Source organism: Amycolatopsis albidoflavus, from assembly GCF_039525725.1.
Taxonomy (GTDB): domain Bacteria; phylum Actinomycetota; class Actinomycetes; order Mycobacteriales; family Pseudonocardiaceae; genus Amycolatopsis; species Amycolatopsis albidoflava.
Genome location: NZ_BAAAHV010000015.1, coordinates 348,698 through 406,368 on the forward strand (window position 1 = coordinate 348,698; position 57,671 = coordinate 406,368).

The following is a 57,671-nucleotide window of genomic DNA, read 5'->3' on the forward strand; positions in this document are numbered from 1 at the left end:
TTGCCTTCGCGAGTACCGAGGCGACCTGCTCGCATTCATTACCCGCTGCGCCCGGGAGCACGGCGACTTCGTGCCCGTCCGGGTTGTCTTCCACCGCGGCTTCCTGATAAGCGATCCTGCGCTGATCGGCGAGGTGCTCACGAGCAGGCACGAGGATTTCCGCAAAGTGTTCATGCTGCGCAACAACAAGCTGTTCCTCGGTGACGGACTGCTGACAAGCGAGCGCGAGTCGTGGCGGGAAAAGCGCCGCCTCGCCCAGCCCGCCTTCCACTCTGACCGGATGCCCGCTTACGCGACGGTCATGGTCGACGAGGCCCAGCGGATCGCGGACAACTGGCGGAGCGGCGGGGTCCGGGACGTCCAGCAGGAGATGATGAAGTTGACGCTGCGCGCCGTCGTGCGGTGTCTCTTCGACGACGAGGCGGAAGTCGACGTCGCCGCAATCGCTCGGCACATCGAGGTCGTCCAGCGCCGGATGCACGAACGCACCCGCGCCATCATCCCCCTGCCGGACTCCGTCCTGACCCCGCGCAACATGGCGTTGCGGCGCGCCATCAGCGAACTCGACAGGATCGTGAACGGTTTCATCCTGGCCAGCCGTGCCGCCAGCGGGCACCGCCGCGGGCTCTTGCCGCAGCTGATGAACGCTACCGAAGACGGCCGCAGGCTGTCGGATGCCGAGCTTCGCGACGAAGCCATGACCATGTTCTTCGCCGGCCACGAAACCACCGCTCTGGCATTGTCGTGGAGCTGGTACCTGCTCGCCCAGCACCCTGCCGAGGCAGAGATCGTCCATCGTGAACTCGACGACGTGCTGGGCGGCCGTCCGCCGACCCTCGACGACCTCGCTCGGCTCCCCGCCACCGAGAGGGCGGTCAAGGAGGCGATGCGCCTCTATCCGCCGATCTTCGCATTCGGCCGGGATGCCGTGCGCGACACCAACGTCGGAGGGCACCCAGTTCCAGCGGGCTCCAGCGCGATGATCGCGCCGTGGGTCATCCACCGCGACCCACGTCTCTACCCGGACCCGGCCTCTTTCCGGCCGGCGCGGTGGACCCATGAGTTCGAGCGCCAGCTGCCCCGGTTCGCGTACATCCCGTTCGGCGCGGGCTCCCGAATGTGCATCGGCAAGGTTTTCGCGATGACCGAAGCGGTCCTCGTCCTCGCGACCCTCGCGCAGCAGTACCAGCCGAGTCTCGTCCCCGGCCACCCCGTAGAGCTCTGGCCGACGTTCTCACTCCGGTCGAAACACGGGATCGCGATGACGATCGACCGCAGGACAGCCGCCGTCGCACGACCGGTCGCGAGAGGCGGCACGCCATGACCGCGATTCCCCTCGGAATGCCCGCCCAGCCACCGGCGATGCTCGCGGAACGCCGAAGCAGCAGGGAAATCAAGGTTGGAAACGTCGCAGTCGGCGGAGACGCCGCCATTTCCGTTCAGTCGATGACCACGACGCTCACCGCGAACGTGGACGCGACCCTGCAGCAGATCGCTCAGCTGACCGCAGCAGGCTGCCAGATCGTGCGCGTCGCCGTACCGAGCCAAGACGACGCCGACGCGCTGCCGCTGATCGCCAGCAAATCGGCGATACCGGTGGTAGCGGACATCCATTTTCAGCCGAAGTACGTGTTCGCCGCCATCGACGCCGGATGCGCTGGAGTCCGGGTGAACCCCGGCAACATCAAGAAGTTCGACGACAAGATCGGCGCGATCGCGCGCGCGGCCGCCGCGGCCGGCGTACCCGTCAGAATCGGCGTCAACGCCGGCTCGCTTGATGCTCGGCTGCTGGCCAAACACGGCAGAGCGACCCCCGAAGCGCTCGTCGAATCGGCCCTCTGGGAATGCTCGCTCTTCGAAGAGCACGGCTTCTCCGACCTCAAAATCTCGGTGAAGCACCATGATCCGGTCGTAATGATCACCGCTTACCGGTTGCTCGCCGAGGCGTGCGACTACCCGCTGCACCTAGGCGTCACGGAAGCCGGCCCGGCCTTCCAAGGCACGATCAAGTCCGCGGCAGCCTTCGGAGCGCTGCTGTCACAGGGGATCGGCGACACGCTGCGGGTCTCTCTCTCGGCTCCGCCGGTCGAAGAGGTGAAGGTCGGCATCCAGATCCTGGAGTCCCTCGGTCTCCGCCAGCGCGGTCTGGAGATCGTGTCGTGCCCGTCCTGCGGCCGGGCACAGGTCGACGTGTACACCCTTGCCGAGCAGGTAACGGCTGGCTTGGAGGGGCTGTCGGTCCCGCTCCGCGTCGCCGTCATGGGCTGTGTGGTGAACGGACCGGGAGAAGCGCGGGAGGCCGACCTCGGCGTCGCGAGCGGGAACGGCAAAGGACAGATCTTCGTCCGCGGCGAAGTCGTCCGGACGGTGCCAGAGACGCAGATCGTCGAGACGCTCATCGATGAAGCGATGCGACTCGCTCATGAGATGGGTTCGGAACAGCCCGGTGCCTGCGGAGCACCAGTGGTCGAGGTGCGATGACGGCACGCCTGATCCGCGTCCGCCAGAGTCAGCTAGGCCCCCAGGCCCTGTCGGGAGCCGCGCCTGGTCGCTTTGCTCTCTCCAGCCGGCAAACGCGGAGGTCGTGATGCGCACGAAACTCGACGGAATCGACCTGTGGAACCCGGACAACTACGTCAGTGGCGTGCCGTACGAAATGTTCGCCCGGCTGCGCGCCGAGGCACCGGTCTATTGGCACGAAGAGCCTGGCGGCCCCGGATTCTGGGTCATCACGAAACACGCCGATGTCCGAGCGATCAGCCGCGACTGGGCGACATTCTCCTCAGAACTGGGCGGCACCGAGATCGCCGACTACCCGGAAGCCGAACTGGCGGGGCTGCGCCTGCTTCTGCTCTACATGGATCCGGACCGGCACACCCGTTACCGGCTGCTGGTGAACAAGGCATTCACACCGCGCCGGGTACAGGCGCTCGCGCAGCGCATCGAACAACTCTCCGCGCGGATCGTGGACGAGGTAGCCGAGCTGGGCGGATGCGACTTCGTCGCCGATCTCGCGGCTCAGCTGCCGTTGCGGGTGATCGCGGAGTTGATCGGCATTCCCGAGCCAGACCGGCCGTTCGTCTTCGACCTCGCGAACCGGATCATAGGATGGATGGATCCCGAGCTCAGCTCTCAACGGTCCGACGCGACGGCGGCGAGCGTCGAGATGCTCCAGTACGCGGCGAAGCTCGCCGAGGTCAAACGCAGCGATCCCGGCGACGACATCACCAGCGCACTCGTGCACATCTCGCTCGAAGACGAGAGCGGGGTGCACCGGCTCTCCGAACTCGAGATCGGTCTTTTCTTCCTGCTGCTGGCGATCGCGGGCAACGAAACCACGCGGAACCTGCTCTCGCAGGGGATGCTGGCGTTCTTCGAGCATCCCGGGGAGTGGGCCAGGCTGCGGGCGAACCCCACGCTCATGGACGGCGCGATCGAGGAGATGCTGCGCTGGGGCACCCCGACCATGCACTTCCGTCGTACGGCGACTCGGGACACCGTCGTCCGCGATGTGCTGATCCGCGAAGGCGAGAAGGTCTCCGTCTGGTACATCTCGGCGAACCGCGACGAAGAGGTCTTCGCCGATCCTTGCCGCTTCGATATCACCCGCTCCCCCAACGATCACCTCGCATTCGGCGGCGGCGGACCGCATTTCTGCTTCGGGTCGCATCTCGCCAAAATCGAGATCTCCGCGTTCTTCGGCCAGCTGCTGCGGCGGTTGCCCGACATCCGCCTCGACGGCGAGGTGGACCGACTCCGTTCGAACTTCGCCAACGCTGTCAAGCGAATGCCGGTCGCGTTCGCACCCACGAGAGTTGCTGCCCGCATCGGCCCTGGGAGCACCCGATGAACCTGGACCCCGAAGGATTCTGGCGGCTCGCCGCCGCGCAACCGGACCGCGTCGCCCTGATCGAGCCGGACGGAACGGCGGTCACCCGAGGCGAACTGCTCATCCGCACCAACCGCCTCTCCCACGGACTTCGCGCAGCCGGGCTTCAACCAGGCAGCACAGTCACCGCGATGCTTCCCAACAGCAGCGACTACCTCGCGCTGGTCTTCGCCACTGGTCAGATCGGCCTTCGGCTGGTCCCGCTCGACTCCCAGCTGACAGCTTCCGAGCTCACCTATCTGATCTCGGATTCCGGGGCCTCGATATTCGTTGCCAGCAAACGGTTCGCCCAGTCCGCCAGCGAAGCGGCCGACGCCGCAGGACTCACCGACCGACAGCGATTCGCGCCTGCACCATTCGGCGGCTTCGCCGGTCTCGACCAGCTGACCGCCGAGATGCCCGACACCGCACCGGAGAACCGGCTCACTGGCCAGATCATGCATTACACCTCAGGCACCACCGGCGTCCCCAAGGGCGTGCGCCGTCCGATGCGCATCGGACGGCCCGACCCGATAGCCGGCTATCTGAGCTGGGCACTGCGCAAGAGGTTCGGGCTCCCGATCGGGACCGGCGTCCACCTGGTCACCGCACCGATGCACCACGCGGCCGCAGGCGGCTTCGCCGCCCAGTCCCTCCACATGGGACAGCAACTAGTCCTGATGGACCGGTTCGACGCCGCGGAGTCGTTGCGACTCATCGACCGGCATCGAGTCACCAACACCAGCGTGACGCCGATCATGATGCATCGATGGCTCAAGTTGCCCAGTGAGATCCGGGACTCCGTCCAAGTCTCGTCGCTGCAGCACGTGTTGCACGGCGGAGCGCCCTGCCCGATCGACACCAAGCGGCGGATGCTCGACTGGCTTGGACCGATCCTGCACGAGTACTACAGCTTCTCCGAAGGCGGTATGGTGAGCGTCGGGTCGCTGGACTGGTTGAAACATCCAGGCACCGTCGGCCGTCCGGAACCGGGCTCCGTCCGAGTTCTCGGGAAGGACGGCACTGCCCGAATGCCCGGAGAGACCGGCCTCGTGTACCTCAAGCTTCCCGACCTCTTGCGGTTCGAGTATCTCGGCGATCCGGAGAAGACCGCAGCTGCGATCCGCGACGGCTACTGCACGGCCGGAGACCTGGGGCATGTCGACAACGAGGGCTGGCTCTACATCGACGACCGCCGAGCCGACCTCATCATTTCCGGTGGCGTGAACATCTATCCGGCCGAGATCGAAGCCGTCCTCGTACAGCATCCAGCGGTTTCCGATGCCGCCGTCGTCGGCGTTCCCGACGACGAATGGGGAACCAGCGCCGTCGCCCTCGTCGAGCTCGCGCCCGACGCCATGGCGGGTGAGGGCACCGCGGCCGACATCTTGGCGGCGGCCGGCCTCCGGCTGGCCCGGCACAAGCTCCCGAAGAGCATCGAGTTCGTCCCGACGGTCGGGCGTCGGCCCGACGGCAAGCTCCGCAGGCACTTCCTGCGCTCCGCCTACCTGGCAGCGAAAGAGATACCGTCATGAGCGGAACGGTCAAGAAGCCGACGAGCCTCCAGCAGCCGCTGGTCCTTCCGCTGAGCCGCGACGACGTGCTCGCCATGCCCGCCGCCTACCACGACATTCTTTCGACAGGCGAGATCGTCCAGGTTGTTACCCCCAGTGGCGACAACGGGTGGCTGGTGAGCAGGTTTGAGCACATCCGGCACCTGTTGGCGGGAGACAGCCTGAGCCGATCGCACCCAGACCCGCAGAATGCGCCCCGGTACTCTGGCGACGTATTCGCCGCACCGGTTGGGAAGCACGAGACCTACCACGAAGACCACGCACGCATCCGGCGAGTGCTCACGAGGGCGTTCACCGCGAAACGGATGCGGGCGCTCACGCCGAAGATCCAGGGTATTGCCGATGAGCTGATCGACCGCTTCTCCGAACACGAGCGGCCGGCTGACTTCCGGCAGCACTTCGCCTTGCCGATGCCAGCCGAGGTCATCAGCGAACTGCTCGGCGTGCCCGAGGACGCTCGGCCCGACCTGATGCGTTGGTCGGACGCGGCCCAGGCTACCGACGACTTCGACGGTGCGATCGCCGCGCTGGTCAAGATCAATTCGGTCTTCGTGGAGATGGTCAAGCAGAAACGGCGCCGACCGGCTGACGACATCCTCTCGGAGCTCGTCCAGGCCCATGACGAAGGCGGCAGGCTCACCGACGAAGAGCTCATCCGTATCGCGCACACTCTGCTTTTCTCCGGCTTCACATCGTCGGTGGCACGCATCGAATTCGGCACCGTCCTGCTGCTGGCGAACCCAGAGACCCGCGACGCGTTCATCGCCGATCCCGGCCTTGCTCCTCAAATCACGGAAGAAGTCCTGCGGATCGCGATGCCCAGCATGGGCGCCGTCCCCCGCTGGGCCGTGCACGACTTCGGCTTGGCAGGCAAGCACATCAAGGCGGGCGACCTCGTTCTCCTCGGGCACGAAATCGCCAACCACGACCCCGCGGCGTTTCCCGATCCCGAGCGATTCGACATCCGCCGTACCGGAAATACGCACCTCGCCTTCGGCTACGGCAACTACTTCTGCGTCGGCGCGGTGCTGTCCCGGCTCGAACTTCACATCGCCCTCCGCTCCGCGTTCAGCCGGCTGCCCGCACTCCGGCTCGCCGTCGACCGGACCGAACTCAGACTCCGCGAGAGGTCTCTCATCGGCGGGTTCGAAACGCTGCCCGTCGCGTGGTGACGCCCTGCGGCAGAGCCGCGCTACCTGACTCACATCAGAGCAGCCGATAGGCCCGCAGGCCCTGTCTATAGCCGCCCGCAACCGCTTTGCTCGAGTTCTCGGGCCTGCCGCAGAGATCACGCGCCGATCTATCCCACCACGCGGCAGGCCCGAGCCCACCCTTCCAGGCCCGGGAGAACCATGACGCGACACGCAGTAGTGACCGGAGGCGGCAGCGGCATCGGCCGGGCGATCGCAGTGGAATTAGCCGACGCGGGGTTCGACGTCGTGGTCGCGGGCCGACGTCCAGGCCCGCTCAAAGAGACCTGTGCCGTCATCGGCCCGGCGGCGAAGGAAGTCCTCATCGACATCACCCAGCCGGACTCCGTCGCCGACGCCCTTCCGGAACTGCCCGGGCAAATCGACGTCCTCGTCAACAACGCCGGCGCTCCCCCCGCGGGCACTGCCGCCGACCTCGCCGGGGTCAAGGCTGAGTGGCTGGCCTCTCTCGAATCCAACCTGCTCGGCGCGGTCCTCATGACCGAGGCTCTCCGACCGCGCTTCACCGCCGATGCACGGATCGTCAACATCGGCTCTATCGCCGCTAAGAGCGCTCCGTTCGGATTCGGTCCCTACGGACCGGCCAAGGCCGCGCTGGAGACGTGGACCGGCAACCTCGCCTTCCAGATCGGCAGGCAGGGTGTCACGGTCAACACAGTCGCGCCGAACGCCGTCGAGCGGACCGCGACTGTCGAGTGCTTTCTAACCGCTGAGCAGCTGGCGTCGATCGAACGACAGACCGCCACCCGTCGTCTGTGCACGCCCGAGGACGTCGCAGCCGCAGTCGCTTTCCTCGCGTCCCCCGCCGCCCGGCAGATCACCGGCCAGGTCTTATACCTCGGCGCGGGCGTGGTCATGGCCCGATGAGCAACGAACCCAGGGGTGCCCCGATGAACAAACGCGCCATCACCGCCGGTGTGGAGCCGGTGCCGGACTTCGGCTCGGCCCGGACCAGACACCAGCGTGCCAGGGCCGCCGGTCTGGACCCGGACTACTGGTACCCGGTCGAGTTCGTCGCGAAGGTGAAGCCCGGACAAGTTGTCGAGGTGGTGTTCTGGAACAAACCGATCGCGGTCTTCCGCGGCGAGGACGGTGTCCTGCGCGCCATCGACAACAGGTGCGCCCACCGGCAGCTCAAGCTTTCCGAGGGCAAAGTCGTGGGCTGCGAACTCGCCTGTCTCTACCACGGCTGGCGGCACGACGGACAGGGCAACGTCAGCGCGGTCCCGCACGACCTCTTCGGGCACCGCGTACCCAAGACCAAGCTCGATCACTACCCGGTCCGCGAAGAATACGGGCTCATCTGGCTCTTCCCGGGCGATCCAGCCCGGTCAGAATCGCAATCGATTCCGGTCATCCCGGAGCTGGCCGACTCGGCTGCCTGGCATTGCGTGCCCGTCGACGTCACCTGGCGGGGACATCATTCGATGATCATCGACAACGTCAGCGACTTCACGCACGCCTACCTCCACCGGAAGTACCGGCCTTTCACCCAGGCCCGAATGACATCGCTGTCGGTCGACGACCAACAGGTTGCCGTCAGTTACCGCACCCAGGTGGGCGGGAACCGATTCACCGAGGCGTTCCTCGATCCCCACGTCGACCGGGGAAGCATCCGGCTGTGCTACCAGTACCCGTACCAGTGGTCTGACACCGGCGGGAAGATCAAACACTGGTGCTTCGTCCTGCCCGTCGACGAGCGGACGACCCGGTGCTTCTTCGTCTTCCTGTTCGCTCCCGATCTCTACCGGATCCCCTTGCTGCCGGTAAAACTGCCGCGGCCGCTCGTCACCGCTTTGCTGAAGGTCGCCCGCCGGGTTTACCTCCTGCCCTTGCTGGACCAAGACCGAGTGGCGATCGAGGCAGAGCAGCGGGCGCACGAGCGGCACCACCAGGCACCCATCCCGGAAGTCAACCCGGCGGTGACGGAATTCCAGCGACTCACGATCAACAAGTGGGCCCAGTACGTCGGCAACGCTGACCGGCCGCCGGCACGCCGAAGCAGGCAGGCCGCCACCGAGGACTCGAGCGGCGACGACCTCTAACGCCAGCCTTGCACTGCACTACCACCTCACCGGTCCGCGGCATCAGACGGCCACTCGACTGGCAACGCCAGCGGCGACCGAGCTTGGGCGCCGCGCTTCCAGACGACCTCCCCCGCGAGCCTCATCGCGGGGGCCCGGACCGTCAAAACACGGAGCACCTCCTGGAGTTCAAGGCGCGCAAGCGCCGCACCGGGGCAGAAATGCGGACCGTGGCCGAACGTCAGGTGCGGATTGTCCGTGCGGTCGAGACAAAGCGCGTCCGCGTCCGCAAACCTTCGCGGGTCGTGGTTGGGCGCGCTGATGCAGGGCAACACCGCTTCTCCTTTTCGGACGAGAAACCCGCCGACCTCGACGTCCTCTGTGGCATAGCGAGGGAACCGAGCGAGCGTGCCCAGCGGAACAAACCGGGCGAGTTCCTCGACCGCTGCCGGGATCAAACCCGGTTCGTCGACGAGCCGCCGCCACTCGTTCGAGCGATCCAGCAAGACGTACGCGAAGTTGCCGATCTCGCTCACCGTCGTCTCGTGGCCGGCCACGAGCAGGCCGACAGCCAGCAGCATGACTTCGCTCTCGGTCAGTGCCTGCCCTAGGTCGCTCGCCTGGATCAAAGCCGAGATCAGGTCGTCCTGGGGCGTCTCCCGGCGTTCGGCCACCAGTTCAGACATGTAGCTGATCAAGTCCCCGAGAGCCTCGCCCATCGTGGCCGACTGGCCGAGCCCCGTCGAGATGACGGCGTCGCTCCAAACACGGAACTGTGCACGGTCCGCTTCGGGCACGCCCAGCAACTGGCAGATGACGGCTATCGGCAGCGGAAACGCCAGCGCCTCCATGAGGTCAACCGGCGGCCGTTGTACCAGCATCTTCTCCACAAGTTGTTCCGCGAGCTGCCTTACCCACGGACGCAATGTTTCGACACGTTTGACCGAGAACGCCTTCGAGATCGCAGTCCGCAGCCGGCTGTGTTCAGGCGGGTCCATCCCCATCAGCCCGAGATCTCCCAGCCGGTACTCGTTCGGGCGCGGGTAGTCCCGATCGACGGACATAGCACGAGAGAATCGCCGATCACCAAAGACGAAGCGCGCGTCCGCGTAGCGGGTGGCGAGCCAGGCCGGTTCCCCGAACGGCATCTGGACCAATGTCATTCCTTCTGAATCTCGCGCCTTGGCATAAGCTTCATTGATCGCGAGCGCTGAGTACTCGAAGGGATACGCGACGGGTTCTTCGGGCCTGCGGGTCACGAGAGCACCTCATTTCGCCGATATTGCGGAAGCGGCCCGCCATGAAGTACCACAGTTTCCGGCCTGCACACCCGGGCCCTACGGCCCAAACTGGGACGCTTGGCCTGCGGATCGCGAACACCCCAGCACGATCGAACCCTCACTGGCGGATCGCGACACCGAACAAATAGTCCCCACCGACCAAGGTGCGCCATCGCTCGCCGACTTCCAGGCCGTGCCGGGGCAATTCGGCAAGAAACTCTCCGGCGGTGAACCGATCCTCGGTCGGATGGTCGAACAGCAACTGGAACGACGGTCGGGCGAGGGCGGTCGCTGTCACCTCGTCGAAGAAGAACTTCCCGCCCTGCTTCAGTACCCGGGCGATCTCGGCAACGGCGTCGCGCCAGTTCGGGATGTGGTGGATGATCGCGAAGTCGAATGCCGCCTCGTAGCTCGCATCCTTGCCTCCGCCGAACTGTTCTAACGTCACTCGCAGGTCAGTGGCACTGCCCTGCGACAAGAACGCCCGGCCCGCGTAACGACGCAATCGCCGCTCCGCGCGAGCTATCATCTTCGGGTCGAGGTCGACCGCGTGCACAGTCGCTGCCCCAAACTGGTCGAGGATCAGTTTGGTCCCGTAGCCCGTGCCGCAACCGATCTCCACGGCGCGAGCGCCCGGCGAACGGCCCTCCCACGTGGACAGCAGATGTGCTTCGAAGTGCTGGAACCACCGACGGGGCGGAGAGTTGATCACGGCTGTCTCCACACGGTTCAACAACATCGCGCACCGCTTTCCAGGTACCAAGTCATGGTTCTCGCTGCCACTGACGCCGACCACCCCGCCCGCTTCATCCGATGACCGATCGTCGCGGCAGCCGCGGGACGATTCTCACCGGCATCGTGGCTATGCCGTGCAGAAAGTTCGATCTCAGCCGCCGGACCGGCCCCTCAATCTCCAGGCGGTCGACTTTTTCGGAAAGCACCCTGAGCATCGTTTTGATCTCGAGCAGTGCCAGGTAACGGCCGAGACAGTAGTGCGGGCCCCCGCCGCCGAAGCCGAGATGAGGGTTCGGGTTCCGGCACACGTCGAACTCCATGGGAGCAGCGAAGACAACTTCATCGTAGTTCGCAGCTGCGTAATACACGATGACCTTGTCACCCGCCCGGATCGTTTCCCCCAACAACTCGACGTCAGTCATCGCGGTACGCCGAAATGCCATCGTCGGACTCACCCACCGAATGATCTCGTCCGGTGCCGTATCGAGGGCTGACGGCCTAGCGCAAAGTTGTTCCCACTGTCCGCGATGGTGCATCAGCGCCAGCATGCCGTTCGAAATCGAGCTCCGCACCGTCTCATTTCCGGCCGTCGTCAACATGATGAAGAATAGTCCAAGCTCAAGCTCCGACAGTTCACCCGCGCCACTGCCGACGGAGACGAGATCGGTGAACAAGTCGTCGCCCGGCTCACGCCGCTTCAGATCCGCCAGATATTTGGCGTATTCGAGCATTTCCAAGGCCGCTTTTTGGTCACCGCCGTCCGCGTCGAACTCCGGATCCGCCCTGAACGACAACCGATTAGACCACCGGTACAGCTGGTCGCGATCCCTCTTCGGCGCACCGAGAAGGTCGGCGATCACGATCATCGGCAGCCTTGCCGCGCACATCTCGACAAAGTCGCCGGTCCGCATCTCGAGTGCGTCGTCGACCAACTTCTCGCAGATTTTCTCGACCTTGCTGGCGAGCCGCGCCGCAGCGGTGTTGCTGAAGCTGGCGGACACCGCTCCACGCAGCCTTGAGTGTTCCGGTGGATCAGTGTTCAACAGCATCATCTGCAGCATCTGAATCAGATCTTCGGGCAACTCCTCCAACACGGTAGTACGCTTCCAGGAAGAGAACGTTTTCGGGTTCCGGGAAACAGTTTTGACGCCCAAGTGCGAAGTTATCGCCCAGAATCCGTTGGCGCTCTGCGGATCCGCATGCCGAAAGATCGGCCGATGACTTCGCAAGTAGGCGAAGGCGTCGTGCGGAATTCCGTCGCGATAGGTGTCCGGGTCAAGAAGGTTGATGTCGGCGGTGTTCATCAGGCACCGTCAGGATCATGGGGGACCACGAGAGCCGAGTCCGTTGAAGGCCGCATCGCGTGCGCTCCCTCCGCCAGTACCAGTGCGCGGGAACGTATGTCTTCAGTTCGCGTCGCGAACAGGGTCCAGGGACCCAATCCTGCACCTCCGGTGCTACCCACTCAGTCGCTGCAGGATGGCCCGCCCGAGAACGACACGCTCTCCGACACGTGCCCACACCACTCCCGCCACCCGGCGGCGACGGAGCCCGGGATCAGCGAGGTACGGCCGGACAACGCGGCCGAACGGCGACGGCGACGGCGACGGCGACGCCGCGCGGGGTCGACCAGTGAACCCAGGCGAACTGCCCGCTCGATCGACGCCCAACAGCCGCCTGCGCGCTGACCCGATGCGCTGGACGAACAACAGGTACAAGACGGAGCCGACGAGCAGGCCCGCGACGAACGAGGAGGTGCGTGCGGCAAAGCCCAGCACCGTCTCACTGAATCCGAGCGCGAACAGCACCCCAACGATCGCGATGACGCCGAGCATTGCCGCGAAATTCTGCCGGAACACCTCGTGCACGATCAGTCCCGATGGCGCGCCGCGACCCCGTTGTCCGCAACATGCCGGGATTCTGCGGCGCTGGGCGGAGCGGCCCAGAGCGCGGCGGTGGGGCTCCAGGTCCTGAACGGCAGCCCACCTAGGTACGCCGCGACGAATTCGCGCGGGGTCATCCGCCGCTGTTGTGCCGCTCGCCCCCGAACAGAGCTGCCGTCGGCGGCGATCGAATCCGTGTTCTCGCCGGCGGGATCGCGCATCAGTCCCTTTCCGATCTTCGGCACCGTCCACTCTGGTTCGGATATGCCACGCCCGGCGTTACATTCCCGCCCCCGGGCATGGCCGCCGCCATGTGCCGCAACGGAAGCGCATCACGGCTCAGCGCGGTCTTTGCCGGCGTTGCGAAGGAGTGCTTCGCCGCGGCTCGCCAGACCGGAACTATCGTGGCCTCGCATGCAGCGCTGACAAGCTACGGAAGCTCCGCGGTCCCCGAGGCGACGGGGCGGCCGGCTCGGCGGGAGCGCTTGGCCGCCCGCAAGCCCAGATCGCAGCGTCGCGATTGGCCGGAACGCTGCGATCTGCAGGGCGTGCGGGCAAGGGTCCGGAACAGCGCTGGTGTTTCTCCCGACTGCGAGCGACCGAAGTCCCGGTGGGCATGACCTGCCTAGGCTTCGGGACGTGCTGTGCGCCACCCGTCGAGTTGTCCGGCCTTGCGACTCGCTGTCCGGAACGATCATGCCTCCGAGGCGGCGGACCCCCTCCTGCGTTCGGACATCGCGGCCCACATCTGCTCGAGGGCGAGCTTGGCGCCGATCGGCTGGTACGGGCGGAACCGGACCCGCAAGTCGTTGAGCCACACGGCGTTCAGTTCTCCAAGCAAGTTGATCCCAGGCAAGAGCTGGCCCGGGTCGACGGTGCCGGAATGCGGATCCTCGGCGTAGGCGACGAGTTCTCCCACCACCTCGTGCGCGAACGGGCCGCCGCGCCAGTCGAGGTCGATGTGGCCGTCGATGGTACGCCACCGGTCGCGGTCCTGCGCGCTGTCGAGCGCGCCGCTCTCCCGGATAGCCAGTTCGACGGTGCCCAGCGCTTGCTGGTGCTGGTCGCGGGACGGACGGGTGAGAGGACGCCGGCGGCGATAGGCGCACTCCCAGACCACCGGGAGGTAGCCGAATTCCGCGACGGCGGCGAGCTGGCTGAGGATGTCGCGCCGTGCTGCGGTGCAGGTGCCGCCGAGGTGGTCCCGGCGGCTGCGGATCGTGGTTTGAAGTCCTGGTCCGTGGTCATGTTCGGTTGCCCAATCCGCGAGGAACCACGTTTCCCCGCTGATCGCTCGAACATTGGATCGCCAGGTCCCAGCGCCCCGATCGCTGGTCCGTGCAGTTCAAGACAAGGGCGGAAAGTCCGTCATGCACAGCACGTCGCGGGGCAGACCGAAGTCTTCTCCAGTCGATAAAGCAGGGTTCCGGGTTGCCATCGGGCGCCTTCGCCGACCTGTCGCGGCCCCGCCCGTTCAGCGGCTTCCAGCCCCACGACAGGCACTGTCCTCAGCCAACCGCTGTCCGGGACAGCCGGACGCGCCTGGACTGTGCCGCTTCGGGCCGTTATTCACCCAGACGCGCGAACCTCGCATGCACTTGCCTCGGACGAGCCCACGACTAGCTTGACCGTTGCTCGACGGCCCCACGGTGCCGTCCTTCCGCACGGCTGAGAGACCGCATGAACTCTTCTGTTCCCGTCTGGATCCTTCGCGCCCTCGCGACCCGCGCATTGAGCCCGCAAGAGGTACGAGCGCTCGCCGCGCGGATACGCGAGGAAAGCCTGCAGGGGAAGGATCTCTACCTCCTGCTGTTCGAAAACCACGGCGGCGCGAACGAACCGGACGTGCGAGCAGCGATCGTCCATCGCATCGGACGACAGCTGAATCTCGCACCCACGATCCTGGCCTCGTACTGCCTGAAGCACGGGCTGCGCCAACCCGTTCCGGAGGTCGGCTACGGCAGCCCCGGCCCGTTGCCCTTCCGGTACCGATGCGTCATCGACCTGCACGGCACGACAGTGACCGGCGACTGGGCGGACGGCTGGAGCAAAAAGGAAGCAATGCAACGCTCGCAGCTGCGGTTGCTGGAGCAGCTTGCCGACGCGGTCCGCCCCGTCGCGCGCCAGCATTCGCCTGCTGGTCCGCCGGTCCCGACTGCCGATCTGGTCTCGCTGGACGAAAAGCAGTTCCTGGAGCGGCTCAAGCGCGAGCCGCTCGATTCCCGTCCGCCGCAAGACCTCCTCGAACATGCCGCGCTCCGCGCGCGGTCCGGGCTCCTGCGACTCGAAGACGCTGAGTACCTGCTCTTCACGTTGGGAACGGATAACTGGGCGGCCGCCAAGCGAGAGGCGCTGGCCGCTGCGGTGCGGGTCACCGGGCGTCTTCCGGACCTGCTCCATCTGTACCAAGCACGGACCGGAATACCGCAGCCGCGCTGGGAGGTCGGCGAGACCCGGGATGCGGAAGGGTATTTCACTGCCGAGGCCGAGACGCGGGCCGGCCGGAAGGCCGTGAGTTCCGGTCCGCAGCGGGCACGGAACAAACAGGACGCGCGCAACTACGCGCGGGCAGCGCTGCTCGCGAAACTCCTCGGTGTCCCCGAACCCTTCCTGGACAGGGGAAGCCAGCTGCTGTTCGTTGTCGCCTCGGCGTCCAGCGCGTTGAACGCCGCGGAGATGCAGCGCCGGATCAACGGGTTAGACGGTGCCCCCGACGATCCGGGCCGTCCTCCGTATTCGTGCCGGGTCTCCTGCGAGGTCGGTGGACAGAAGCTGACCGCCGCCGCTCAGGGACCGAGCAAGAAGGCTGCCAAGGAGACCGCGTGCCGGCAACTGCTGCTGCGAGTGAACATCCACCTCGACCGGCAGCCGATGCCCGAAACGGCGGAGCCCCCGCGCCAGCGTCGGCCGACGCGTCCCGCCCCCGAAGCGGTACCTGTACCCGAACCCGCTGCACTCCCCTCCCCCGCACCGCTACGTCCGCGGGACGACTTCCGTCTCCGCGCCGCGGAGCCTGCAATGCCGATCGACGTCGTGCTGACAGCCCTGGAACGCGGTGCCGAACTCACCTTCGACGTCGATAACCCGCCGCTGACCGCGGAACTGCTCTGCTTCGGCCCGGCGCTCGGCGACGCGCTCCGCCCGCACGGCAAAGCCGTGGTCAACCGGTGGATCGTCCAGGCCGGGGGCGAAGCCGAATACGTCCAGTGCGGCCGGGCGCGGATCGCCGACCTGCTCGCCGTGCTCGTCTCAGCAGACCACTCGAACTGGAGCGCGTCCGCCCGGTTGTGCGCCGCGATCGCCCGGCTTGCACTCGAGATCATCCAGAACGGATTCGTCCTGCCCGGCTACGCCGAAGGCACGCGCAGCCGCGACCGGCAACCGGCCTGGGTGCTCGGCCCGATCGTCCCGATGCGCATGACGCAGATCGCGAGCCTGGCCGAGCGGCTCGACGGCGTCGCCCGCTGCCTCCGCGAGTTGGACGGTCCGGCTGGCGGCTTGGAAGTGCTGCCCGGCTACGAGGTCGTCCGGACATTCCTCGACACGGCCGCGGACCGGTTCGTCCGGCAGGAAGCCGCATACCTGGCCTTCGGGGCCGTCCCGTTCGCCGCTCCGGTCACTCTCACGACAGAAAACCCGCCGCTGCAGCGGTGGGCCGAAGAGCAACGACCCGACGACGACACCGTCGCGCTCCCGTCCATCGTCCTCAAGATCGAAGAGCCCGACCCCTCGAACGGCCACCTGCACGCGGTCCTTCAGTTCCGCGCCATCCCCGGCAGTTCTGACAGCGCGGTCGACGCGATCTCGGTATGGCGCGGCGAAGCACGCCCGCCGATCGACGACGCGGACCTCCGCCGCCAGGTCTGCACCCGGCTGCGGCGCGCGGCCCTCGACGCTCCGGCACTCCAGCCGCTCGCCGACCAGCCGTGGCCGGACGGCCTCTTGCTCTCGCTGAGCACGGCCGCCGCGCTGCGCGGGCAGGCAGGAATCGCCTTGCAGAAACTGGGAATCGAGGTCGACTGGCACAAGAACTGGCTGACCGAGGCCGTTGCGGAGGTCCTGGTCTCCGACAGCAAAGTGGACGGCCGGCTGGGACTCGGCGAGACCCTGGACCGGCGCTGGCGAGTCACGATCGACGGAATCCCGATCAGCGCGCAGGAGCTGAGCGAGCTCACCGCCGAAGCGATGCCGATCGTGCACAAGCACAACCGGTGGATCCTTTTCGACGAGCCGACCCGCAACGCCGTCCGCAAGCCGTTGCCCGCGATCCCTGCGGCACAAGCATTTCTCGACGTGATGGAGGAGTCCGTCACGACCGAAGACGGCCGCACCTTCGCGTGCACCGCGGAAGACGGCTTCGCCCGGACGGTTGCAACGCTGTGCCGACAACCCGAAGCCCGCGACCTCGACCGGATCTCGGACGCGATCCGCCCGGTGCGGCTGTACCGGTACCAGACCGTCGCCGTCGAGCGGATGCGGAGACTGGCTGCGGCCGGATGCGGCACTCTTCTCGCGGACGACATGGGCATCGGCAAGACCCTGACCTGCCTGGCGTTCCATCTGCTCCCCGACCGCCCGCACCGCACCCGGCCGACCCTCGTGCTCGTGCCCAACCAGCGGGTCGCCGACCGATGGCGCGAGGACAACGACACCCACGGGGTCGGCGCGAACATCGAACAGTACTTCGGCACGAAGCGGCGATTCCCCCGCCGGCTCGACGGCGACACGGTGGTCGTCACGACCTACCAGACGCTCAGCAACGACCACAAGCAGCTCTGCGCTGTCGAGTGGGGACTCGTCGTCGCCGACGAAGCCCACAAGATCAAGAACCCCGCTACCTTCCGCTCCCTCTTCGCCCGCTCGCTCACCTCCGGGACGAGGGTCGCCTCCACCGGGACACCGATGGAGAACTGGGCCGGCGAGCTCTGGGCAATGTTCGACTGGACCATCCCGGGGCGGTTCGGGCAGCGCGCGCATTTCCTCGCCCGCTTCGCCCGGCCCGTCGAGGACGCGGCCTCCCCCGACGAACGCGAAAAGGCCCAGGCCCGCGTCCACCAGGCGATCGGCCCGTTCATGATCCGCCGGATGAAGGACGACCCGGCGCTCGGGCTGGACATGCCGCAGAAGATCAAGACCTCGCATCTCATCGATCTGTCCAAAACACAGATCGGGCGGCTGGAGGCGCACTACCGTGACGTGAAGGAAGAATGCGACGCGCGTCCAGTTAGCTCCAGGACCGGCGACCTGGCCCGGGACGTCCTCTACCAGCAGCAGCTCATTTGTGCCAGTCCGGGACTTTTCGACCGCAGGTCCCCGGAAGACATTCTCTCCGACCTCGCCCGCGCCGAGGAGGACGCACCCAAGCTGCTGCGGACCCGGCAGCTCGTCGAAGCGGCGTGCGAGCGAGGCGAATCCACTCTCATCTTCGTCAAGCACCGGGCACCCGGCGCGCTTGTCCACCAGTATCTGAAGAAGCTGGACAAGAGGAGCAAGCTGTTCAATGGGACAGTCCCCGAGCGCGAACGGGAAGCCGCAGTGGCCGAGATCAAGAACGGCGCGCTGGACGTCCTCGTCATCGGCATCCAGTGCGGCGGTTTCGGCCTGGACCTCCCGGAAGCCACGAACGTCATCCACTACGAACGCAGCTGGAACCCCGCCGTCGAAGAGCAAGCCAACGACCGGGCCTACCGGTCCCGCCAGAAACGAGACGTGCAGGTGCACTACCTCATCCACCCCACCACCCTCGACCAGCGGATCTCGAACCGGCTCGAGTCCAAAAGCCAGCTCGCCCAGATGATGCTCGGCCGCGACGGCCGGCTCGATCTCGGCAACCTGACCCCAGCACAGCTGGCCGAAACGATCCGGCCGACCTGGTGACCTCGATGTCCAGCCGCACGTTCCACGAACCCGGACACGCTGTCCCGTTCGCGGACCTCGACACGACCGAACCGCCGCACCCGGCGCCTTCCCTGGAAATCCTGCAATTCCTCGCCCGGAACGCCTCGTACCGGGCGGCGACGCTGCTCGCCGGCGGCCTTGCCGACGACCCCGATCCGATCGTCGACCTCGTGTGCATCCTGGCCGAGTGCCCCGCCGGTTCGTTCGAAGACGCCGCCGCGCGAGCCGGACTGCGCACCGGCGAACTCGGCCGCCTGCGATCCGCGTACACCTTCGGCCGGGTTCACGGCGTGCGCACCGCACGCCGTTCCTTCGACCCGCCTCCCGGAGTCATGGAACAGGCAGCCAAACGGATCGCAGCACGCCATTCCCTGCGCGGCTCCACACCGGCCATCGACACCAACCGGCTCACCTACCCCGCGGCCCAGGTCCAGCTGCGGCTGGGAACGAACAAGCTCTGGTACCCCTACACCCAGAACACTGCCGGGGAATGGTTCCCGGCCAGAGGCGAAAATCCGGACCCCAGCGCCGCATACACAGCAGCCGTCGACGCGAGGAACCGGCGCTCTTAGCGCGGTCGCCAAATCAAGGCCCCAAGCCGCTCCGCTGGAATCAGCAGACAGGTCTCCGCTTGTCGGTGTCGCGGGCAGCTTTCCGCCTTTGGCACGGCAACGCCGGGGTCTGTTCCAGGATCGGCACCTATCTGGTGACGCCCACGCAAATCCGGAAATCCACCGTCGTCGACAAGGAATATCGGCTATACTTCGCCGGGCAGAACGGACACATCCCCGCCGGAGACGGCGCGCTCATCGGGGGCGCAGCCAGCGGCATTCTCGCCAGGTCTGCACGAAACGCACATCGCTTCCTCCGCTGGAACGCTCGCGACGACTGCGCCAACTACGCGCCGAACATCATCAAGCGCAACCGCCGCGACCGCCAGACACCCCGCCGCTCGAATGGCTTGGCGTGCGGCAACGCCAGAGTCGCAACCGCGGAGTATTCAACCCCAACGCATGACGCCTGCTCCAGCCACCGTGCAAGCCCCTGCCGCGGCCGGCCGGCCGGAAACTCGCTGCCCGCCTTAGTTCCGGTCTGCTGGGCAGCCGCGTGTCCGCCACGCCCGCCGCCGCTGAGTGTAGTGAAATGGGGACGTGGGGTTTCGCTGGTTGCGCGTACTGGTCGCAGGGCTGTCCCTGGTCGTGATCATCGGCGGGCTGAGCTGGTTCGTCGTCGTCCTCTTGCCGGAGTGGACCGTGGGACACGACGTGTCCGCGCTGTCGCCGTCGGAGCGGCTCGCCACAGTCGGCAGTGTGCGCGCACAGTGGATCACCTGGACCAGTGTGATCACCGGGCTGGGGGTCGGCGCCTACGGCGTCTACCGGTTCTATCTCGACAAAGACAAGCAGCGCCTCGACCAGGACAAGCACCTCACCGGCCTGTTCGACAGCGCGACGGGCAGGCTGGAGTCCGACGACGCCACGGTGCGGGCCGGTGGCCTGCGCACTTTGTTCCGGCTGATGGTCGACTCGCCCCGGGATCACACGGCCGTCGTCGACACCGTGTGCGATGTCTTGCGGCACCGCGCGCACAGCGACGGCGACGGACCGCTCCCCCGCGACGTCGCGGCCGCCGCGGACGCCCTCCGCGATCGCCCCGACCGGCCGGAGGCGCGTCCGCTCGACCTCGCCGGGATCCGGCTGCCGGAAGCGCGCTGGCGCGGAATCCGGCTCGCCGGCGCCGAACTCGCGGGCATCCGGCTCGAACGAGCCGAGCTGACCGGAGCCGACTTGACCGGGGCGATCCTGACCGACGCCGACCTGAGCGGCGCGAATCTCGTCGGGTCCTCGGGCGCCGGGGCACAGCTGAGGAACGCAGTGCTCGCCGAAGCTGACCTGTCGTCAGCCGATCTCCGCGAGGCGGATCTCACCCGCGCGCGGCTACGCGGCGCCAACCTGACCCGCACCGTACTGACCCGCGCGAATCTTGCGGACACCGATCTGGGCGGCACGGACCTGCACGACGCGCTCGGAGTGACCAGCTCCGCCGTCCGCGGCGCGATCGTCGACGACAAAACCGTCCTCCCGCCGGGGGTTGACCATCCACGGCTCCGCGCCTCGCGCGGATGACACCGACCATCGCGGTCGCGATCCACGACGGGTTCTACGGATGCGGCACCGGTGCCGGGCATGCCAACTACGGCTTCCTCGAGAGCCTGGTGGCGCTGCTGCCGCCGGACGTGCACCTCTCGGTCCTTCCGGTATACCTGGCCCCGGGCAGCGCCGAGCGCCATCCCGCCTGGCACCGGCGAGCGAGCGCGCTGCTCGACCGGCCGCGAGTCACGCTCCACCCGGTCTCCAACGGAACCCGCGGACTGGACCGCTGGGGCACGCTCGACAACTTCCGTCACCTGGCGCAGGACACCGCCGCCCGGATCCGCGACGAGATCCTGCCCGACTGCGATCCCCTGCTCATTGTCGCTTTCGACGCGCCTTTTTTCGGACTGCCTTCCTTCCTGCCCCCAGCGGCACGTGACCGGATTGTCCTGGTCCCCCGTTCCAGTGCGCTCATTCACGCACCGTGGGACACCGCTCGCATCGAATGGGAAAGGTCCGGCCTGCACGCCGCCCGCCGCGTCGGAGTCATTTCCCCGTTCATGCGAGCACACCTGCGGCGGGACTACGAAGTCTCGGCTCGATCGCTCATTCCCGTCCAGGACGGCCTGTGCGCGACCGACTGGGCGGCGATGCTCGGACCCGCCGCGGCCCGAGATCGGGAGCTGCCTGAGGAGTTCGTCCTCGCGATGGGCCGAGCGGAACCGTACAAGGGGTTCGACGACCTGCTCGATGCCTACGCGATCGCTCGACAGGCGGGTCGGCGCCTGCCTCCTCTGGTGCTCGCGGCGACTACGGAGGCGGAGCGCCCCAGCCGGTATCAGCGCGCTCTGGCCGCCCGCGCGCGGCGCCTCAAGATCGATGTCGCCCTGCTGCACCGCTTCACCCCCGCGGTCACCGGACTACTGCGCCATCCAGGCCTGCGCGCGATCGTCGTACCCTCCCGCGCGGAACCGTTCGGGCGAATCCCGATGGAGGCCTTCGCGGCGGGCGCCGCGCCCGTGATCACGACCACAGCGCAAGGCCTAGCCGGACAGGTCGCCGACGGCGAAACTGGCTTCGTCTGCGCGCCCGGCGCGCCTGGCGCGCTCGCCGAGACTCTGGGCAAAGCTCTGGACATCGACGCCAGCACGCGGTTCGCGATGCGGCAACGCAACCGGCAACGCGCCTTGCGCGACTACGACCACTTCGCCGCCATACGAGAGTTCCTGGCCCAGAGCGCGCCCTGGCTGCGCCTGCCGACGGCGGATGATCAGCTACGGTTGCTGAGCATCACCCCACCGGTTGTCGCAAGGAGTCCCGTGTCCGACGTGCCCGCGGTCAAAGTGCCGATCGGCCTGCAGGCGCCGCACTGGACCACCGTCGAACCCGAACGGCGGGTCCTCGTGGTGGCCCACCACGTCACCTCGCTGCTGCGACTGCTCGACGTGCTTCCCGTGTTCGACTCCGATCCCCGGGTGCAGGTCGTCTTCTCCTGGAACGGCTCCGACCCGTTCCGGCACGGCCTCGACCACTACCTCGACCGCCTCGGAGTCATCACGATCCCGTGGGCGCAGGCGATCGAAACGCCTTTCGATCTCGCGATCGCCGCGAACCACGGCGGACTCACCGAAGTAACCGCCCCCCTTGTCATTCTTCCCCATGGCGTCGGGTATACTAAGAATTCTCCCGGAAACCGGAAACCGGAAACCGGAAACCGGAAACCGGAAACCGGAAACCGGAAACCGGAAACCGGAAACCGGAAACCGGAAACCGGAAACCGGAAACCGGAAACCGGAAACCGGAAACCGGTCCGTGTTCGGGCTTGCCCCGGAATGGCTGCTTTACAACGGCACCCCGATCGCGTCGGCACAGGTTTTGGCGCACGAGAAAGACCTCGCCCGGCTCGCCGAATCGGTCCCGGCCGCCGTCGGCACCGCAGTCGTGGCCGGGGATCCGGCCTACGATCGGATGCTGCGCAGCCAGCACCTCCGCGCCCGGTACCGCGAGGCCCTCGGCGTCGAGCCCGGCCAGAAGCTCGTCACGATTTCCACCACGTGGTGGCACCGTTCCCTGATGGGCAGCTGGCCGTCGTTGTTCCGCGAGGTGCTGGCCTCCCTGCCCCGTGACGAATACCGGGTCGCGGGCCTGATCCACCCGAACATCTGGCACGGGCACGGCCCCTGGCAGGTCCACACCTGGCTGGCCGACTGCGTGCGCGGCGGCCTCCTGCTTCCCGCACCCGTCGAGGGCTGGCAGGCGGTGCTCCTGGCGTCCGATCTCGTTCTGGGCGACCACGGGGCGACCAGCTGCTACGGCGCCTCCCTGGATCTGCCGATGCTGCTGGCGGCGTTCCCCGACGCTGATGTCGCTCCGGGCTCTGTCGGCGGGTTGCTGGGCCGTCTCGCGCGGCGGCTGAACCGGCACGAATCCCTGCGCGCCCAGATCGAACGAGCGCTGGCCGAGCATCGTGCGGGAGACTTCGCTGAAATTCGCGCGCTGGTCACGTCCTGTCCCGGCGAATCGGCCCGCCGGCTGCGCACGCTCTTCTACCGGCATCTGGAACTGGCCGAGCCGCCCGCGCCGCCGGTCGTTCCGGTGATCCCGCCGGAGCAGGTCACGAGCGCGCGGCCGTCCCCGGTCCGCGCCGACCACGTCGTCTGCACCTTGCCCGCCGCGGCCGGCGAACCGGTCACGATCGTGCGCTACCCGGCCGACGTCGAACTGGACCGCGACGCCGCAGGCCATCTCGACGCGGCGTTCCTCGCCGTGCACGAGGACCACCCCCAACCCGCGCTGCTCGATCACGCGCCCGTCGTGCTCGCCTCCGCGGCCGCATCGGACGACGCACCGGCTGAAATACTCCAGGACGTCCTGAACCGTCATCCGTTGGCGTCGGTCGCGGCAATGCCCCACGGCGAGGGCACCATCGCGGCGACCATCGACGGCACCGTGCTCGCCGCCTCGGCCGACGAGCCCGGTCTCGTCGCCGCGGTCGTGCACGAATGGCAGGTACAGCGCCGCAGCCTGAGCACGCTGCCCGGCGACATCATCGTTTCGGTCGGCGTCCGGCAGGTGCGGGTGACGATGCGGTCAGTCGTCGAGCCGGGCACGTAGCGCCTCCGCGCGGCGATCGTTCAGCTCCTCGAACAGCTCCGCCGCCCGGCGCAGCATCCGGCGGCCTTCCGCGGTCTCGCCGGATTCCAGGAGGACCGTGCCGAGGACCTGCCGGGTGTGGGCTTCCCAGCCAGGCAGGCTCAGCTCCTGCTCCAGTTCGAGCGCCCGGCCGAGCACTTCGATCGCCTCGGCGCGAGAGCTGTCCCCTGCCAGAGCGAGGGACTCGCCCAGGTTGGCCACCGACTTGGCATGGTTGAAGCGGTCCTTGTTGCAGGCGAAGAAATCCACCGCACGACGCCCCGCCGCGACGGCCTCCTCGAACCGCCCGGCCTCCGCCAGGATCGGGCCGCCGTTCATGTCCAGCAGGGCGTCTTCGCGCGCTCGGAGCGCAGCGGGGAAGCTTGGGTCGCGCACGAGCGCGCGGGAACGGCCGAGTGTCTCCAGCGCTGCCGCCGGGTCGCCGAGCCGCCGCTGGACCAGCGCCTTCCAGACGTGCATCTTCGCCGAGGTCACATCGTCGCCAAGCTCGGCCGCCAAGCGCGCGGCCTGGTCGTAGTGGCGCTGCGCCGAGTCGTGGTCGTATGCCGAAAAATACGCGGTTCCCAGCTCGGTGTGCATGCGCAGCAGCGGACGCGCGTCGCCGGTGTCGTCGCGAACCCGCTCAGCGGCCTGCAGCCCGACGCGGTACGTCGCGATCGCGTCCGCGTAGAGCTCCCGCTGAAAATAGAACGTCACCAGCGCCTCGCACAGCTGCCAGGCGAGATCGTCGAACCCTTCGTCGGCCGCCGCCCGGACGGCCCTGCGCAAGTTCGGTCGCTCCAGTTCCAAGTCGGCGATCGCCCGGTCCGCGGCGCGGTCGCCGGAATAGGCGGGAGCGATCCGCCCGTCGAACAATTCCCCGAACCGCACGCGGTCGCTGAGCACCTGTTCCCGCGCCACGGCGAACTCCAGGTACCACTCGACGACGCGGCGCAGCGCGGCTCGCAGGTCCGCCGGGTGATCCGTTTCCCCGGCCAACCCGGCAGCATGCCGGCGGACCAGCGTGTGAAGCTCGTACCGGCCCCCGCCGACGTCCGTCAGAAGGCTAGCGGTCACCAGCGAACGAACCACAGCCGCGCCGTGCTCGTCGCCCAGCAACGCGGCCGCGGCACCGGTGCCGAACCGGCTGCCCGGATGCACGCTCAACAGCCGGTACAACAGCTGTCCTGCCTCGGTCAGGTCCTGGTATGAGACCTCGTAGATGTGCTCGACCACCCGATCGCCGTCGATGGTGAACTCCGCGAGCACCGACTTCGCGACCCGCAACCTCGCGACGTAGGCGGCGATCTGCCCGTCGTGGTGCGTCCGCAGCTGCGCCCGGGCGACCCCCAACGCCAGCGGCAGCCTCCCGCACAGCTCGGCGACCACGCCCAGATGCTCGTCCTGCGCGGCGACATCCGGGTCGTAGGCAAGCAATTCCTTGGCGCTCTCGACGGAGAACGGCTGCACCGGCACCGTCGTGAACCCATGCTGCTCGAACCCCTCGGACCGACGACGGCTCGTCGCCAGCACGACGCTGCCTGCCGACGTCGGCAGCAGATCATTCAGGTGCCCGGCGGACTCGACGTCGTCCACCATCAGCAACACCGGGCGCACCGCCGTCGCGGCCCGATACGCGGCCAGCTTTCCTTCCCGGCTCGACGGCAGCGACCCGACACCCAGATACGGCAGGATGATCGTCAAGGCGTCCTCGACCGTCAACGCCTGCGAAGACGCGCCCATCCCCACGTACAGGGCCGGCTTGAACGCGTCCTTGAGCGCATGTGCGCACCACAGTGCGAGCGTTGACTTGCCCACTCCCGGCAGCCCGGTGAACACGAAAACCCCGCGACCGCCGGACGCCCGGGTCGCCGCGACCCGCCGCAGCACGTCCTCGCGCTCCGGCTCACGATCCACGAACAGGAGCGGCGGAGCCATCAGCATGCTCGGTGCCGCCATTTCACCCATTGACCCGCCCCCACGCCGTCGCCGATGATCACTCCGCGCCAACCCTACTCACTCTGCGCTCCTCGCGCGGCCTTGCAGGCGATCCCTCGGCACGACCCGTCCGCAGCCATCCCCGGACCGCCTCGGCCTGACCGGACGACCAACGGCAACCGGTACTGGCCCGATGACAGCCGGGGCCGAAGCCTCTGGCGCTCGGGTTGAGCGGTCCTTCGCACCCACCGCAGCTCGTTGCTCGCCGGCCTCGCGCAGGCAGCGGCGAACCGGAACGATATCGCGGACAATCAGCGGCGCGGCCATCGGCGGCTTCTGTGCCCTGGCCGTACCCCGTCCGACACGATCCGCGGCCGCTGCTCACCGCACCCACTGTCACACCTCGCAAATCGCCACCCGCCGGGGACAAAAGAGGCATCGGCCAACTTTTATTGGGAAATTCCAAGAACAAGGCACTTGGGTCATGATCCACATCGTGGATCACGTGAGGAGCCGCTGACCCCGAGACAGTCCACCCAGGAACGCATTGCAGTTCCGGTCACCCTAAAGAATTAAATCACCAAGAAGGATTCACGCAAGCGGATCGCGAGTGATACCGAGAGTGTCATGACTCCTTGAGAAAGGAGGCCATACCGGGCCTCGCCCCAGTGAGGGAACGACGTTGTTCCGCGCCGAAGCGAAATCCGTTTCTCCACAGGACAGCCTCCTCGGCCGCCACGCTGACGTTCAGCTACGCTTGCACCGCTTCGCGGACGGGGCATCGAATCTGCTTGGGTTCGGCAGATCGAAGATTGAGCATCCCTTTCGATGGCCGAACGCGAACATGTGAATGCTTGGCTGTCCCTGCGCGATGCCGCTCTCTTCGATGCCTGCTCTGTGCAGCTCGGTCAATGGCATACGGGGGTCCGATACATGGAGGCACTGAGGTGGACGCCAAGGCGGAGCACCGCATCGACTGGTCTGCTACGCCCATCTTCGAGACATTGGCCATGGAGATGAAGTACAACGCAGCCGAGACTATCGGCCGGGACAGCGTCGAAAGCAACCCTCCGCCGAGTCACGGATCGAGTTCCCACGATGCCGAGACAGCGATATCGCCACACGCGGAAGCAGATCAGGCGACAGAAACCAGTGCATAGGGGACGAACAACTCGCGGAGCGTCCGGCCCCTCCGCGAGGCGTTGACCGCTGACGTGGCCGGGACCGGATGACCGCGCTGATCGACTCGGTGAGCCAGGGCGTCCCGGCCGCTCTTGCCGAGTCGTCGCTCTTGGGCGGACGCGGAAGAAGCGTGCCGAGGACGTACTCGCCTGCTCCGACCGGCCCGGTGCCAGCAACATGCCCACGGAGGCGATCAACGGACGCCTAGAACACCTCTGCGGTTCAGCGCTCGAACACCGCAACCTCACCAACTACAACGTCAGGAGCCCGCTCGAGACCGGCGGTCCAGACCATTACTACACCCTCAACCACGAAGAGCCGCGGAAGCCCATCGCGAAGTCGGGCACCCTGTGCCTGAGGCCGAGCCAGGTACCTCAGGAAGCGCCGAGCCAGGTGCTTCCCCGCTCGCCCAGCGCAGCCGAAGCTTGTCCAGGTCGCGGGTTGTGACCGGGATGATCGTTACCGAACCACAGACACGCGGTTTCGTCTCATGTGGCTTCGCTGCGTACTCGCCGAAATGCGCGCCCGAAGGCATCCTGGACGAATGCGGCTCGCCGTTTCCTTGAACCGTCCGATGTCCGCAGGCGACTGCGCACGCAGACCTCGGAATCGCTCCGAGGCCGACAGTCTTTCGGCCGACGTCATCCTGCGATGAGGTCGCGGATCAGGGCGGCGATGGCGACGAGCGCGCTCACCGTGGCCAACGCGAACATCGCCCAGTCATAACCGGGTCGCTTCGCTCGTTCCGAGGTGGCACTTCCTCCGCGTTTCGGCTGCGGCTCCGCACGGCTGCCAGCGCGAACGAAATCGTCGCGGGGCCACATGAACATCCACAACCCCAAAAACCCGTCACCGCGAACCAGCTTTGGCAGGCCGCGTTTGTAGCCGACATGGTAGTCACACGTGCCCAGCAGCCCGCGCACTCGCCACAGGCACGGGCAGTGGGCCGTCGTTTCGACCCGGCAGCGGGTCAGCCGCACCACCAGCAGGTAAAAAGCGAGAACGCCGGTCACCAACGCCGTCTGCCACCACAGACCCTGCGAAACGAGCACGGCCGCGAGCACAGTCAGCAAAAAGCCCCACGCGCGAAACGGAGCCGAGCCTCGCCGCCGCGACCTACCCACGAGCCATCTCCCGGCAGCGCCGCACGGAAGTACCCGGGGACATCGAGGGCATCACCTGCTCCGCTTGTTGGCGGTGTATCCAGGGCAGTCCCTCTTTGTCCCCGGTTTCGCGTGCTTCAGCGGCCGGAAGTCCCGCTTCGATTGCGGAACCCGCTGGCCGCAGCCGGGACACTTGATGCCCCATTTCTTGCCGTCTTGGACGACAGCCCAACTGGGGACGACGCCATCGGGGTCAGCACCACGACATGGCCGCAGCTCATTGCCCATGAGGAATCCGGTGACATTGACATAGTGCATGACACGCAGTCCGGAGCCGTCCTTCTTCAGGCGGCATCGCCGCTCACAGTATTCGCATACTCCCGGACTCACCACGGTGACACTCCTCCTGCCCGATTCCTGATTCGACGCACTTGTTTTGCCGAAGCACACCGACGCCCGCGGCCAAGAGGTTTCGCACGGTGACCGCACCTCAGTGGCGGCGTCCATTGCCGTGCCGGTCGGAGTGGCGTCGGGCACCGGTGAATTCGACATTGCCCATGTCCAGTGCGATCGCTGCGCGCAGGGTGCCGCTCCCGGTTCCGTCGGCGCCGACGAGGTCCTTCAATCGCTGGGCGGCTTCGGCGCCGTGCATGGCGACCCAGCCGATCGACACGGCGACCAGGTCGCCTTTCCCGAGGGCAAGCGACACGCGGTCCGAGGATTCGCCCGGTGCGCGGAGAAAGAATTGCCGAACCTGGCCGTACGATCCGAGGCCTGCGGTGAGTGCTTTCCCGGCCTTGTGCCTCACCTGTTCGGGGCCAGGCCGGGTCAAGACTTGCCCGTAGCCGCCGCGGGTTTCGCGGCCCAGGCTGCCGTCGGCGGCCCCCGGTACCGCCGCCGTTGATCGTGCGGAACTTGGTCATGCACCCTCCCCGATGCTGATCAACAAACAATCCTGCTTCATCACCTCCCGAAATGGCAGCAACACGAAGAGGGAACGCCTGAATGGACCAATTACGCCCTGCGTATTTACCGAAGACTCGCCGGACGTCAAGCCCCTCATCTGAGGGGTTTCGACAGTCGGATGTGTTTTTCGCGGGCAGCCGGATTCGGCACGGGACTTTCACCATCCGAAGCTGGCACGTTCAGCGGACGGGCCGAACGGCGACAGCGACCACGTCGTGCGCCTAACGTGCTTCGTCGACCCGTACCCGGACCGCTCAGGTCCGATCGTCGAAGTCGTCGCTGTCCGGCGGGCTGACGTAAATGGACGAGCCGGGCCCGTACTGTCCGCTGGTCGTGGCCTCGTCGGTCTTGTACGACAGCCGCCACGAGACGCCAAGGCCCCTCAGCGTGCGCAGAACACGACGCACGTCGCCGCGGTCTCGCCAATCAGCGGTGTACACGCAGATCAGCCGCGCGCGCGGATTGGTCGCATTCGGGTTGGGCTTCGCGGTCGCAACCTTCGCGGACGGCCCAAGAGAGCCAGTCAGGACAGCCTGTCTGATCAAGGCCCAGTAGTGATCCACGTCGGCGGCGTAGACGAACACCATCCATTTGCCCGGCGCCTCCCCGGTGCCCCGACCGGGAGCCTCAGTCACCAGCCAATAGTCGTCGTCATAGGTCGACGGCCGCGGTTCCGCAACCATGTCGCTCTCCAACCTCGTCGAGTGCCGACTGCCATCAGGGTCAGGGGCAGCCCAGCTCCCCCGCGTCGGTCGCTATCTCCGCAGGAGCGCGACCAGCGAAACAAGCAGCGCGACGATCGGGAGGATGTGGTCTTTGGCCACGTCCCACGGAGTGCGGCCGCGCAGGGGGTCGACGTACCGCTCGTCGCGGTCCGCCACGTCGGCGGCACGGGGCCGGAGACGATGGCTGTACCGCTGTCGCAGCCGCGGCAGCAGATCCGGGCGGCTCGCGATCAGGAGGTACGCGGCATCGGCGGCGAACTCGGCGATCGCTTGCCGGTAAGCAGCGCTGCTGGGCAGGTCGATGTCGTCCGGCAACGCGACGTCCAGCAACGGCAACGCGACACTGCCGGCCCGGTCGGACACCGCGGGCGGCACAGTCCAGGTCAGGCGTCCGCCGCGCGCGATCGCGAACGCCGATTTCGCCATCACCCCCAGCCGGGTGAGAACCCACGTTCCCGACTGCGGCCAACAGGTGCGCTGCTCGTCGAACCGCACATGCCGCAGCAGCAGCCCGCAGGCACGGACGGCACGCGGCTTGGCTGTCGACCGATCCCACCAGATGACGCGGAAGAAGACGGCAGGGAGGAGGACAACGGCCACCACCAGCCCGGCGTACCCGATGAAAGCCTTGGCCGCGGGCGAGGAAACTTCCGACAGAATGAAACCGGCATTGCCCATGATCAACAGAGCGAACACCGTATACATCACAACGAACATGACCTCCGCTGCGACGAACAGCCATCGCTGTCGCGAGCACCGGCGGTACCCGTCGACAAGCTCCTTCCGCAGGTCGCCTGGCAGGTCAAGCCGATCGACGAGCGACGAGACGAACGCGGCGTCGAAGCGCGGATACGGCGGCCACCGCCGGTTCACCCGCACACCCGCCACGGCGTTCGCACCAGCGCGTCGCCCGCTCCCTGTCTTCTCCTTCTGCGGCACGGACCTCTCGTCCCGCTCCGAGGACGCACCGGACCCGCTGGCTTCCTGACCAACCGGCCGGGTCACGATACCCCCGAGGCCAGCGCTCGTGCGGAACGCCTGCCAACCCGCGGCACGTCGTCGAGCCACGCACGAAACCGAGCGACGGTGTTCCGCGGATACCAGGAGCTTTTCCTCAGCATGCGGGCAACGGACGACGCGTGCGCGTCATCGCCGACGACGGAGCCTGGCCCGGGTCGAGACCCAGACATAGTGACGGTCATTGTGAGCCTCCCCAGCCTCACGGACCCGGCATCAGCGCGCCGGGCAGAACTCTTGCGATCAGGCGGCTGGCCGCCGACGCGGTGCGGATCGGCGCGTCCGGCACCGTCGTGGCCCTCCTCGATCCCTCCTGCGTGTCGCCAGCCGACTGTCCCGACCTTAGCGAAGGCAGTGCGCCAATACAGCGCAAACCGCTCGCCAGCCGGTTTCCGCGAACAGTCACGCGCCATGCCTGCCGCCTGGCCGCCGGACACAAGTAGCTCCATTCAACCCGAGTTACACCGCTCGTTTGACAGACCCCTCCCGACTTCTGCGTTGCCGCCTTGCGGAAGTCCGACGAGCCCGAAGGGTCGGTCGCCGCACCCTTAGTCGTTAGACTCGCCTGGTGCTAATCGAGTCGCTGCTCTACACAACTGGCGACACCATCGACTTGCAAGATTGTTCTGCCACCCTCCTACTTGAAGGTCTTCGCTCCTCCCCGACCAGCAGCTACACTGGTGCAGCATTGCGCTTAGCCGTTCCCGCGTTGGGAGCGAAAGGTCGCAGATTCAGATCCTGTCATCCCGACTTTCACTAACGTTCTGACCAGCAAAACCCCGGGAGCCGCTTCCGCTAAGTCCCCGGGGTCTCAGTACAAGACGTTATAAACTTGGTTTTCGCGTTCACCTCACCGTTCGGTGGGCGCGGGGAACCCCCGTGCCCACGGAGCTTCCCCGCGCCGCCACGCCGTGAACAAACCGGCGACATGCCTGGCTGGGGATTTCCCGGCTGGTATCCGGGAATGTCGCCGCCGGACTCAGCCGAGCACCTCCATTCCGTCGGGAGGGGCCGCGCCGCGCCTTGCCGAGAACGGCTTTCGCGCACCCGGCTCAGACCGGATCCGACGAACCCTGCTCCGACTCGGCGCCGTGCTCGTCCTCCTGCTGGACGTCGACCCGAGGAGTAAAGGTCAGATCGAATTCGTCGCCGTAGTCGGGGATGACCAGCCCGAGCGGGTTCGTGACCGGGTCGAACGCGTTGTCGAACGCGACCAGGGCCACGACAGTGTCCCAACGCCAGATCCCGTCCGCACACGGCAGTCGGACCGCGAACGGGAAGAACATCGAGTTGATCAGCTTGCTCCCGATGGCCTTCCCTTTCTTGTTAACGCGCACGGCGGTGTCCGCGAGGCCAGCGGCGTTCGCTCCTCCCTCCGCGGCGATCTGAATCTTGCCGCCGCCGCGCAGCGGTGCTGTGATCGTGTAATTGGGGTATTGCGCGTACGTTTTCTCCCACTCGCGCACTTCCTTCGGGGTCCGGAGCGGAGCGCCGAAGTAGAGACTCAGGATCCGGCCGTTGCGCAATGCGGGCAGCTTGGCGGCATCCTGGCCGGGGAAGGGCGGCGTGACCAGGAACGTACTGTTCTGCCCGATCCGGCCGCTGTCCTCCGGGACGTGCTGTGCGGTCAGCGGCCGCGCCTCCACCCAGGGCACGTGCCCGGGGTCGACCGGCGCGATCAGCCGCCGGACCTCTGCAGCGACGGACTTCTGCAGACCGGCGATGAACTCGTCCAAGTGCGGCAAGATCGACGCTGGCAGCCGGTGGTCCCGCGGGTCCTTCGCGATCTGCTTCAGCAGCTTCTTGCCCACCAGCAGTTCCGACCACCGGATGTGCCGGGCGCCGGCGATCACGTTGGGGTGCAACCGGCCGTCGGCCCCGGCGTATCGCTCCTCCACCGCACCGCGCGGATTCGCGATGCTGCGGAAGACGAACGCGTCGTCGAGCCGCTTGTCCAGCACCGGCCTCGTGACGATCCGCGGCGAACCGCTGCGCTTGACGGCCGGCTCGGCGAGTTCCCTGTCCTCCCGGGCGGGCCGCCGCACCGTGGCGTCTTGCTCCACCTCGGCCGCCACGACGAACTCCCACCGCAGCAGCTGCGCCACGCTCCTCGAGACGTTGGCTTCCCCCTGCAGGCGGCTCCAGCTGGGCAGCGCTTCGCCGGCGGCGCACGCGGCCACGAAAATCTGCCGTGCCTTCGCCCGCTGATTGTCGTCGACCGCTCGCCACTCCCCGCTCGGCGGCGTGGCGAGCGGATTCTTCGCAAGAAACTCCGCGACCAAGTCATTCGCCAGCACAGGGGGAAGGCCGGTCGCCGCTTTCAGGACTCGTTCGCCAGGCACTGGCTTCCCGGCAGGGGTCTCCGTGAACATCTGCCAGGCCGCCGCCCGCTGCTGAGGTGTCACACCCTGCGACCTGTTCGGCGCGATCGCGGTCGGATTCGCGGCCAGGAACTCCGCGATCAGGCGATCCGCGATGCGGCGAGACAGATTTGTCACGGGTTGCAAACGGATCCAACCGGGCAGCGGCCGTCCGACCGCGTACGCCTCCTCGAACATTTCCCACGCCTTCGCACGCTGGTCCTCCGTGGCCATGCCTCGCGGAAGAGCAGCGACCTCCTCCCGAATTTCCTTGACCAATCGCACAGCCGCGTACTCGGAAAGCCCCGTCTTGTCTTGCACGCGCTGACGGCCGGGTAGCGGTTTGTCGGCGAAGAGGGCCTCCGCGAACATCTGGCGCACTGTCTGCCGCTGTTCATCGGTCGCAACCGCCGTCTTGTTCTTGGCTGGCGGAAGAGCGTCCTCGTTCGCTGCCAAGAACTCGTCGATCAAGATCCCCGCCATGCTGCGAGAGAGCCCGGTCAACCCGGGCATGCCGCACAGGCGATCCTTGCCGGGCAACCGGTTGCCGCTGGCGCATTCAGTTTTCATTACCTGCCAGGCCGCTGCTCGCAAGGCTGCCGGGACGGCCACGAGAGTGGGCCTGGACATCGAATTCCGTTTCCGGAATTCGGTGATCATTTTCTTCGCCGCATAAGAGGAGAGCCCCGGTACCGCCGTCATCAAATCGGTCGAGGTGGGCAAATTCTCCCCTGCGCTGTGCTTCTCCTCCAGCAGCTGCATCGCGGTTGCTTGCAGACCGGCGGACACGCGGCCGGATCCAGACGATGCCCCGTGTTCCCCGGCGGCGAGGTCCGCATCGACGTCCATCGGTTCCCCGCGGTCGTCCGGGATCTCGTCGATCTCCATTTCCCCGCTCGGGCCTGCAGTCGGCTTCGGTCCTCGCAGCGGCAGCGAAAGACCGTCCAGGCCGCCCAGCTTCGGCGTCGCGCCGCGTCCCGGACTCTCCGATTTCGCCTTGCCCCGGTTCTTCTTGATCCCCCGTGGTTTCGGCCCCAGCACGACTCCGCCGTGTGCCGGGGTGTTGCCTTCCGCCATATTCCGGGCCCGTCCGCCCGGCAGCAGCTCCACCCGCGACCCCGATCCCCAAAGCTGGACCGGATAGCCGAAACCTGCCTCCCGCACCATCGACTCCAGTGCGCCGATCCCCGGCCACGCCCACTGCGGGCAGGTCACCAGCACCAGCCCAGCCCGCCCTTCGGCAGCGGAAAGCACACCGATGCCGACCAGCAACCGGGTGAACGCCGCTTCGTCCAGCGCCACGACGCGGCCGTCCGCCTTCACCCGGTATCCTGGCCGCGCACGGTGCAGCAGCACCGCATATCGGTCGTCGCCCGGCTCCGGAACGTACTGCTCCATCACCGACCGCTCCCGGTCGTCCAGGGGGAACGCCATCCCGAACGAACCATCGGGCCGGCCGAGCGGGACCCGGTCCACCGCGCTGATCCGGATGCCGTCCACCAGCAGATCCGACGTCTCGCCGGTGCCCGGGACGCCGCGTCCAGGACCGGGCGGAGCGGATTCCGGTCCGTCACCGGGCAGATTCGCCGGTCCGTCCTCCAGTTCCTCGATCGTCGGTGCCGGCGGCAGCGCGTCGAACCCGGCGGTCCGCCGGTCCGCGACGGATGTCCACAGGTGACTGGTCACGAGGACCAGGCTCGCGGCGAATCCCCCGAGCAGCGTCATATGGAGCAGCTGAGCGAACGCCGCTTGGTCCAAGACCGCCGCCGTGCGGCCCTGGACGATCACGGCGAACCCCTCCGGCAGTTTGGCCACCTGCGCTCCGGGAACCCCATTGTCGGAAGCTGGATCCGACGCGACCAGTTCCGCCGCTGGCAAGGCGAACGACGCGCCCCGGAACCCGCCCGCAGCGTCTGGCAACACCAGCGAGCCCGCATCCGCGAGCGTGGACCCGCTTTTCACCCGCGGCCGCTTAGCCGAAGAGCGGCCGGCCGCAGCGGCGGAGGATGCGACCGGCTGGCCTTGCCTGAGCCCGGACGGTCCTCCGATTGTCTTGCCGCCGGTCACGACCTCCCGAAATGCGCCTGGCTCGTGCACGCCTTTGCGTCCGGACGGGTAGTTATAGGTTCGCTCGTCCGCGGCGATGACCGTGACCGGCTGGTACTTGTTCGCCGCCGTCGCTATGAAGACCTGGGCGACCGAGAGACCGTCCGGTCCGGCCGCGCCCCCAAAGCACTGGCAGAACAGAATTTCGCCGCGGGGCGATGCCTGCCGGAATGCCTCGCCGAGAAAGACCGCGTCGGCCAGCAATTCACCGTTGTCCTGGACGAGGTCGCCGGTGTGGTACGGGTCGTCGGTGGTCAACGTCAAATAAAAGACTCCCGGGGCGCCATGTCCGTCGACCTGATAAGCCCCGCAGCCCCACGGCACCGGGATGGTCTTCTGGCGAGCGACCGTACTGCCAGGGTCGGATTCGACGTAGTAGTCACGTGGCTCGACGGCGGCGAACAGCTGATTGACGAAGGAATCCGCAGCCGCATCGAAGGGCTTGGACGGATGGATCTGGCCGCGGACCGAGCCGTCCGCGGCCACCACCGGAAGGGTGACGACATTCCGCCAGCCGTAGCCGGCCGGGTCGACGCGGACGAATTCTTTCCCGCCGAGCACTCCCGGTTTCGCGAGGGACAGTTCGCGCACGGTGTAGAAAGGCCGTGAATAACCGCCCGGGAGCATTTCCTTCGCGAACTCCGCCAGTCCTTCTGTTTCGCCGCCCAGCGTCAGCACCAGCAACGGCGTGTGCGGGAGGATGCCCTGCATCTCCCGGATCCCCGGGTCGCTGCGCAATCCAGGGGCCAGCGCGGACAGCGGTCCGAGCACTTCCCGGTCGTCGAGCTGCTGGGCTTGATAGGCACCGTCCAGTCCCCGCCACAGCACGAGGATGCCGGGAGCGGGCTGGTTCTTGAACGGCGAATCGACGCGAGTCCCGTCCGGGAGCACGAAAGTCTCGAGCGACTCGGCAGTCGCCGCCGCGAGCCACCTCCCGAATTCCGCCACGCGCCGGCCGTCGCCGGGCGATCGCACGTGAAGCGCCATGATCTCGTCGCTGTCCCCGTACTGCGACGAGATTTTCAGATCACCGGCGCGCAGACCGGAAACCGAGACGAACGAGCATCCCGGCTCGAGAACGAAGCCGCTCGCGTCGGTCCGCCAGCCTCCGGTCGGCGCGAACATCGGGAGGAAGTGGCCCGCCCCGCGCAACTCGCTCGCGAGGTCGAAGCCCAGCCCGCCGATGTTCACCCGCTTCGCACCCTCCGGGCTGAGAACCACCAGTTCCCGGTCCGGATCGGCCTTGATCGCCGCCACGAATCGCGGATCCTCGAGCAGCATCCGCCCGATCGAGCGGCCGCCTTGTTCGATGACCGGTCCGCCGGCCGACCGCAGGTCGGCGTGGGACGGCACGCCGTCCAGGATGACAACCAGTGCGTCCGAACCGTCCGGCAGCCCGGGCAGCCCCTGCAGGGACAGGCGTCCGCTGTTGACGGCATCGGCCAGCCGGAGCAGCGAGCTGTTGTCGAGGTACCGGCCCGCGAAGCCGAATACCCGGCCGGACGACACGTACTCGACCTCCGCCAAAGCGACCGGAACCTCGGTGATCGTCCCGCCAGGCTCGATCCCCAGGACGCCGTAGTCTTCCCACACTGTCGACTTCCCAGCGTGCCAGCGGAGCTGTCCCGGACCGGTCAGCGCCTTCAGCTCCGCCACGAAAGCCCGCATCGCGGTGTCGGCCGCCGAGCTCGCGCCGATGCGGTGAGGGGCGACCAGCAGGGGCGGCCGTGCCTCCGCCCGCATCGCTTTTCGCAGCATCGCGGTCGCCACCACCGTCTTCGCCATTTCGCCAGCCGTCAGGTAGTCGCCGAACAGCCCGTTCTGCCCGATTTCCAGGAACAGGTGGAGCTGGTCCGCCCGGTCGTCCTCCGTCGTCGGAGCCCAATCCGCGACTCGCTCGACCCGCCGATCGACCCGGCCGGCACGAGGATCGCTGCCGTCCAGCGGATACTCGGCGATCACCCGCCTGCCGTACTTCGTCGCCCGCGCGGCACCGCGGGCCATGCTCTTTCCGGTTTCCGCGCCGGTCGAGAACACCATGCCGTAGTCCCCGCCGCCCGCATCGCGCAGCTCGGTCATCGTCAGGCCACCGCCGGGCGGAGCCTGCGGAGCGGCTCCGGAGACCGGCTGGCCGAGCGGTCCGCCGGGACCCTTCTGGCGGCCTCGTTCCGGGAGCTGGTCAGCGAACCGGGGAGGATCGGCGACCGCTTCCGCGTCGGCAGCGTCCTCTCCGCGAGGCGGAGTGAGGCCAGTCTGATACCAGCCGAACTCCTCCATCCCGAGCATCGGATCGTCCGGCCCCGCCCACTGATCCCAGTCAAACCCGTCCGCGACCGCGAAGTCGAACCCGTCAGCTCGATAGAGGTCGTCCGCATCGGCCGGGAAATCCTGGTACGGCATCCCCTCCGCCAGCCCTGCCTCGCCCTGGACGGGCAGCTCCCCCAGCGCATCCCAGTCCAGCAGTTGCCCTTCGTTCAGCGCATCCCAGTCCAGGTCCTGGCCTTCCCCGTACGATGCCAGCGCGTCCGTCCCGGACATCTCCGCGTCGCCGTCCTCTGCCGGCTCCTCGACCCCGCCCGACGTCCCGGGGCCGCTCTGGTCCAGCGGCTGCTCGTCCAGCACCTCCGGCGAACCGGGCGCATCGTCCGGCACCACCCGCAACCGCGCCGACCCCGGCCCCTCGAACTCAACGACCGCGGACCGCACGTAGTCCCGCATCACGACAGCCACCGGCAACCGCTCGCTCGAGGGCACTCGTTTCCCGAACTCTGCGAACGCCCGCCGTACCTGAGCCTCGACCACCTTGTGCACCGCCGCCCACCGCCGCTGGGCCGCCCCTTCCGCGATCGCCCCGCGCTTCGACTCGAGCAGCAGTCTGTCGTGCTGGCCGTCCCGGTACAACCGGTCCGCGAACCCCTCAGCCATCCGCTGCACCCGGAACAGCTCGAACGGCGTCAACTCCGACCGGCCGACGGCCCCGACCCCCGTGTAGAGCGGCATCTCCCGCAGCGCCGCCAGCTCCTCGATCGTGTACCCCGACGCCGCCAGCGTCGCGATCCGGAACGCGGCCGCCTCGATGCCATTCTCGAAATTGAACTCGCTCGTCCGCTTGTCCAGGCCCCAGGACCGGGTGAACCCCAATCCCAGGTCCGCCAGCGTCACCTCCGGCCCGCCCAGCCCCGCCCGCCCGCGCAACGCCCGCCGGAACTCCCCCAGTTCGCGCTCGGCCTCCTCCCACAAGATCCCCTCCACGGCCTCGAACAACCGCTCGCCGTCCGCCTTCGTCCCGCCCTTCTGCCGGATGTGCAACCGCGTCTGCGGGAACTCCTTGCCCTGCACCGCGAACTCCTTCATCCGCGCCGCCCACCTGACCGCGTACGCCCGCACTTGCGCCAGCGTCTCCCCCTCCAGCCACGGATCACGGTCCTCGCGATAATCCGCGGCGAACACCCCCGGCAACTCGCCCGCGACCTGGTCCGCGCCCACCGGCCCCGCACCTTGCAAGCCCGCCTTGACCCCGGCTGGCAGGCCGGGACGCCGCCCGCCCACCAGATCCCTCGCCCCCAACCCCGCGAAGAAACCCTCCACAACCCCCCGCGCAGTTCCCCCCGAACCCGCGACCGCCGGTTCGCGCGCCGGGATGTCCGCCCGTATCCGGACCCGTGTACCGCTCGTTGCGGTCTCGGACCGGACCTTCACCTCGGGCATCATGTCCTCCACCGAGGGCAGCCGGTCCGGGGACAGGCCGTGCCACCTATCCCCGCGTTCTGCCCGGGCCTTCGCCCCCGCCAGCACCCGCTCCGCGCTCCATCGCAGCTGCTCCATCACCTCGCGGCGCAGCTCCGCCTCCACCTCCGCCACGCGTGCCGCCGTCCGCCGCTCGCTGCGGGTGAGCGTCACCGTCACCGTCACCGGTGCCATCCGCGCGTTCCCGCCAGCAGCGAACGCCGCCAGCGCCTCCACCGCGGCACCCTCCCCCTGCCGCAACAACCTCGCCCAGGAAAACGCCGACACCCGGATCAGATTCCCAGGCACCAACAGCAACGGCACCGACGGCGCCATCCGCAGATCCGCAAGCAGCCCCCGCCGCCCCTCGCCGACTTCCAATCCCATCTGCGACGCACCGCCGCCGGTCAGTTTCCGCCGCAACTCCACCCACAACCCCAGGCCCGCCACGCTCAGCTCCGGATGCCCCTTCGCCACCAGAGCGGCATCGAGCATCTCCTCCACCATTTCCTGCCACGCCTCGTCACTCTGCCGGAACCTCCAGGACACATGGCACACCAAGCTCACCGGCGGCGGCTCCCGCCCCTCCAGACACCGGTCGATCAGTTCTTCCGCCAGCGCGCCGATCGCCGCCGTCAGCTCCGCGTTGCCCTCCACCGACTTCGCCCCTGCTTTGGTCGGCGAAGCTGTCGCCTGCCACACCTCCCGCCAACCATCCGCACCGGTGTCGGCTGGTTTGGCAGGCTTCGCAGTGGCCCGCGCCAGCACCGCGTCGGTCACCCCGGCCGCGCGTGCCGCCGCGAAGAATGCCGCCACCGTCTGTTCCCGCTTCGCCAGGTTGCCGCCGGCCGGGCCAGGCACCGCCTCGAACGCTGCCGCCTGCGCCGCCGACCTCCCCTGCGTCACAAATGTCACCTGGACCTCGGGCACGAAATCCTTGAGAAGGGGCAGCCGGTCCGGCTGCAGCCAGGACGGGTTCTTCTCGGCCCGCATCCGTGCCGCCGCCAGGACCTGCGCCGCGCCCAAGCGCACCTGCCGCCCCACCTGATCCCGTATCGCCCCGGCGAGCTTCTCTCGCTGCTCGCCGGTCAAGGCATCGCGCCGACGCACCGTGACCGTCAGCACCGGCATCCGCGCTTGCTCAGCGTGACCGGCCGCGAACGCCTCCAACGCTTCAGCACCCGCTCCCTGCGACCGCCACATCACCCGCCCCGACGACACCCCCTTGATCTGCATGATGGTCTTCGGCACCATCTCCAGCGTCACCGACGCCGCCGCCCTCAGGCTCGCGACCGGCTCCGCCGGGCCTGCCTCCGCCTCCAGCGCCAGTCCCGCGTGATCCGCCTTGCCCTCCGCCTTCATCAGATCGATCACCAACCCGGCGACCCGGGCTGTCAGCCCCGGCAACCGCGCTGTCAACGCCTTCTCCACAAGGTCCGTCAGCACGGTCCGCCAGTGACCCGAGTCGAGGCGCTGTTTCTGGTGGGACGTGCCGTGGAACAGCGCACGCACTATCGGCGCTTCCCGCCCCTTTTCCCATGCGTCGATCACCATCGTCACAATGTCTTCCACGGCGGCCAGCAACCCCGCCATGCCTGCCTCCGCGACCCGCGCCTTCACGTACTCGACGTCGCCCTCCCACAAATGTCCCGGCGGCCTGCCCGCCTCCACTGCGCCCCCGGCAGGCGGCGGCGGATCCAGCAGGCGCAGGCTCTCCAGACCGGCGAAGAGTTCTTCCAGCTTCTGCTCCCAGCCAGCGGTCCCAGCGTCCGGGGCGCGCCGGGGAACCGCCACCATCACCCGTACCTCGTCGACAGCGTCACCTGCCTTGGCCTTCTTCGCGATCTTGCCCTTGACCTGCACGTCCGGCATCATCTGCTCCACTGTCGGCAACCGGTCCGCCGACAACCCGCCCGGCAACGGCCTTCCCGCACGCGCTGCCGCACGCACCCGCTCCAGGCCCCACCGCACGCGGTCCTCCACCCGGGCCTTCAGCTGCGCTTTCGCCTCGGCCGTCGCGGCATTGCGCCGCACGATGACCGCGGATATATCCGGCAGCCGCGGATCGTTGCCCGCTGCGAACGCCGCCAACGCCTCGTACCCGGCCCCCTCCACCCGCCGTATCAGCCGGCCCCACGACGACGACCACACCCGCCCGCTGGTGGACTTCGGCTCCAGTTCCAGCACCACCGACGACGCGGCCCGCAACCGGCCGATCCGCTCGCCCGGGCCCTCCCCCACCAGCAACTCCACCCACGACACCGCGACGTCTGCACTCGCACGCCGCGCCAGATCGACCGCCACCCCCAACCCGGCCACCCGCAACCCCGAACCCCTCGCCGTCAAGGCCAGGTCGATCCGCTCCTCGAAGAATGTCCGCCAAGCTTCATGGACGCCTTCGGTCAGGCTCGTGACCTTGGCGTGGAACACCGCGCGCACCGGCGGCGGCGCCAGCCCCGCCTGGGCGTATTCGATCAACCTCGCCGCCAGCGTGTCGATCTCCCTCGACAGTGCCGCATCGCCCGCCACCGCCTTCGGACCCGTTTTGCCCGGCTTCGCCTCGGCCCGCCATACCTGCCGCAGCACGCCGGCATTCGCATTCAGGGGGTCCGCGGTGCCATCGCCCGGCACGTCGCTGCGCGACCGCTTGTGCGCTCCGGCCCCAGCGGCGTCTCCCACTGCACCCGCGTCCCGTTTCGCCCCGCCGCCCGGCCGCGACGGACCCTCGCCGCTGCCACCGGCCACCCGGTCGTCGCCGAGTGTGACGCCGTCCTCGTCCTCGAACGGTGTCCCGTCGTCCGGCGGCTCCGGCAACCGCACAGCGGACCCGGTCAGCCCGCCGTCCGGGCGGGTCTCCAGCACCGGACCGCGCGGCTGCGACCGCCATCCCCGCGGCCCCAGCTTCAGCAACCCGCTCACCCCCGCCACCCGTTCGCCGCCGCCCGGGCCGTCAGCGAAACTCTGCAGGCGCGCCAGCAACGGCTCCTCGCCCTGCACCGCCCCGCACATCGCCAGCAACACCAACGGCCGCGTCCCCTGCGCCGCCAGGCTCATCGTGTCCGCTGCGTCCTTCAACGCGAACACGCCTTGCTCCCGTACATCGACCGACACCGGCGCCCCGCTCGACACATCCGTCACCGCATAACCCGTCGCCGAGCCCCACACATCGGTAAACGGATGCAACGCCACCGTGAAATCAGCACCGACCGGCACGAACCGCCGGAACCACTCCGCCGCCTTCTGTGCCCTGCCCGACACCACCTCCTGCCACGCCGGGAAGAACGCCCCCCGCACCACCCCTGCACCGTCTGTCAAGTCCACCTTCACGACCCGCACCACCCCCGCCCCGTCCACCTCCGTCTCCACCGTCCGCGCACCACGCCACTCCCGCCCCGCCAGCAGCTCCGCCAACCCCTGCACGCCAGGCTCGTCCGCTGGCTCGTCCCCCAGCCGGCCCGGCTCCGCCAACGGATCACCCGGCATATCCCACTGATCCCACTCGAACCCGTCAGCCTCGTAGAGATCCTCCGCACCAGCCAGAAACTCGTCGACCGGGAGCTCGTCAGCCAGGAACTCCTCGTACGAGAGCCCGTCGGCCGGTCCGAACAACTCTTCGGCCGGTCCGAACAACTCTTCGGCCGGTCCGAACAACTCTGCCGACGAATCCGCGCCTGCCCCGTGCACGACATCCCAGTCCAGCTCCTGGCCCTCCCAATACGGTGCCAGCGCTGGGGCGTCTGTCCCCGACATCTCTACATCGCGGTCCTCTTCCGCCACCCCGCCGCCGGCAGCCAGACCAGCGCGCAGCAACTCCTCGAACTCCGCGTCGTCCAAGGCGAGCGGCTGCTCGTCCGGCACTTCCGGCGAGCCAGGCGCGTCCGGAGAGCCAAGCGCGTCCGGGGCCGTCTCCGGGCTACCGGGCACGTCCGGGGACACCACCAGCAGACGTGCGGACCCCGGTCCCTCGAAGACGGTCGTGGCGAACCGCACGTGATCCCGCATGACAGTGGCCACCGGCACCCGCACACTCGACGGCACCCGTCGCCCGAACTCCCGATACGCCTCCCGGACCTCCTCCTCGACCACCCTCAGCACCGCGATCCGGCGCCGCGAGGTCGCCCAGTTCGCCGCCGCACCTGCCTTCTGCTCGAGCACCAGACGGTCCATCTGGCCGTCCCGGTAGAGCCGGCGTGCGAACCCCGACGCCATCCGCCGCACCCGGAACAGCTCGAACGGTGTCAGCTCGGACCGGATGCCGGCGCCGTACCCCGTGTACAGCGGGGTTTCCCGCAACTCCGCCAGCTCCGCGTGTGTCAGCCCGGACGCCGCGAAGGTCGCGATCCGGAACGACGCCGCCTCGACGTCGTTATCGATATTGGTCTCGCTCGTCCTCCGGCTCTGCCGCCAGCCTCGCGTGATCCCCAGCCCGAGATCCGCCAGCTTCACCGCAGGACGGCCCAGTCCCGCCCGGATCGCCCCCAGCAGCCGCCCGGCCTCGTCCAAAAGAATGCCCTCGACCTCCGCGAACAACCGGGCCCCGTCCGCGGCTGTCCCGCCCCGCTGGTCAACATGCAACCGCGTCTGCGGAAATTCCTTCTCCTGCAACGCGAACTCCTTCATCCGCGCCGCCCACCGCACGGCGAACGCCCGCACTCTCGCCACCGTGTCCTCGCTCAACCACGGGCCACCGTCTTCCCGATAACGCACTTCGAACTCCCCCGCCAGCCGATCGGCCGCCGGATCCAACCCCGCCGCCTTCGTACCCGGCAGGCCACGCCGGACCACCTTCGGAAGACCCGGCCGCCGTCCGCCCAGCAAATCCTTCGGCGCCAACCCGGCGAAGAACCCCTCCACCACCCCCGCCGGCGTTCCTGCCCGCACCGGGATGTCCGCCAGGACTCCGGTCCGCCCCACGCCCGGGACAACCTCAAACTGGATGTGCACCTCGGGCACCATGTCGTCGACCGAGGGCAGCCAGCTCGCGGACCGGTCCGGCCCGAGGTCGCCGCGCGCCGCCTTCACCCTCGCGGCCGACAGCACCCGCTCCGCGCTCCACCGCATTTGCCTGAGCACCTCGTTACGGAAATGCGCCTCCACCTCCGCCTCACGTGCTGCCGGGAACGGCTCGCCCCGGGTGATCGTCACCTTGACCGGCGACATCCGCGCGTCTCCGCTTTCCGAGAGCGCCGCCAGCCCCTCCACCGCTGCGCCCTCTCCGCGCCGCAGCAACCGTACCCAGGCAAACGCCGACGTCCGGAGCTGTTTCCCCGGTGCCCGTCCCAATGGCACCGACGGCGTCGTCCGCCGAGCCGCGAGCAACTCCCGTGGGGCCTCCCCGACTTCCAGCGCCATTTGCGACGGCCCGTCGTCCTGCGGCACCCGTCGCAAATCCACCCAGAGCCCCAGGCCCGCCACGCTCAGCCTCGGATGTCCTTTCCGCACCAACGCCGCATCGATCATCCCCTCCACCCAGCCCCGCCACCGCAGGTCCGCATTCAGCAGGACTCGGTTGGCGGCATAGCACACCACGCTCACCAGCGGCAGCTCCTGCTTCTGCTGCTCCCGCTCGATCAGCTCATCCGCCACCGCATCGATCGCCGCCGCCAGTTCCTCGTTGTCGGCCACCGATTTCATCCCCGCCTTGATCGGCTGGGCCGTTGCCCGCCACACCTCTTGCCACGCCACTGCCGGCTCGGCCATCGCCGCCGCGTGTGCGGCGATGGCTACCGCGTCCCTGGCCACCGCTGCCGACTCCTCGGACGGGAAAGACTTCAAAACCGCCTTGGCCGGCTCCGTGTCACTCCGGCCCGCAATTGCACCCGCCTCCGCCAGAGCCGCATCCGTCAGGCCGGCGTCGCGCGCTGCGCCGAAGAACGCCTCGACCGCCCGCTCCCGGTCCGCGGCCAGCGCGGCATCGCTCGAGCCAGGCACCTCAGCGAACTCCGCGTGCATCTCGGCCTTCGACCGGTGGTGCACGAATTTCGTCTCGATCTCGGGAACGAAATCGTCCAGCGAGGGCAACCTGTCCGCCGAGAGCCACGACGGATCCCTCTCGGCCCGCGCCCGCGCCGCCGCCAGCGCCCGCGCCGCGCCCATCCGCACCTGCGCACCTGCCAGTGCGATCAGCGCCGCCCGCTTCTTGTCGGTCAAGTCGTAATTCCGGATCACCGTCACCGTCAGCGCGGGCATCCGAGCTTCCTCGGCATCGCCGGCCGCAAACGCCTCCAGGATCTCCGCCCCCGCCCCCTCTGACCGCCAGAACACTCGCCCCAGCGACAGCCCCCGGACCTCCATCGACGTCGAGGACAAGACCTCCAGCATCACCGGCGACGCCACCCGGAGGCCCGCGACCGGTTTTGCCGGCCCCGTCTCCGCTTCCAGCACCAGCCGTGCCGGACCCGGATGGTCCTTGCCCTCCGCCTTCGCCAACTCGATCACCAGCCCGGCCGCCGCAGCCGACAGTCCCGGCGACCGCTCCGCCAGCGCCTGGTCCACCAGCTCGGTCAGGACTGTCCGCCAATCGGCCGGTATGGAGTGATGCAGCTGGGTCGCCGGGCCGTGGAACACCGCGCGCACCACCGGCGCTTCCAGTCCCTTCCTACGTGCGTCGACCACTAGATCCGCGATCCGGCCCGCCGCCGTCCGCAAGCCCGCGATGGCCGTGTCCGCAACCCGTACCGCCTGGTACTTGACCTCGCCTTCCCACAAACCGGAACCCGCGCCGGTCCGGTCCGCAGACGGTCCCTGGTCCGAGGGCGGTCCCTGGGCCGCGGGCGAGCTGTCCAGCAAGCTCATGCCAGCCATCCCGGCGAAGAATTCCTCCAGCGCCCTCGCCTCGGCATCCGGATCGGCCTCAGCGGGCGGATCGCTCCGGGAGAGCGCCACCGTCACCCGTTCGTCGAGCACGGCCTTATCGGCGGCGCGGGCCTTCTTCGTGGTCCTGACCGAGAACCGCACGGACGGCATCATCTCGTCCACGGTCGGCAACCGGTCCGCAGACAACCCGCCCGGCAACCCCCGTCCCTCCTGCGCCGCCGCCAGCACCCGCTCGAGCCCCCACCGCACCTTTGCCCGCAACCGGCCCTCCAGCCGCGCTTTCCCCTCAGCCTTCAGCCCATTGGAGCGCGCAACGACCGCCGACACCTCCCCCAGCCGCGGATCGCCCCCCGCCGCCAGTACCGCCAGCGCCTCGTACCCGGCACCCTCCACCGCCCGCACCAACCGCGCCCACGACGACGACCACACCCGCTGGACCCGGGACTCCGGGTCCAGCTCCATCACCACCGACGAGGCGGCCCGCAACCGGTCGATCGGCTCCCCCGGGTTGTCGTCCACCAGCAGCTCCACCCATGTCGACTGGACATTCTCGCTCGCACGGCGCACCAGATCGACCACCAGCCCCAGCCCGGCCACCGTCAACGCCGAACCCTTCGCCGCCAGCGCCGCATCGATCCTTCCCGCGAAAAACTCCTGCCACGCCTCGTGGATGCCGCCGGTGAGACTCGACGCCTTGCCGTGGAACGCCGCGCGCACCGGCGGAGACGCCAACCCGTCCCGGTCGCTTTCGATCAACCGGACGGCCAGCGCGTCGATAGCCGCCGCCAACACGGCATCGCCCGCCACTGTGTCCGGACCCGCCTTGCCCGGCTTCGCGTCGGCCCGCCACACCTGCCGAAACTCGATCGCACTCGCCTCGGCGGCCGCAGGCTCAGCCGCGCCGCGGCTGGTACTCGCAGGCTCAGCTGTGCCGGCGCCGCCACCCTCCGGTCCGGCCACCACGCCGCTGCGCGTCCGCTTGTGCGCACCTGCCGCGGAACGCCCCACCGCGCCGGCGTCTCGCTTCGACCCGGCTCCTGTCCGCGACGAACCCTCCCCGCCGTTGTCACCCGACCGGACGCTGCCCCTCGCCTTTCTCGTTCTCGAGCCCCGCGCACGGTCGCCGAGCACGACACCGCCAGGAGTCGGGGTCTCGTCCTCGGCCAGATCCCGGACCCGCCCGTCCGGCAGCAGCTCCGCCCGGGGGCCTGCCCCGCGCAGCCCGACCGGTCCGCGGTAGCCCAACTCGCGCACCTTCGATTCCAGAACGCCGATCTCCGGCCGTGCCCACTGCGGGCACGTCACCAGCACCACACCCGCCTGCGCCCCCGGCGCCGCCAGCACGCCCAGCCCGGCGAACAGCTTCCCCAGCGCCGCGTTGTCCAGCACCACCACACGGCCCTTGGCCTTGACCCGGTAGCCCGCCTCGCCGCGGTGCATCACCACGGAATACCGGTCCTCGCCCGGATCCGGAACGTAGCGCCGCATCACTTTTTCTTCATCGCCGTCGAGCGGGAAAGCCATCCCGAACGATCCCCCGCCAGAACCGAGCGGAACCCAGTCCACGTCGCTCACCCGGATGTCGTCCACCAGCAGGTCGTTCATCGCGACCAGGTCCGCGTCGCCCGGGCTCCCCGCCTGGCGACTCGCGACAGCCTCCGCGAAAAGCGCATCAAGTGCCTGCTGCGCGGCATCCCTCGACTCGGGAGCAACGTCCGGCACGGACGCCGCCGCCTCTTCCGGGTCCTCGATCCGCGCCGGAGCAAACCGGCGCACCAGCGAGCTCTCGCCCGAACCTTCTTGTGAGGCAAGGAAAGCGAGCGCATCCAGATAGGCCTGGTGCGCCGGCGCCAACCGCACCAATTCTTCCGCCGACGCCACCTCCGGAGGCCGCACCCAGTCGACGACCTCGTGCCGCCATCTCTCCTGCTCCGCTACCGGCAGCGCCCGCAACGCCGAAGCGAGCCACCCGACCACGCGGGGCTCCGGATTGCCTTCCAGGTACCAATCCGCGCCAGCCGCCACTACATCGACCCACAGCCGTGCCAGCATCTCCTCCGCAGCCGCTTCGCCTGACAAGCGACCAGCCTCCGCGATCCGGTCCACCAACCCCGCGTACAGCTGCGCGGACAGTCCGGCCGCCGGATTGGCCTCTGCCAACGGCCGCGCAGTCAACAGCTCCGCCGCCCGCGCCCGCCACACCGCCGCCTCCTGCGGGTGCCGGTCCAGCGAATCCCGCACCACCGCGAACTGCCACAACCACGCCCCGGAACCCCCCGGATGAACCGGGACCGCCGCCGAACCCTCGGCAGGCGCGTTGTCGATCGCGTTCCCGAACAGCGCCGCCAAGTCGCGCTGAGCGGCGTCGCGCGACTCGCGTTCCACGGCCGGCACCAGCGCCTCGACGCCCTCCGGATCGGCGATCCACACCGGCACGAACTGCCCGACCTGCGCATGGACCTGCTGGTAGCGGTCTTGGGAGGCGATGAACGCCAACGCGTCCAGATACACCTGATGCGCCGGCTCCAGCCGCCACAACTCCTCCCGCGACGCCGTCACCGGCGGCACCACCCGCCCGAGCACTCGACGTCGCCAGAACAGAGCATCCTCGGCCGACATCCGCCGCAGCGCCTTCGCGAACCAGCCCACCACCCGCGGCTCGTGCAGCGCGAGAACGCCCGCGTCCAGCGCGTCCAGCGACAACCGCGCCAACGCCTCCTCCGCCGCCGCCTCGCCCGAGGACCGTCCCGCCTCGGCGACCAGCTCGACCAGCGCCGTGTACCAGTCCGCCGCCCGCTGCGCTCTCCGGGCGTTGACGAACTCCAGCGGCCACCACACCAGCATCTGCCGTGCCCGCGACCGCCACTGCGCCGCCCGCGCCGGGTCTCGTTCCAGCGATCGAGTCGCTGCCCGCGCCCGATCCGCCAGCGTGCTCGGCGAAATCTCGGCAGCGGACTCCTGATAGCCCGGAGCCAGCGCGTGATACGCGGCCGAATATTCAGGAAGGCCATCGCGCTGAGGAGTCAGATATCGATCGAACTCCGCCGCCGTGCCGCTGCCCGCCCGATGATCCATGAGCCGGACCGCGTCCGTCAGGAGGCGCCTGACAGTGTCGTTGATCGAGCGTTCCATCCCGCTCATGTCGAAGCGGATCTGGTCTCGCTGGGCCACCAGCGGCAGCAGCGCCCTTGCCATCACGTCCCAAGCGCGGGCCTCCAGCGGCGGAGCGACGTTCACCTGCGCGCTGGTCGTGCCGAGCAGCTCCAGCGCCTTGTCCGTCAGCCTGCGTCGCTTGGCGATGGAATACCGTCCCGATTGGCCCGCCCAGACGCCGGTTTGCGCCTGCCATCGCAGTTCGAACTGACCGACCCTGACCGGATCGGTCAGGTCGAGGTCGCGGAAACCGGTGCCCGGCAGCCCTGGCATGCTGTTCAGCAGAAGGTCGATCCGGAAGTTGATCTGGGCGGTGATCCGCTCCTCGGATCTCCGTGCGTCCATTCGCTGGCCGACGGCGGGCGCCAGCGCTTTCATCATGGTCGAAAGCAGCTTCACCCGGTCTTCGCCGAACAGCCCGACCGGCAGCCGGCTTTCGCCCTGCTTTCCCACTGCCCACACCAGCTCCGGCTGCCGATGGGGATCCAGCTCCCGCCGCAGCACCGGCACCACAGTGCCGTCCTCGCGCCGCCACGCCACATCCGGCACCGGGTCGCCCGCCTCGTCCCACGGCGAATCGGGCAACCGGGCAAAGCCGGCAAGTTCCGAATCGGCCTGCCGGTTCGTGGTCCACACCAACTCCGGCTGCCGATAGGGATCCAGCCGCCGCACCCGCACCGGCACCAGCGTGCCGTCCGCCAGCCGCCACGCCGCACCCGGCGTCGGATCGCCCGCCTCGTCCCACGCGGATCCGGGCGGCACGGCACTGCTGGCGAGCAACGGCTCCGCAGCCAACAGCAGATCCTGCGCCTCCGCCAGAACCCGATCGCGTTTCTCCTCGGCCATGCCAGCGAGTTCCTGGGTACCCGACTTGACGTAGCGCCTCCATCGCCTCTGGTACCACTCGAAGTAGTCCTGCCGGTCCCGGGTGATCGCGTCGAGTGCCACGCTCTGCCACCGCGACACGGCCACTGACTCGGGCACGTTCCATCCCTCGCCGTCGGGCGCGGGCACCGGCCCGTTCCGCGTCCAGGTTCGCGCCCGTTCCGCTGCCTCGCGCAGTGGCTCGACCGCGTGCCAAGCGTCGCGCCAATTACGCCGGGAGAGCTCTGCGGCGAGGAGCGTGACCAGATCCGCGTACATGCGCCGCTGCACTGCCGCATCCGGTCCCACCCCGGCGACCGTGTCCGGCATCTCGCCCAGCAGGACCACCGCAGCACGACGGAGGCTCTCGATCTGCTCCGGACTTTGGGACTCGGCGGACGGCTCGCTCGTCGACCGCGACGACATCGCGCGCCGCTCCGCCCAGAACTCCCGCATGAGATCCTGTAACGGACCATCCGCATCGCGAACCGCGGTGAACGCGCGGCGCAGCGCGCGTGCCTCCTCCTCGATCGGAAGGACGGTCATCGCCGCGACTACTCCGGACACCACCGTGTCCCACAACGAGGGCGCGCGAACCCGCGCCTCCACCGCACCTTCAAGTTCACTCAACAGCAGTTCGTTCGCCAGGTAGCGCAGCTCGTCTACATATCCGGCACCCGCTCTCTCCTCGATCCGCGCCAATGCCGCGGCGGTGTCCGCGCGGTCCAGCCCGAGGTCCTGCAGCACCGCGGACTCCGCCACCGGCGCCTGGTCGCCCAGCCGGCCCTGCTCGTCAGGGCTGCCCAGCCCTCCCAGCCGACTCAGCGCATCCGGGAGGCCCAGCCTCGCCGCCGCGGCCCGCACCGCTTCCTCGTAATTCGCCGCCACCGCAGCCGTCACCCGGTCCCACAACGACTCCTGCACCCGCGGCACCGGACCCCGATCGGCCGCTGGCGCGGGACGCTCGCCCAGCACCGACCGAGCGACGTCCATGCCGGCCCCGTCGTGGTCGCGCAGATACTCGTCGCCGCGTTCCAGCGCGTCCTGCGGCATTCCCTCGAATTCGGCTTCCGGCGGCAGCGACCCGGCGTCGCTGCTGCCCGGGCTGGACGGTCTCGGACTGGCCGGCCCGGCGCTGTGTCCCGGACCGGAGCCGGGACCGCTGGCGGGACCGGACACGCTGCGGGCGTCGTCCGAGCTGCCGGAACCAGCCAAGCTGTCCGAGCCATCCGAACTGTCGGAGTCGGAGTCGGAGTCGTCGTCCGATTCCCCCTCACCGAGGTCCCAGAGCGTGTCCACCTCGCCGAGGTCCCAGATCGTGGTTTCCCAGCGGTAAGAGTCGTTGAAGTCCGCCAAATGCCGGTCCATGTCCGGGTCCAGCGCGGAGATCGCCCGGACCGGGGGCGGGTCGAACCTGCCGCGGCGGAGCTGCTCGATGGCGCGGGAGAACTGCGCGATCGCGCCGTCGAGCCGCGTCGACGACAGGTAGTGCGTCGCCCGGTAGCCCGCCAGCAAGGACGCACCCGGATCCAGCCCGCCTCCGGCCAGCCGCTGTCCGATCCGCTTCCACGATTCGAGCTGATCCGTGCTGAGCGAGGTCCCTGGCTCCACTGAGGACGTCGCCTCGAGCGCGGCCTCTGCCTCGTTCAGCGTCCAGGGCTGTTCGGCGAGCGCAGTGAGCAGCCAGTCCGCTGCCGCCGGATCGTCCAGCCGTTCGGCCAGCCAATACCGCCACGGCGTCACGATCCGGGAAAAACCTGGATCGCCCAGGAGTTGCTTGCCCTCGGCGAGCCATTGCGCCCGCTGCTCCGGGCGCGGCTCGGGATCGTCCTCCGCGTGGCCCTTCTTCGCCAAGTCCGCACCGGGGTACACCGCCGCGGCCAGATCCGCCGGCCACAGCTTCTTCCGCGCCAGCTCGACCTGCTTCGCGAACTCGGCACCGTCGCCGGACGGCCCGCCGACACGGGCCAGCCACTCCGCTGCGGCCCTGGTGGTCCGCACCTCGGTCGCCACCTGCTCCAACGACGCGGCATCCGTTCCCTTCCGGCCAGCATCGCCCAGCATCCGGCCCGCCAGCCGATGTGCCGCACGTTCCAGCTGCCATCCGCCGGGCTGGGCATTCCGGCCAGCCGATATCCAGTCGCGCGCCGCGGCCTCGGCGCGTGCCCGCACGGTCGCCACCGCAGCGTCGTGCCGGCCCACGACCAACGCCAGCTCCTCCAGATGCCGCAGTTCCTCGCCACGGCGATCCTCGAATGTCTGCTGCCCCAGCAGCTGAACGCCCCGCTCGATCCAGCGCCGGCGCACCATCTCCTCGGTCACCCCGGTTCCCGGCGCGGGCGGGCGGGTGCCGAATCGATCTCGGAACACGGCCGCGAACCGCCTGCGGAACCTTCGCACCCGCAGGTCGCCAGCCGTCTTGAACGCCCCAGCCGCCGACAGCTTCTCGAACTGGACAGCCAGCCGCTTCGCCCACTGGGCCAAGTCCCGGCTCCACTCCCACCCAGGCCGCTCGTCCAGCTGCCAGGTCGCTGCGGCGACCGCTTCGACCAGTTCCTCGTAGAGCGCGCGCGCTCGGGCCTGGACGGCGGTCTCAGGCCCTTCCCCGAGCACACCGAGCAACGGGCGCAGCGCCAGCGCCGCGTCCCGCCGCCATTGCGCCGCCGCCTCAGGCGCCTCTGCCCGCGCTGACTCGATCACCTCGCGCCATTTCCAGCGGCTCGTCTCGATCGCCAGCGGGGTGGCTGCAAGTTCCGGCCCCAGTACCGTACCCGCCACCGTGCGCAGCTCCGTCAGCCGCGAGCGGGCCCATGTCCGCTCGAGAAAGTACGCTCGCGCCCACCCGCTGTACCCCGATCTCCGGGCTTCCGCGAACTGATACATATGCACCAGCAGAACCGTTTCCGCGAATGCCTGCGACACGCCTTGAAGACCCTCAATGGACCCGAATACAGTCTGGGCGGCCCGCAGCTGCCCGTCGATCTGCTCGGCAGACAATGTGCCGAGCCAGATCTGCATCCGGGAGATCTCGCCGGCGAGGCGCGCCTGCACCCGCTCGATCCGGTCCTCGTCGTCCGCGGTCAGGGCCGGCCGGTTCTGCGGTGGTTCCTCCGGGAGGAAGTCGCCGCTGACCGGGAACGGCGACGGACGCCCGGTCCGCCCGGCCATCTCATGCAGTCCGCGCGCGGTTTGCTCCATCAGCCTTCTGGCCACCTGGTGCGGAACGTCTCCGGTCCGTCGCAACGCCACGAACCGCTCGACGAAGTTCTGCACCGCCTCCGTGGTTTCCGCGGGCGTGAAGATCTCCTGCTGTTCGGCCGCCGCGAGCACACCGGCAACCTCGTCCAGAAGCCGCTCCTCAGCTGGCGAGTAGGAGCCGTGCGTGTACCCGGCCAGTTCGTCGATCAATCGGTTCCGCAACGGGGCCCACGACGGATGCGAGAGCATCGGCAGCACCAGGCGGGGAACCACCCGAGCCTGATCGGCCTGAACTGTCTGCTTCTCCCAAGCCGCCAACTCAGCCCTGACATCGCGCAGCTGTGCCAGCTGTGCGCTGAGCTCAAAGCTCGCGCGCATCAGTGCCAGCTTCCCGATGCGCAACGTCTCGATTTCGATGTTCTCCGCCGCTACCCGGTCAGTTCGGCCGCTGGCCTGAGCCGCCGCGTGCACCGCCAGGTGATACGCCAGCCGGTCGATCAACGACCGTCGCAATCGCATCTGCTGCACCGCGGGCGACCCTGCCATCGGAGCCGGGCGGGCCATCTCGTGCGCGGCCCGCGCCAGCCACTGCGCTTGTTCCGCCGTCACCGGAGGCGCGGCCTCGAACGTCTCGGCCAGCAAGGACTGCCAATCCGGGAAAACCTCGTGGAACACCCGCAGCACCGGGACCGGCGCGAACGGCAGCACCACTGCCCAGGCCGCTCGCATTTCGACCAGGAACGGTTTGTCCCACCAATGTTCGAAACCGTCCTCCCGGGCGACATCGTCCCCGTAGGTCAGCAGCCAATCGTCCGCCTCGACGCCGTGCATCGCGGTGACCATCCGCGCGGACAACGACGCTCCCGACGCGCCCAGCACCGCCCCGATCGTCCTCAGGACGGCGTCCCACGTCCGCGGCTCCGCCGACGCCCGGGTGATGTCGTCTGATGCCAGCGAATACGCTTCCGCCCACCGCGAAGCGAGCGCCCGGTCCAGGGCAAGACTCGCCGGGAATTCCACCTCCCGGCACAGCGCGGAAAACTCCTGCCACATCCGGCCGGCCAGCTGCCGTGCCGCCGGATCCGCCTGCCATTGCGGATATCGCGCCGCGACGACACTCATCAGATCGGTCAGCAGCCGTGCACCGGCCGCGGAAGAAGCGGTCGCACTGTCCGCCAGCACGACGCCCGGCAGCAACACGGCCGCCATCCGGCTGAGTTCTTGCTCGTCCATCCGCGACGGTGCCGCCGCGGCCCGCGCCAGCTCCAGCCGCCAGGCCGACCAGTCCCGCATCGCCGCCAGCGCATCGCCCGACGCGGCAGGCGGCCTCTCTCCGGCCTGGTGCCGGGCCTCGTCGATTTGCCGCTGCAGTTCGGCCCGCAACGCCACGAGCTCCGGAGCCGTCCAAACCCGCTCGAACTCTGCCCGGGCCGCCGTCGTCCCGAGCGGGGCAGCCACCCATTCGCGCAGCGCGGCCGCGTGCGCGGCCAGCACCCGCCCGGTCATCGCGGCGTGCTCCCCGACCGCCCAGTCGGCCGGCTGTTCGAACAGATCCTCGACCAGCAGCTCCTCCGGCCGCTGCGCCGCACGATCCGGCGCGGCGGCGTGAGCATCGGCGAGACTGACGGGTTCGGACTCGGTTTGGTCCTCGGTCCCGGTCACCATGCTTCCCGGGGTCGCGACGTCGTCGTCCGCCAGCTCCCGGACCCTGCCGTCCCGGTTGATCTCCACCCGGGGAAGCGTCGGAAACTCGATCGAACCCGGATACCCGAACGCCCGCAACAACCCGAACAACCGCCGGAACCGCTGATCCCCATCGAACGTACCCCGCCGACAACTGAGCACCACCAACCGCGAAGGCCAATGCCACGACCCATCAGGCCGCCGCCCCAACATCACCATCAACCGCGCCTGCGCGAACTCGTCCACCGCCACAACGCCGCCAGCCACGGCCAGGAACCCGCCCGGTTCCAGATGCGCCACCCACGCGTGCGCGTCCGGCCGGCCCGCGCCGTTCCGGTACGCGTCCCGGAGAACCGACTCCTCGTGCGCCGAGGTCGGGAACCCGGTCCCCCGCGGCTCCGAACCCTGGAGCAGCGGCATCGCCGCCACCTCCCCGAAGGTCACCCCGTCGGCGATCAGATCGGCCGGGCTCACGGCGCCCGGGAACGGGACCTGGTCCGGCAGGTCAAGGTGCACCGTGCTGAACGAGCCGTTCATGACGGCGATCTCGCCGCTGCCCAGATGCGACACGTTCTCTTCCGGGCTGGCGTGCACGACGGTCTCGCGAAGGAAGCGGTGGAACGTCGATTTGTACAGATACGCCAAGGACTTCCCGGATACCGGATCGACCGCGTCAGCGAAACAGTAGTAGAGGAAATTCTCCACGTGCGGCCCAGGCGAGGCGTCCAGGAAGATGTCGCTGAGGAACACCGCCATCGCCAGCTGCCCCCCGCTCGGGGTGACCACGTCGCCCGGCCGGCCCGGCACCCCGGTGTCCATCGCGGCGAAGAACTTGCCGGCGACGGCGTGCCCGCTGACCAACCAAAGGTCGCGGTCCCAGGCGGCCGGGAGGTCCTCGATCGAATCGGTGATCTGGGCGCCGCTCGCGTCCTGACGGGTGAGATACCGGTAGTAGTGCCGCCGCGCAGGCCCGGCGAAAGCCCTGCCGGTGTTGTAGAAGAACGCAGCCTCCCGCAGGTTCCGCGGGAAGATCTGCCCGACGACGTTGCCGTGCTGCTCGATCGCGCAGTCGACGAATGTGGCGGGCTCCACCGGAAGAACCCGTTCGAATCCGGCCGCGCCCAGCGACCCGTCCGGGCCAAGGAACAAGCCGCGAGCGGTATAGAGCGTCCGGGAATAGCCGCCGGCGGCCAGTTCATCCGCGAATTCCTGCAGCTCGTGCAGCGGAGTATCGCCGCCGAGGGTAAGCAGGAACAGCGGAACGTCGCGGGCCGTTCCCGCCATCCGCCGCAAGTCCTCGTCGTGCCGCAACACCTTGGCCAGCAAGCCGGGCAAGGACCCGCTGACGATCCGGCCGTCCGATCGCCGGGCAAGGTACTGTCCGGTCCGGTCGCGCCGGACGGTCAGGACGACCGGCGGCGGACCGGCGGCGAACGGCGTCGCCGCCCAGGTTCCGTCCGGCATGAGGAACCTGCGCAGCGAGTCAGGGGTGACCCGGGAGAACCAGTCGCGGAACGTGTCCAGCTCCGTCGTTCCCGAGCTCGGATTGACGAACATCGCCTGCACCGAAGGATGTCCGCCGGCGACGCTGGCGACCGACAAAGCGCCGGCCTGCATCCCCGGCAGCCGGACGAACCCCGAACCGGGTGCCAGCTCCGGCCGGCCGTTCGGCACCCGCCACCCGCGGGTCATCGCGAATACTTCCGGGAAATGCCCGAGGAGCTGCAGACGGCCGACGAGATCCTGGCCAAACTGGCCGATCTTCTTCTGCGCCGCCGCGTCGTGCGACCAGAGCACCAGCGGACGCCCCTGCCGGATCGCTTCCAGCGCCTGGGGGACCGCCGCCAGAATTTCCGCTGCCTCCGCCCCGCTCAGCTCGGCGTGCACACCGGCATCGGGGTACGGGCCAGCCGCCAGCCCGGTCTTGGCGTGGGTCGCCGCGCCGTCCAGGACCACGACGAAGGGGTCCTCGACGCCGTCCAGCCCGGCCCGCGCGAATCGGCCAGACCGCACCGCGTCCCCGATCGTTTCGATGTGCTCCGCGGACAACGACGAGGATCGGACTCCGAAGATGTCCCTGGTCGACACTGTCGCGAGATCCGCTGGCTTCAGGCCGATCTCCCTGGTTGTGCCCTGCGGGGTGAGACCGATGACGCCGAGGTCGTCCCAGAAGGTCACCTCTCCAGCGAGCAGGTGGATCTGCCATGGTCCGGTCAGTTTCACCAGTTCGGAGAGGAACTCGCCGGACCGGTCGGTCACCGGCCCGACCGCGAAATGGGTGTCCAGCACCACGACCAGCGGACCCCGCACCGCGGCGCGGGCAAGCCGTTGCATCAGGCCGGTCGTCGCGATTCCTCGCGCCATGTCCTCCGGCTCGGCCCACGCGGGACCACCGGCTGTCTCGTCGAAGGTACTGAAGGTCCCGTCGTCGGTGACGTACAGCAGCAGGTGCACCGGTTGTGCCCGCCCGTCCTCCGTCCATGGTGCCCAGCCGGCCAGTTCCATGTCCCGCCGGTCCTGGTAGCCGACCCGATGCGAACCCAGGCTCGGATCGAACCGGGCGATCAGCCGCCGGGAGTGTTTGCTGGACATGTCGGCGAATTTCTGCATCGGCAGCGCCGGAGCGGCCAACGGCGGGACGATCAGCCCGTAGTCCTTGCCGTCAGCCGACAGTTCTTCGTACCGCTTGCCCGCCAACGGGGAGCTCGGCGCGAGGCGGCCGCCAGCGCCCGAAAGGGAGCGACCGGCGTTTTCCGGCGATTCCATCGGATCCGGAGTCCCGGCCGGCTCGTTCCCCGAGGTGCCATCGGAGGACCCGGTCACCATGCTGTCCGGTGCCGGGATCTCGTCGTCGGTCAGTTCCCGGACCCTGCCGTCCCGGTTGATCTCCACCCGGGGAAGCGTCGGAAACTCGATCGAACCCGGATACCCGAACGCCCGCAACAACCCGAACAACCGCCGGAACCGCTGATCCCCATCGAACGTACCCCGCCGACAACTGAGCACCACCAACCGCGAAGGCCAATGCCACGACCCATCAGGCCGCCGCCCCAACATCACCATCAACCGCGCCTGCGCGAACTCGTCCACCGCCACAACGCCGCCAGCCAATTGAACGGGGAATCCGCTTTCCTCC

At 68.5% G+C, this 57,671-nt stretch carries 24 protein-coding genes and 1 pseudogene (2 of these 25 running past the window's edge); 13 read left to right on the forward strand and 12 right to left on the reverse strand.

The genetic code is table 11. The features are described 5' to 3' along the window. The 7 genes from ABD156_RS26000 to ABD156_RS26030 all read left to right on the forward strand — a co-directional run. On the forward strand, positions 1 to 1,324 hold the 3' portion of the coding sequence (locus ABD156_RS26000) for a cytochrome P450 (RefSeq protein WP_344278903.1). The gene continues 38 nt to the left of window position 1, outside the view; only the last 1,324 of its 1,362 coding nucleotides appear in the window; its start codon lies beyond the left edge, outside the window; it ends in the stop codon at positions 1,322 to 1,324. After that, positions 1,321 to 2,481 (forward strand): flavodoxin-dependent (E)-4-hydroxy-3-methylbut-2-enyl-diphosphate synthase, encoded by a 1,161-nt coding sequence (ispG, locus tag ABD156_RS26005; RefSeq protein ID WP_344278906.1) that lies wholly within the window; start codon positions 1,321 to 1,323, stop codon positions 2,479 to 2,481. Before ABD156_RS26000 ends, ispG begins: the two co-directional genes overlap by 4 nt. Before the next feature lie 106 nt (positions 2,482 to 2,587). Beyond that, positions 2,588 to 3,850 (forward strand): cytochrome P450, encoded by a 1,263-nt coding sequence (locus tag ABD156_RS26010; RefSeq protein ID WP_344278909.1) that lies wholly within the window; start codon positions 2,588 to 2,590, stop codon positions 3,848 to 3,850. After that, complete coding sequence (locus tag ABD156_RS26015) at positions 3,847 to 5,403, forward strand: AMP-binding protein (protein ID WP_344278911.1); 1,557 nt, start codon at positions 3,847 to 3,849, stop codon at positions 5,401 to 5,403. Before ABD156_RS26010 ends, ABD156_RS26015 begins: the two co-directional genes overlap by 4 nt. Further along, positions 5,400 to 6,614 (forward strand): cytochrome P450, encoded by a 1,215-nt coding sequence (locus ABD156_RS26020; protein ID WP_344278913.1) that lies wholly within the window; start codon positions 5,400 to 5,402, stop codon positions 6,612 to 6,614. The genes ABD156_RS26015 and ABD156_RS26020 overlap by 4 nt, the downstream gene beginning before the upstream one ends. Positions 6,615 to 6,794: 180 nt before the next feature. Further along, complete coding sequence (locus ABD156_RS26025) at positions 6,795 to 7,520, forward strand: SDR family NAD(P)-dependent oxidoreductase (protein ID WP_344278916.1); 726 nt, start codon at positions 6,795 to 6,797, stop codon at positions 7,518 to 7,520. Between the two features lie 23 nt (positions 7,521 to 7,543). Next, positions 7,544 to 8,698 (forward strand): Rieske 2Fe-2S domain-containing protein, encoded by a 1,155-nt coding sequence (locus tag ABD156_RS26030; protein WP_344278919.1) that lies wholly within the window; start codon positions 7,544 to 7,546, stop codon positions 8,696 to 8,698. 26 nt (positions 8,699 to 8,724) lie between these two features. Here ABD156_RS26030 and ABD156_RS26035 read toward each other — a convergent pair whose 3' ends face one another. From ABD156_RS26035 to ABD156_RS26060, 6 genes are all read right to left on the reverse strand, one after another. Further along, a complete protein-coding gene (locus tag ABD156_RS26035; protein WP_344278922.1) occupies positions 8,725 to 9,936 on the reverse strand; it encodes a cytochrome P450 in 1,212 nt (403 codons plus the stop codon). A gap of 139 nt (positions 9,937 to 10,075) precedes the next feature. Further along, complete coding sequence (locus tag ABD156_RS26040) at positions 10,076 to 10,669, reverse strand: class I SAM-dependent methyltransferase (protein ID WP_344278925.1); 594 nt, start codon at positions 10,667 to 10,669, stop codon at positions 10,076 to 10,078. Between the two features lie 94 nt (positions 10,670 to 10,763). Further along, on the reverse strand, positions 10,764 to 11,996 hold the full coding sequence (locus ABD156_RS26045; protein ID WP_344278928.1) for a cytochrome P450: 1,233 nt from the start codon (positions 11,994 to 11,996) through the stop codon (positions 10,764 to 10,766). Positions 11,997 to 12,149: 153 nt separating this feature from the next. Further along, a complete protein-coding gene (locus ABD156_RS26050) occupies positions 12,150 to 12,560 on the reverse strand; it encodes a hypothetical protein (RefSeq protein WP_344278930.1) in 411 nt (136 codons plus the stop codon). A gap of 2 nt (positions 12,561 to 12,562) precedes the next feature. Beyond that, a complete protein-coding gene (locus tag ABD156_RS26055; protein WP_344278933.1) occupies positions 12,563 to 12,820 on the reverse strand; it encodes a hypothetical protein in 258 nt (85 codons plus the stop codon). Between the two features lie 449 nt (positions 12,821 to 13,269). Next, entirely contained in the window at positions 13,270 to 13,695 is a 426-nt protein-coding gene (locus ABD156_RS26060; protein WP_344278936.1) for a hypothetical protein, read from the reverse strand. A gap of 560 nt (positions 13,696 to 14,255) precedes the next feature. On the opposite strand from ABD156_RS26060, the gene ABD156_RS26065 reads away from it, so the two are divergent. The 5 genes from ABD156_RS26065 to ABD156_RS26085 all read left to right on the forward strand — a co-directional run bounded on the left by ABD156_RS26065 (position 14,256) and on the right by ABD156_RS26085 (position 23,680). Continuing rightward, a complete protein-coding gene (locus tag ABD156_RS26065) occupies positions 14,256 to 18,452 on the forward strand; it encodes an SNF2-related protein (protein ID WP_344278939.1) in 4,197 nt (1,398 codons plus the stop codon). Positions 18,453 to 18,457: 5 nt separating this feature from the next. Further along, positions 18,458 to 19,045: a hypothetical protein gene (locus ABD156_RS26070; RefSeq protein WP_344278942.1), complete on the forward strand. Its 588-nt coding sequence runs from the start codon at positions 18,458 to 18,460 to the stop codon at positions 19,043 to 19,045. A 579-nt stretch (positions 19,046 to 19,624) separates the two neighbouring features. Continuing rightward, entirely contained in the window at positions 19,625 to 20,599 is a 975-nt protein-coding gene (locus ABD156_RS26075) for a pentapeptide repeat-containing protein (protein ID WP_344278945.1), read from the forward strand. Beyond that, positions 20,596 to 22,692 carry a glycosyltransferase family 4 protein gene (locus ABD156_RS26080; protein ID WP_344278948.1) on the forward strand — a complete coding sequence of 699 codons (2,097 nt, stop codon included), beginning with the start codon at positions 20,596 to 20,598 and terminating at the stop codon, positions 22,690 to 22,692. Before ABD156_RS26075 ends, ABD156_RS26080 begins: the two co-directional genes overlap by 4 nt. Continuing rightward, positions 22,640 to 23,680: a hypothetical protein gene (locus ABD156_RS26085; protein WP_344278951.1), complete on the forward strand. Its 1,041-nt coding sequence runs from the start codon at positions 22,640 to 22,642 to the stop codon at positions 23,678 to 23,680. Before ABD156_RS26080 ends, ABD156_RS26085 begins: the two co-directional genes overlap by 53 nt. Here the strand turns inward: ABD156_RS26085 and ABD156_RS26090 are convergent. Further along, complete coding sequence (locus tag ABD156_RS26090; RefSeq protein WP_344278954.1) at positions 23,657 to 25,657, reverse strand: hypothetical protein; 2,001 nt, start codon at positions 25,655 to 25,657, stop codon at positions 23,657 to 23,659. The genes ABD156_RS26085 and ABD156_RS26090 overlap by 24 nt on opposite strands. Before the next feature lie 1,198 nt (positions 25,658 to 26,855). Here ABD156_RS26090 and ABD156_RS26095 point away from each other — a divergent pair. After that, positions 26,856 to 27,126 (forward strand): annotated as a pseudogene (locus ABD156_RS26095) (ISL3 family transposase); the annotation flags it as partial. 333 nt (positions 27,127 to 27,459) lie between these two features. Here the strand turns inward: ABD156_RS26095 and ABD156_RS26100 are convergent. The 5 genes from ABD156_RS26100 to ABD156_RS26120 all read right to left on the reverse strand — a co-directional run. Further along, positions 27,460 to 27,891, reverse strand: coding sequence for a hypothetical protein (locus ABD156_RS26100; RefSeq protein WP_344278957.1), 432 nt, complete (start codon positions 27,889 to 27,891; stop codon positions 27,460 to 27,462). Positions 27,892 to 28,411: 520 nt separating this feature from the next. Beyond that, a complete protein-coding gene (locus ABD156_RS26105; protein WP_344278960.1) occupies positions 28,412 to 28,630 on the reverse strand; it encodes a hypothetical protein in 219 nt (72 codons plus the stop codon). A 511-nt stretch (positions 28,631 to 29,141) separates the two neighbouring features. Further along, the gene (locus tag ABD156_RS26110) at positions 29,142 to 29,570 is read right to left on the reverse strand and encodes a putative phosphothreonine lyase domain-containing protein (protein WP_344278963.1); all 429 of its coding nucleotides are present in this window, start codon (positions 29,568 to 29,570) and stop codon (positions 29,142 to 29,144) included. A gap of 72 nt (positions 29,571 to 29,642) precedes the next feature. Next, positions 29,643 to 30,485, reverse strand: a complete 843-nt coding sequence (locus ABD156_RS26115; RefSeq protein ID WP_344278967.1) for a hypothetical protein — start codon at positions 30,483 to 30,485, stop codon at positions 29,643 to 29,645. A 1,196-nt stretch (positions 30,486 to 31,681) separates the two neighbouring features. After that, positions 31,682 to 57,671, reverse strand: partial view of a WXG100-like domain-containing protein gene (locus ABD156_RS26120; protein WP_344278969.1) — the final stretch only. The gene runs 64,238 nt beyond the window's last position; only the last 25,990 of its 90,228 coding nucleotides appear in the window; its start codon lies beyond the right edge, outside the window — the gene reads right to left on this strand; it ends in the stop codon at positions 31,682 to 31,684.

What these genes read in the sequence shown, in the direction of transcription:
- ABD156_RS26025 (WP_344278916.1), top strand. Translation starts at nt 6,795, where the DNA reads ATGACGCGACACGCAGTAGTGACCGGAGGCGGCAGCGGCATCGGCCGG.
- ABD156_RS26070 (WP_344278942.1), top strand. Translation starts at nt 18,458, where the DNA reads ATGTCCAGCCGCACGTTCCACGAACCCGGACACGCTGTCCCGTTCGCG.
- ABD156_RS26090 (WP_344278954.1), bottom strand. Translation starts at nt 25,657, where the DNA reads ATGGCGGCACCGAGCATGCTGATGGCTCCGCCGCTCCTGTTCGTGGAT.
- ABD156_RS26080 (WP_344278948.1), top strand. Translation starts at nt 20,596, where the DNA reads ATGACACCGACCATCGCGGTCGCGATCCACGACGGGTTCTACGGATGC.
- ABD156_RS26010 (WP_344278909.1), top strand. Translation starts at nt 2,588, where the DNA reads ATGCGCACGAAACTCGACGGAATCGACCTGTGGAACCCGGACAACTAC.
- ispG (WP_344278906.1), top strand. Translation starts at nt 1,321, where the DNA reads ATGACCGCGATTCCCCTCGGAATGCCCGCCCAGCCACCGGCGATGCTC.
- ABD156_RS26045 (WP_344278928.1), bottom strand. Translation starts at nt 11,996, where the DNA reads ATGAACACCGCCGACATCAACCTTCTTGACCCGGACACCTATCGCGAC.
- ABD156_RS26110 (WP_344278963.1), bottom strand. Translation starts at nt 29,570, where the DNA reads ATGGTTGCGGAACCGCGGCCGTCGACCTATGACGACGACTATTGGCTG.
- ABD156_RS26020 (WP_344278913.1), top strand. Translation starts at nt 5,400, where the DNA reads ATGAGCGGAACGGTCAAGAAGCCGACGAGCCTCCAGCAGCCGCTGGTC.
- ABD156_RS26085 (WP_344278951.1), top strand. Translation starts at nt 22,640, where the DNA reads ATGGGCAGCTGGCCGTCGTTGTTCCGCGAGGTGCTGGCCTCCCTGCCC.
- ABD156_RS26030 (WP_344278919.1), top strand. Translation starts at nt 7,544, where the DNA reads ATGAACAAACGCGCCATCACCGCCGGTGTGGAGCCGGTGCCGGACTTC.
- ABD156_RS26015 (WP_344278911.1), top strand. Translation starts at nt 3,847, where the DNA reads ATGAACCTGGACCCCGAAGGATTCTGGCGGCTCGCCGCCGCGCAACCG.
- ABD156_RS26065 (WP_344278939.1), top strand. Translation starts at nt 14,256, where the DNA reads ATGAACTCTTCTGTTCCCGTCTGGATCCTTCGCGCCCTCGCGACCCGC.